Source organism: Neisseria mucosa (genome assembly GCA_003028315.1).
GTDB classification, from domain to species: domain Bacteria; phylum Pseudomonadota; class Gammaproteobacteria; order Burkholderiales; family Neisseriaceae; genus Neisseria; species Neisseria mucosa.
The window spans coordinates 576,716-634,386 of sequence record CP028150.1 but is presented as its reverse complement, the minus strand read 5'-3'; the positions used below and the strand labels follow the sequence as shown (position 1 = coordinate 634,386).

Here is a 57,671-nt window from a genome sequence, read left to right as displayed (position 1 = left end):
TAGCCTTTGCCGGCAGCGGCGACAAATTTATGGCTGCCAATTGGCCGCATATCGCCTTTGTTGATTATCTGTTCAAACTGGCTGTTTGCACCCTGTTTTTCCTGCCCGCCTATGGGGTATTGTTGAAAATTCTAACCGGCAGACTAACCACATTGCCGGAGGAAGACATAAGGCAGACCGCCGCCCTTGCAGAAGAACATTTGTGAAGGGGCGGGTGTTTCTGACGGGATGGATAAAGGGGTTGGTCAGGCTTTGCCGATTTCGGCCTGCCAAACTTCCAACACACAATCCAGCAGCAACAATAGGGCGTGGTCGGTGCCATATTCGTCCAGATAAACGAAATGCAGCGGCAGGCTTTGTTCGAATTCGTCTATCAGGGCGACGGGTTTGCCTTGTGTGCGGGCGGCTTTGGCGGTATGTTTGGGCACCATGGCCAGTCCCGCACCATCGGCGACCAAGTCGATAATGGTTTGAGGATAATCGCAGATGATCTGCTTTTTGGGCGACAGCTTGTGGCGGTGCCAGAACTGCTGTAGGTTTTTGTGGCTGCCGGATATGCCGGACATCTCTATCCAAGTGTAGTCATTCAGGCTTTTGGGCAAACCGCGCCGCAACTTATCTTCTTCCCCATCCGGGCAAATCAAGGCGTAGGCGATGTTTTGCAGGAAACGGCATTGCAGGCTGCGTCCTTCTATGTTGCCGAGGAAAAAACCGCCGTGCAGCCGCTTTGCGGTCAGGCGTTCCAAAATTTCGCCGCTCATACCGTATTGGATGTGAAGTTGCACATCGGGACTGCGCTGTTGGATCAGGCGGGTCAGTTCGGTTACCTTGTGTGATGCTATGGGGTGGATCAGGCCGAGCTGCGCATGGAAGACGAAGTGTTCCGACAGCGTTTCGGCAAACTTTTCCAAACGGTGCTTGTGCTGCATCAGGGCTTCGGCTTCGGGCAGCAGCACTTCGCCTGCGCGGGTAAGCTGCATACCGTTGCTGGTGCGGATGAAAAGCGGCGTACCGACGTCGCTTTCTATGGCCTTGATTTGGGCGGAAACGGCCGGTTGCGACAAAAACAGCCTTTCGGCGGCCTGTGTCAGATTTTGCGTATGCGCCACAGTGATAAAGGCGCGCAATTGATTGATATCCATATATTCTTCTTTTTTCTACAGATAGAGGGCAGCGTTCTGTCTGTTTTGCCCATGTTTATCTGTGCATTTGTTTGAATTTTCTTATTTAAAATCAATTAACTACTCAGAAACCGAATTACTTCGGCCTTATTAGGCATCAACCTTTTTGATAATCCTTATCCAAATTTGCAATTACCGCGCCAAAAATATCGTTTTTAAAATTTTTTCTTTTATATTCATTAAATTGAATCAAGCCATAGGTAGTCCGGATAGGCTTAATCAGAATTTGCGATTGGCATCGGGTGCGGCTTGGACATTTAATATCTCGGCGGGCTGCCGCTTCGCAATTAAATAACCCCTACATAAGGAGCAAACCGATGGGCAAATCATCTACGGAAGAGGCCAGATTAACGGCTGAAATCCTGAATAATCCGAAATTCCAAAAAATGGCGCGGCAGAAGTCGTTGCTAGGCTGGTCGTTTTCGGCAGTAATGTTTTCCGTTTACACGGCCTTCATCTGGATCATCGGCACGCGCCCCGACCTTTTGGGACGCAAAGTTTCCGAAGGAGGCGTTACCACTTGGGGCATCTACGCCGGCATCGCCGTTATTGTATTTTCCTTCCTTATTACACTGGCGTATGTGTGGTTGGCCAACGGCTATTTCGAAAAAACCACGCGGGAGGTGGTACGTGAAGTTCAGGGGGATGCATCCTGTACTAACGTACAGGAACATGCATAAGGCACAGCTTCATGTACCTGTCCGATTGGAAAGGGATAACGCCTGTTGTTACAAAAAATCCAGATTCTACTGCCCCAAAGGGCTCAGTTTCAACCATTAAGGAAATTCCGATGAAAAAAATATACATAAAAACAATATTATATTTCATTTCGCCGATATTTGCGAATGCGGCGTATGCGGACGCGCTGACGGGCGACGTGCAGCGGCAGGCGACCAATTGGACCGCCATCGTGATGTTTTTCGTCTTTGTCGGCAGCACGCTGCTGATTACCAAGTGGGCGGCACGGCAAAACCGTTCGGCCAAGGATTTCTATACGGGCGGCGGCGGGATTTCCGGCACGCAGAACGGGCTGGCGATTGCGGGCGACTATATGTCCGCCGCGTCTTTTCTCGGCATTTCGGCAATGGTGTTTACCAGCGGCTACGACGGGCTGATTTATTCCACGGGCTTTTTGGTCGGCTGGCCTGTTGTGCTGTTTTTGGTGGCTGAGCGGCTGCGTAATCTGGGACGGTACACGTTTTCGGATGTGGCCGCCTACCGCCTGAAACAAACGCCGGTGAGGGTGTTTTCTGCCGCAAGTTCGCTTTTGGTGGTGATTCTTTATTTAATCGCGCAGGTGGTGGGTGCGGGCAAGCTGATTCAGCTTTTGTTCGGCATGAGCTACCTTTCCGCCGTGATACTGGTGGGCGTGCTGATGGTGGCCTATGTGCTGTTCGGCGGGATGCTGGCAACGACATGGGTTCAGATGATTAAGGCGGTGTTACTGCTGGGCGGGGCGACGCTGATGGCGTTTTTTGTGTTGCAACATGCGGGGTTCAATCTGGAAACCATGTTCGGCCAGGCCGTATCGGCGCATGAAAAGGGCGAGGCAATCATGTCACCCGGCGGGCTGGTCAAAAACCCGGTGGACGCGCTGTCGCTCGGTTTCGCACTGATGTTCGGCACGGCCGGGCTGCCGCACATTCTGATGCGCTTTTTCACCGTGCCTGATGCGCGAGAAGCACGCAAGTCGGTGGTGGTGGCTACGGGGCTTATCGGTTATTTCTACCTGCTGACGATTATCATCGGCTTTGGCGCGATTATTTTCCTGAGCCGCGATAACCCGCAGTTTTTCACGCAGGTTGTCAAAGAAGGCAAAAGCGTGTACGAAATGGTGGGCGGCACAAATATGGCGGCGGTGCACTTGGCGGGAGCCACGGGTGGCGATTTGCTGCTGGGCTTCATTTCGGCCGTCGCCTTTGCCACAATTTTGGCGGTGGTGGCGGGGCTGACGCTTTCGGGCGCATCGGCTGTAAGCCATGATCTGTATGCTTCAGTCATCCGCAAAGGTAAGGCCACGCAGCACGAGGAGATGCGGGTTTCCAAGGCGGCCACGCTGACTTTGGGCATCGTGGCTATTTTGTTCGGGGCAGCCTTTGAGAATCAGAATGTTGCCTTTATGGTCGGGTTGGCTTTCGCGTTGGCGGCATCGGCCAATTTCCCCGTGCTGATGCTCAGTATGTTTTGGAAGGGACTGACCACGCGCGGGGCGATTGCGGGCGGTTTCGCGGGGCTGCTCGGCGCCTTGGTGCTGATTTTGCTGGGCCCGACCGTGTGGGTGAGTGTGCTGCATCACGACAAACCCGTCTTCCCCTACGGTAATCCCGCGCTGTTTACCATCCCGCTGGCCTTTATCGTGGCCTGGCTGGTGTCGCTGGCCGACAAATCGGAACAGGCCGGCTGCGACAAGGCGGGTTTTAACGCTCAGTATGTCCGTTCGATGACGGGTATGGGCGCAGCCGAAGCAAGCGATCATTGATTTCCGTTTTTGCAGGCTGTTTTTTCAGACGGCCTGTATCGGTTTTTCATCTTGTTGTTTGACCTATGTCGGTTTTTGGCTGTATTAATGATATAGAGACCTTTGCAAAATTCCTTTTCCCCCAACAGCCAAAACCCAAACACAGGTTTTCGGCTGTTTTCGCCCCTAATTGCTCCTGATTTTACCCAAATACCCCCTTAATCCTCCCCGGATACCCCATAATAAGGCATCCGGGCCGCCTTTTAGGCGTGTAGAAACCAGTAGCGTTGTTTACAGTATTTCCAGGAGAATACTGAAACATGAACATGCACAAAAACACCCGCCTCACCCCGCACCACCGACAAGCCGTTTGGCTGGCCTACACGCAGGGGAAGGAAAGCGTCACCTCCCTGGCACGCCGCTACCAAGTCAGCCGCGTCACCATTTACCGCGCACTTAAAGCCGCAAGAGGCAGACTGCTCAAACCCCAAACCAGTACCAACAACCGTTTCAAACAGGCAAAGTACGGAATGAAACGCCTGGCCAAGGTAGAACGCAGCATTCAGGAAAAACTCAAAAAGCAGGCCAAACGCTACAATAAATCCTACCCCGGAAAGCCGGTGCATCCCGATACCAAACGGCTGCCGCTGCTCAAAGGGCAGAAAGCCACCGATAAGCGGGATTACCTGTTTGTCGCCATCGACGATTTCTCAAGGGAGCTATACGCCGCCATTTTGCCGGACAAAACCGCAGACAGCGCCGCCAAGTTTCTGACCGAACACCTGATTGATCCCTGCCCATACCTGATTGAGTGCGTTTACTCCGACAACGGTACGGAATACAAAGGCTCGGCCAACCATGCTTTCGGTGTAGCCTGTTACGAGAACGGGATTGGTCAAAAGTTTACCCGGGTTGCCCGTCCGCAGACCAACGGTAAGGCGGAGCGGGTTATCCGTACCCTGATGGAGATGTGGCATGAGAAACAGTCGTTTGAGAGTCCGGAACATCGGCAAAAGGAGTTGTGCCGCTTTGATATAGTCAATTAAAAATAAAATAGTACAATACTCAACTTTGAAAGTCTAACCATGGCATACTCTGCGGACTTAAGAAAAAAAGCTTTAAACTATTACGAACAATGCAAAAACATCAACCAAACCGCAGCAACGTTTAACTTGTCAAGAAACACGCTTTACCTGTGGATTCGCCTTAAAAAACAAACAGGCAGCCTAAAACATCAAGTTACCGGTCTAAATGCCGTCAAATTGGATAGGCAAAAACTGGCTCAATATGTTGGGCAACATCCGGATGCCTATCTGCATGAAATCGCCAAACATTTTGATTGTACGCCAGCCGCCGTTTGCTATGCACTCAAACAGATGGGAATGACGCGCAAAAAAAGACCACCACTTACAAAGAACAAGATCCGGCCAAAGTAACGCATTATTTGACACAGCTGGCCGAATTTTCCGACTACCAACGTGTTTATTTGGATGAAACAGGATTTGACCGCTACCTGTTCCGCCCCTATGCCCGCAGCCAGAAAGGGCAAATAGTGAAAGCGCAGATAAGTGGAAAAAGATACCGACGCTTATCTCTGGTGTCCGCACAAGTCGGCAACCGGCTGATTGCTCCGATGGTTTATCAAAATACGATGACCGGAGTCTTTTTTGAAGCGTGGTTTCAGCAATGCCTACTGCCTGCATTGACTCAAAAATCGGTGATTATTTTAGATAATGCACGATTTCACCGTATGGGTGTCTTACGGGAAATGGCGGAAAAATGGGGACATAAGGTATTGCCTCTTGCTCCTTATTCACCTGAGCTCAATCCGATTGAGAAGGTGTGGGCGAATATTAAGCGGTATCTGCGAACCGTATTGTCTGATTACGCCCGATTTGACGATGCGTTACTATCCTATTTTGATTTTAATTGACTATAATTTTTATAACACTGTGAAGCCACACCGCAGTTTGAACGGCGATACGCCGTTTGAGGTCTTGCAGGCTTATTTTTCTCAACCTGTTGTGTAAACAACGCGACAATTTTCTACACTGCCTGAAAAACAAACCTGTGTTTCACAATTACTTCGAACTGGCCTTTTTCAGCGGTATGCGTACCAGCGAGCTCATCGCCCTCACTTGGCAGGACATCGACTTCCAGAGGCAGTGCGTGCGCGTAAACAAAGCATCCGTGGCTAGCAAGCTGAAAAGTACTAAAACCCACAGCTACCGAGACATCGAACTCAATAGCCGCGCCCTGGAAGCCTTACGCAGGCAATGGCAAAGAACAGGAGGACTAGCAAGCGGATACGTTTTCATCAATCCAAAAACCGGCTGCCCGTTTGAGAACGACAAAGTACCTTGGAGACCGTGGCAGCACGCCATAAAAATAGCGGGGGTAAGGTACAGGAAACCCTACAACACCCGCCATACATTTGCCACACTCAACCTCATGACCGGAGCCAACCCCATGTGGGTAGCCCGGCAGATGGGACACAGCACCATGAAGATACTACTTGAAAACTATTCCCGCTGGATTGACTTGGCCGACAAGCAGCGTGAAAAGTCTAAAATCGAGCAGCTTTTTGATGGGAAATGTGCCAATAGTGTGCCAAAAAACACAGAAATGAAGATAAGTATAGGATACTTATCGGATATCTTGGTGGAGGCGGGGGGAATCGAACCCCCGTCCGGAAGTCCTCTACAGAGCGTTCTACATACTTAGTCGTGTCTATTTAAAATCTCGTTCCTATCATGCCGACCGACAGGCCTTCTAGGAACCAGTTACCTTAAATCTTATTTCCCGCCAAGTAACCCGGCGGAAAACCAGTCAATGTAAAATGACGTTGCGGTAGCTTGCGCTACACAGCCCATTGACCAACTGCTGCAACGGCAGGCCTTAAGCGGCCAGTGCGTAAGTTTCGTCGTTTGCGACTATTTAGATTCAGTGTTTTACGGGAAATCTGAGATCCCGGTATGCCCGCATCTGCTTTGCAACCCCCGTCGAAACCAAGATCGCCCCCAGATGGGAAACGTTAATTATACGCATATCAGGCTGTTTTGCCAAGCAGAACGGGCATAACAAAGGTCGTCTGAACACGCAAATCATGCTTTCAGACGACCTTTCGCCTTATTCGATTATTGCCGATAAGTCTGCAAGAAGCGCTCGAGTTTGCTCATGGCTTCTTCGATTTGGTGGGTGTACGGCAGGGTAACGATGCGGAAATGGTCGGGACGTATCCAGTTGAACCCTGTTCCTTGGACAAACAAGACTTTTTCGCGCACGAGCAGGTCGTAGATGAATTTCATGTCGTCATGGATACCGTACATTTCGGTGTCGATTTTCGGGAACATATAAAGTGCCCCCATCGGCTTGACGCAGGATATGCCGGGAATTTGGTTGACAAGTTCCCACGCTTTATTGCGCTGCTCCAGCAGGCGGCCGCCGGGCAGGATGAATTCGTTGATGCTTTGATAGCCGCCCAAAGCGGTTTGGATGGCGTGTTGCATGGGCGTGTTGGCGCATAGGCGCATGGAGGCGAGCATATCGAGGCCTTCGATATAGCCTTTGGCATGTTCTTTCGGACCGTTGAGCACCATCCAGCCTTGACGGAATCCGGCAACGCGGTAGGCTTTGGAGAGTCCGTTGAAGGTAATGGTCAGCAAGTCGGGCGCGAGTGCGGCGATGTGGTGGTGAACCGCGCCGTCGTAGAGGATTTTGTCGTAGATTTCGTCGGCGAAGATAATCAGACCGTGTTTGCGCGCCAACTCGGCGATTTCGAGCAGGATTTCTTTGCTGTACACCGCGCCGGTAGGATTGTTGGGATTGATGACAACGATGGCTTTGGTTTTGGGCGTGATTTTGGCTTCCATATCGGCAAGGTTGGGAAACCAGTCGTTTTCTTCGTCACACAAATAATGGCGCACCGTACCGCCCGCCAAAGTGGCGGCAGCCGTCCACAGCGGATAGTCGGGCGCGGGAATCAGGATTTCGTCGCCGTCGTTCAAAAGTGCCTGCATGGACATGGTAATCAGCTCGGACACGCCGTTGCCGATATAAACGTCGTTGACCGAAATGTCGCGCAGACCTTTGGTTTGATAGTAATGAACGATGGCCTTACGGGCGGAATACAGCCCTTTGGAATCGCAATAGCCCTGCGCGGTCGGCAGGTTGCGGATCACGTCCACCAAAATTTCATCGGGCGCTTCAAAGCCGAACGGCGCAGGGTTGCCGATATTGAGCTTGAGGATTTTATGACCTTCTTCTTCGAGTTGCAGGGCCTTTTTGTGTACCGGGCCGCGGATGTCGTAGCAAACATGGTCCAGCTTGGACGACTTGGGAAATTTCTCCATGATGTGTGTTCCGTAAAATTGTTAACAATGGGGGTAAATGTACTCCGTTTGCAGACGGAAAGAAAGTATTTTATGCAATTGAGAATAGGTCGCCTGAAACCACATTTCAAATTTCAGACGACCTTGGATTCGGATTTCAAGTGCAACACCAGGGTACCAGTGGTTGGAACAGATTTAAGAATAAAACACTTGGCGTTTCGTAGCCAAGTGTTTTTCTCGGCCGGTGGTTCAACTCATCTTGAACCCTGCGTATCTCCCGATCGCTGATGTTTCAGAAATCGGTTTGTTTGGGGAAATATTGTCGGATGAGTCCGTTGGTGTTTTCATTCAGTCCTTTTTCCCAAGAATGGTAAGGGCCGCAAAAATAAGTCTCCGCTTTCAATGCTTTGGCTATTTTGGTGTGTTGGTAAAATTCTTTGCCGTTATCCATGGTTATGGTGTGCACTCTGGCTTTATGTGCCTTTAATACCCTAATGGCTGCTAGGGTAGTGTCTTCGGCTTTTAAGTTCTTCAATTTGCAAATGATGGTGTAGCGGGTAACGCGTTCGACCAAGGTCAGTAATGCACTTTTCTGTCCTTTGCCAACGATGGTGTCGGCTTCCCAATCGCCGATGCGGGCTTTTTGGTCGACGATGGCGGGTCGGTTTTCTATGCCGACACGGTTGGGCACTTTGCCTCTGATCCATGTGCTGCCGTAGCGTTTGCGGTAGGGTTTGCTGCATATTCTGAGATGTTGCCACAAGGTGCCGCCGTTGCTTTTGTCTTGGCGGAGGTGGCGGTAAATGGTGCTGTGGTGGAGCGTAATTTGGTGGTGTTTGCGCAGGTAGGCGCATACTTGTTCGGGACTGAGTTTGCGGCGGATAAGGGTGTCGATGTGTTGAATCAGCTGCGAATCGAGCTTATAGGGTTTTCGCTGGCGTTGTTTGGTAAGCCGGCTTTGCCGCTGGGCTTTCTCGGCGCTGTATTGCTGCCCTTGGTTACAGTGCCGCTTGATTTCGCGGCTGATGGTGCTTTTGTGGCGGTTAAGTTGTTTGGCGATTTCGGCGATGGTGCAGTGGCGGGACAGGTATTGGATATGGTATCGTTCGTCTTGGGTCAGTTGTGTGTAGCTCATGGCAATCTTTCTTGCAGGAAAGGCCGTATGCTACCGCATACTGGCCTTTTTCTGTTATGGAAAGTTGCACTTCAAATGCGAATCCGCCGGCCTTTATTACAACCCTATTCCGCTTTCAATACATACTTCCCGAAATATAGTAAACTTGCCGCCGTTTTCCCTTCCTCCTTCCCGTCATGTTTCCCATTATCCCCATCGACCGCGCCGCTGCCGAATGGCGCAACGAAAGCACGCAGAAGCCGCCCAAGCAGGCGGTTTATGTGCATGAAAGCAATGCCGCCGATATTCTGAAAAACGCCCACGCCCAAACGGCAACCGTTTGGACGGGCGATTTCCACAACGCCAAGCAAGTATTGGCAGCGATGAAAAAGCGCGTCCGCAGGTCGTCTGAAAAAACAAAAAACGCGCCTGCCGATATTCAGACGGCCTTCCACACCCACCGCATGAAACAGGCGCAGCAAAGCCGCGTGCTAAATATGCTTGCCGTCGAAATCGGCGCGGGTTTTCAGTTAAGCAACCCGCGCGCGCCCAACGTCCGCGCCGCCCTTGCCGATGTATATACCGAGCCGAACGACGCGCCGTTTTTGCTGCCGCTCAACCAACTTTTGGGCTTTATCGGCGCACACGAATGGCACAAAAAAGGCATAGACATTCCGCAGCTTGACGGCAAAATCCATGTTCCCTTCGGCGTGTTCTCGCCCCTGCGCGGCGAATATTTGGACTTAATCGCCCAAGCACCGTTAAATCCCCATATTCAGACGGCCTTCGACATCGGCACAGGTTCCGGCGTTATCGCCGCCATCCTCGCCAAACGCGGCATTTCCGAAATCATCGCTACCGATACCAACCCCAAGGCCATTGCCTGCGCAACCGCCAATCTCGCCCGCTTGGGGCTGGACAAACAAGTCGCCGTCAAAGCTGTCGATTTATTTCCCGAAGGACGCGCCGATCTGATCGTCTGCAACCCGCCGTGGCTGCCTGCCAAACCGACTTCCGCCGTCGAAACCGCCCTCTACGACCCCGACAACGCCATGCTGACCGCCTTTTTAAACGGCGTGCGGCAACATTTAAACTCGCAAGGCGAAGCGTGGTTAATCATTTCCGACTTGGCAGAACATCTACACCTGCGCGACCGCGATTTTCTGGAACAATGTTTTCAGACGACCTCTCTAGAAGTGGTCGATATTCTGAAAACCAAACCGCGCCACCGCAAAGCCGCCGACGAATCCGACCCGCTCGCCTTCGCCCGCAATCAGGAAACCACTTATCTCTATCGTTTGAAAGCGAAGTCCTGATATACAATTAGGTCGTCTGAAACCCGTTCCCGCCATTCCCATGCAACTGATCAAATACCTTCAATCCCAAGGCATAGGCAGCCGCAAACAATGCCAGTGGCTGATTCAAAACGACTGTGTCGAAATCAACGATACGGTCTACAACGACGCCAAAGCCGACATCGATCCCGCCGATGTCCAAACGCTGCGTATAGACGGCGAAGACATCGTTGTCGTGCCCATGCCTTATTTTTATATCCTGCTCAACAAGCCTGCCGATTACGAAACCTCGCACAAACCGCAGCAATACCCCAGCGTTTTCAGCCTTTTCCCCGACCATATGCGCAATATCGACATGCAGGCGGTCGGCAGGCTGGATGCGGATACGACGGGCGTTTTGCTGATTACCAACGACGGGCAGTTCAACCACCGCCTTACCTCGCCGAAACACAAAGTGCCCAAAATCTACCGCGTTACCCTGAAGCATCCTGCCGACGACAGCCTGTGTGAAACGCTGAAAAACGGCGTCCTGCTGAACGACGACAACGAAACCGTCCGCGCAGCCGAAGCTGTTTTGGAAAACCCGACCACCCTGCTGATGACCATTACCGAAGGCAAATATCATCAAGTCAAACGCATGGTCGCCGCCGCCGGCAACCGCGTCGAACACCTTCATCGGGACAAATTTAACGGACGAACGGTAGAAAATTTAGCCTCAGGGGAGTGGAAATTCATCACAGTTTGAAAATTTTAAAGTTTTTTCAAAAAAAATTTAACCATTATGGTTTTTTTATTTGTTTAAAAACATGATGATATGATTGTTAAGATGTCATTAACCAAACTTAACGTCATCATTCGTGAACTATTATATAATTCGCGTGTCTGAGTAACACTTGCTTCGAGAGAAGTGAGTAAGTGAGTAAGACGTTTTCCCCGTAATGTGTTTGGCCATCTATACTTTTCCCCTTAGTATAGATGGTTTTTTTTATCTGCGATTTTCTCAGCCCTTCCTACCGTATAGCTCCCTTCTCTTAATCAGGCGAATAGAATCGACTGGTAAAACAAATTATTTTATTCACAGACCGCTGTCTAATGCCTGTTTACTTTACAGGGTATAGTTCTCGGTGAAGCGAGACTGGCCTATAAAAAGTTCCTTCTAAAACTACTATAAGGAGATAACAATTGGGACATATAGTCAATTAAAAATAAAATAGTACAATACTCAACTTTGAAGGTCTAACCATGGCATACTCTGCGGACTTAAGAAACAAAGCTTTAAACTATTACGAACAATGCAAAAACATCAGCCAAACCGCAGCAACGTTTAACTTGTCAAGAAACACGCTTTACCTGTGGATTCGCCTTAAAAAGCAAACAGGCAGCCTAAAACATCAAGTTACCGGTCTAAATGCCGTCAAATTGGATAGGCAAAAACTGGCTCAATATGTTGGGCAACATCCGGATGCCTATCTGCATGAAATCGCCAAACATTTTGATTGTACGCCAGCCGCCGTTTGCTATGCACTCAAACAGATGGGAATGACGCGCAAAAAAAGACCACCACTTACAAAGAACAAGATCCGGCCAAAGTAACGCATTATTTGACACAGCTGGCCGAATTTTCCGACTACCAACGTGTTTATTTGGATGAAACAGGATTTGACCGCTACCTGTTCCGCCCCTATGCCCGCAGCCAGAAAGGGCAAATAGTGAAAGCGCAGATAAGTGGAAAAAGATACCGACGCTTATCTCTGGTGTCCGCACAAGTCGGCAACCGGCTGATTGCTCCGATGGTTTATCAAAATACGATGACCGGAGTCTTTTTTGAAGCGTGGTTTCAGCAATGCCTACTGCCCGCATTGACTCAAAAATCGGTGATTATTTTAGATAATGCGCGATTTCACCGTATGGGTGTTTTACGGGAAATGGCGGAAAAATGTGGACATAAGGTATTGCCTCTTGCGCCTTATTCACCTGAGCTCAATCCGATTGAGAAGGTGTGGGCGAATATTAAGCGGTATCTGCGAACCGTATTGTCTGATTACGCCCGATTTGACGATGCGTCACTGTCCTATTTTGATTTTAATTGACTATAATATGATGACCACACAAAAATGGTATGGACATATTACAGATGTGATTATAGGAACCACTCAAAGATTTAATAGAGAGAAAAGTGCTGATAGCATAGAGTATATTAATGAAAGAAAGGGATCTCCAATTGGAGCGATCTGTGTCATTTCTATAGATGTTTATGCGGCATGCTCATATGCTTATCTGTTTGAACACAACCTTAAAAAGTTCAAACAGTATGCTTATGCTTATAGTAAACTTGAAATACTGGCAAGTATGGGATGGTCTGACCCTACACCCTTCTTCTTTCCCTGTGACATGCTCAATATTCAAAATCCGATGTTTCTGATGCTGATGAGCGACAGCCCGCAGCTGCGTGAGTTTCTGGTGCGCAATATCGACAACATCGCCAACGATACAGAAGCCTTCGTAAACCGCTACGACCTCAACCGTCATATGATTTACAATACTCTGCTGATGGCCGCTTTTCGATAAAAAAACCGCGCGTATGGCTGCCAAAGAAACATTGTCCTATTTCGATTTCTACCTGCAGCCGCAAATCGTTACCTACGCCAAAATCGCATCCATGCACGGTTTCGATTTAGGCATAGACCACGAAATCGCGCCGAGGGATTTGATTGTTTACGATCCGCTGCCGGCAGACGAATACCAAGACATCTTCGATTTTATGAAACAGTATGACTTGTCTTACCCGTATGAATATCTGCAGGATTGGATTGATTACTATACGTTCAAAACCGATAAGCTGGTGTTTGGTAACGCGAAGCGAGAGTGAGCCGTAAATCTCTGAGCACCTGTTTTATAGATTTCAATTTTGCAAAGTACTCATTCAATCCTACAAACAGGAGGTCATCATGTTAATCAAAAAAGGCTTGCTTTCTACTTTGTCCATTGCACTGATACTGGGTTTTTCCGCCCAAACTGCCGATGCAGATACCCATAAACGCCACCATCCGCGAACTCAAGCCGAACATGGCAAACTGCATCCCGTCTGCAAAAAGCACCTCGACCGCCGCGCTGCATGGTACAAATACAAAGGCAACCGTGCCGAATTGAAAGAAAACCGAAAAGCCCGCAAAGCTTTCCGTCAGCTACCCTATAAAGAACAACGCATCCAATGCCGCGCCGCTTACGAAGCATTTGATGATTTCGATCAAGGCAAATTCCGCCGTTAACAATCATATCGGTAAAGGTCGTCTGAAAACGGGTTTCTATTTGAGAAAACCTGTTTTCAGACGACCTTTTGTTATATTCCTGAAATATAGTTTCCCCTATAATTCCGACTTTCCAGCCCCTATACTACCACCCGCCCCATGACCACGGACTTCGACATCCCCCTATTCCTCAAAAACCTGCCCAACCTGCCCGGCGTATACCGTTTTTTCGACGAAGGCGGCAACGTTTTATACGTCGGCAAAGCCGTCAACCTCAAGCGGCGCGTGTCCGGTTATTTCCAGAAAAACGACCATTCCCCGCGCATCGCGTTGATGGTGAAACAGGTTCACCACATCGAAACCACCATCACCCGCTCCGAAGCCGAAGCCCTGATTCTCGAAAACAACTTCATCAAAGCCCTGTCGCCCAAATACAATATCCTTTTCCGCGACGACAAAAGCTATCCCTACCTCATGCTCAGCGGGCATCAATATCCGCAGATGGCGTATTACCGCGGCACACTGAAAAAGCCCAACCAATACTTCGGCCCCTATCCCAACAGCAACGCCGTGCGCGACAGCATACAAGTCCTGCAAAAAGTCTTCATGCTGCGTACCTGCGAAGACAGCGTGTTCGAACACCGCGACCGCCCTTGCCTGCTGTACCAAATCAAACGCTGCACCGCGCCCTGCGTCGGCCACATCAGCGAAGAAGACTACCGCGACAGCGTGCGCCAAGCTGCTACCTTCCTCAACGGCAAAACCGACGAACTGACCCGCACCCTGCAACACAAAATGCAGACCGCCGCCGCCAACCTGCAATTTGAAGAAGCCGCCCGCTACCGCGACCAAATCCAAGCGCTCGGCATCATGCAGAGCAATCAGTTCATCGACAGCAAAAACCCGAACAATCCCAACGACATAGACCTGCTTGCGCTCGCCGTTTCAGACGGCCTCGTCTGCGTACACTGGGTCAGCATACGCGGCGGGCGGCATGTCGGCGACAAAAGCTTCTTCCCCGACACCAAAAACGACCCCGAACCGAACGGGCAAGATTACGCCGAAGCCTTCGTCGCCCAACACTATCTGGGTAAAAGCAAGCCCGACATCATCATCAGCAACTTCCCCGTCCCCGACGCATTAAAAGAAGCCTTGGAGGGCGAGCACGGCAAACAAATGCAGTTCGTGACCAAAACCATAGGCGAACGCAAAGTCTGGCTGAAAATGGCGGAACAAAACGCACAAATGGCGATTACCCAACGCCGCCTGCAACAAAGCAGCCAGCAACACCGCATCGACGAGTTGGCAAAAATCCTGAACATGAATTCAGACGACCTCAACCGCCTCGAATGCTTCGACATCAGCCACACTCAAGGCGAAGCCACCATCGCTTCCTGCGTCGTGTACGACGAACAAAACATCCAACCCTCGCAATACCGCCGCTACAACATCACCACCGCCAAACCCGGCGACGACTACGCCGCCATGCGCGAAGTCCTCACCCGCCGCTATGGCAAAATGCAGGAGGCCGAAGCCAACGGCGAGGCCGTCAAATGGCCGGATGTCGTATTGATTGACGGCGGCAAAGGACAAATCGGCATCGCCGTATCCGTATGGGAAGAACTCGGGCTGCACATCCCCTTGGTCGGCATCGCCAAAGGCCCCGAACGCAAAGCCGGCATGGAAGAACTCATCCTCCCGTTCACCGGCGAAACCTTCCGCCTGCCGCCCAACAGCCCCGCCCTGCACCTCCTGCAAACCGTGCGCGACGAATCGCACCGCTTCGCCATCACAGGCCACCGCAAAAAACGCGACAAAGCCCGCGTTACCTCGTCCCTCAGCGACATCCCCGGCGTAGGCAGCAAACGCCGCCAAGCCCTGCTCACCCGCTTCGGCGGCCTGCGCGGCGTCGTTGCCGCCAGCAAAGAAGATTTGGAACAAGTCGAAGGCATCAGCAAGGCATTGGCGGAAACCATTTACGAGCATCTGCATTAAACGATGGGATGAATAAAGCAAGAGGTCGTCTGAAAAGTTTTCAGACGACCTCTTGCTTATATTTCCTTCTTACCAAATCCCCAACCAGTTTTCTTCCAATTTTGAGTTTCCGCGTCCTTCTTGCGCTTCGCGTTCCTCCCTTCGGAAATCCCACGGAGCTTGCGGATTTTTACCGCCCCACAAACCTTTACGTTTTTGTTTTGCCTGCTTTTGGGCGGCAGCGTAATCGGTATAGGCGGTTTTGTTTTGCTGTTTTTTGGCATAGCTGTCGTAATGCCATGCCGCGCCGTCGCGCAGCTGCATAAGGTTCAAATCGGTTGTCCCAACGGATACCTGCGCAACTTCGCGTTGGTAGCGGTCTTTTTCGAATACGCGTACTTTCACTTTTTTGCCGTCAGCCGCGGCAATAAGGTTGTCGCACGAACGTGTGCCGTATGCCTGATTGATTTCGGGCGCGTCGATATACGCCATGCGGATTTTGTGTTTTGCACCGTCTCCGTCGATGACATGAAGGGTATCACCGTCGTGGATTTTGATGATTTTTCCGTGATAAGTATAGGGGGCTTTTTTATGTATGCCAGTCTTGTCCACTTCGTTTTCAGACGACTTTGGCCTGATTGTATCGGTCAGTAGCGCACCGACGGCCTCTAAGCCGAAATGACGGCTGTCTGTAATATCGGAAACAATCTGAACGCCTGATTGAACAAGTTCGGTATCGCGTGAGCTGTAACCCAATGCGCCCAATACAGACAGGAAAACGGGCAGCCATTTGAGCATGGTAGTGGTCTTCATAATTTGAGAATGATAAGGTCGTCTGAAAACCGAAATTGGTTTTCAGACGACCTTCGCTGTTTATTGCCTTTAATTTTGTCCGGGTTTGATGACTTTGGCGCCCTGCTCTGTACCCAATATCAACACATCCGCAGCGTTGCGGGCGAAGATGCCGTTTTCGAGAACGCCGGTGATGCGGTTGATTTCATCTTCCATAGTCAGCGGACGGTCAATATGCAAGTCATAGACATCAATGATTTGGTTGCCGTGGAAGGTGGTGTAGTTCAGGCGCAATTCTGGCTGTCCGCCCATTGCCAAAAGTTTGCGGGACACCAGCGAACGTGCGCCGGGCAACACTTCTACGGGCAGCGGGAATTTTCCCAAACGCGAAACATATTTGCTCTCGTCGGCGATACAGATGAATTTGTCGGACGCGCTGGCGACAACTTTTTCGTTTAAATGCGCGCCGCCGCCGCCTTTAATCATTTGCAGCATATGGTTCACTTCGTCCGCACCGTCAACATAGACAGCCAGCCCCATCACATCATTCAGTGATACTTCGGGGATGTCGTATTGCGCCATCAGTTCGCTGGACTTTTTAGAAGTCGAAACCGCGCCTTTGATTTTTTTGCCGCTTTTGCCCAACGCTTCGATAAACATATTCACGGTCGAGCCGGAGCCGATGCCGATGTATTCGTTTTCGGGTACGAATTCCACCGCTTTCTCGGCGGCAATGCGCTTCAATTCGTCTTGAGTAGCCATGAGTTCTCCTTAATGGGATGTCGGTTGATGGGCATATGTTAACATTTTCATGCCATTTGTGCTTGCCTGCTTACGCTTTTTCCAGCAACACCGCCGCCTGCGCCTCGATGGCTTCCATGCGCCCCAGATAGCCGAGTTTTTCGTTGGTTTTGCCTTTGATATTGACACAGGCCGTCTGAATGCCCAAATCGGCGGCAATGTTGGCGCGCATGGCTGGAATGTGCGGCGCGAGTTTGGGCTTTTGTGCGATGATGGTTGTGTCCACGTTCACAATGCACCAGCCCAATGCCTGCACGCTTTGATACGCTTCGCGCAACAATACGCGGCTGTCGGCATCTTTAAACTCGGCGGCGGTATCAGGGAAATGGCTGCCGATGTCGCCCAAGCCCGCCGCGCCAAGTAAAGCATCAGTAATCGCGTGCAACAGCGCGTCGGCATCGGAATGACCGAGCAGGCCTTTTTCAAACGGGATCTTTACGCCGCCGAGAATCAAATCGCGGCCTTCGACGAGTTGGTGGACATCGTAGCCTTGTCCGATGCGGATATTCATGTTTTGTCCTTTTTTCAATGTCAGGTCGTCTGAAAAACGGGTTTCAGACGACCTGACATATGGGTATCAAAGTTTCGCAGCCTTTTGCCTAATTTTCCATCAGATACCCGCTTGAAACTTTTTCAACCGATACAAGCAATAAAATATAGTGGATTAACTTTAAACCAGTACGGCGTTGCCTCGCCTTACCGTACTATCTGTACTGTCTGCGGCTTCGTCGCCTTGTCCTGATTTAAATTTAATCCACTATAAATCGCTGAGAGATAAGTCATGGATACGGTTTCGCCGTAAACATTGATTCAAACAGAAAAAGGGCAGGAGCGTTTCCGATGGCCTCCTGCCCGTAATATACCGAATCAACGCTCGATTTGCGATACGTCGCGCACCGCGCCTTTGTCGGCGGAAGTCGCCATTGCGCCGTAGGCGCGCAGGGCGGCGGAGACGTAGCGGTCGCGGGTTTCCGGTTTCCACGCTTTGCTGCCGCGTGCTTCCATTTCAGCGCGGCGTTTTGCGAGTTCTTCGTCGGACACTTTCAGATTGATGCTGCGGTTGGGAATGTCGATTTCAATCGTGTCGCCTTCGTGCACCAAGCCGATGGCGCCGCCTTCCGCCGCTTCAGGCGAAGCGTGGCCAATGGAGAGGCCTGATGTGCCGCCGGAGAAGCGTCCGTCAGTCAGCAAGGCGCAGGCTTTGCCGAGGCCTTTGGATTTCAGGTAGGAAGTCGGATACAGCATTTCCTGCATACCCGGGCCGCCTTTGGGGCCTTCGTAGCGGATGATGACGATGTCGCCGGCGACGATTTGGTTGCCCAAAATGCCTTCGACGGCGGCTTCCTGGCTTTCAAACACGCGGGCGCGGCCGGTGAATTTGAGGATGCTCTCGTCCACGCCTGCGGTTTTCACCACGCAGCCGCGCTCGGCGATGTTGCCGAACAAGACCGCCAAACCGCCGTCTTGCGAGTAGGCGTGTTCGACGTTGCGGATGCAGCCCTTTTCGCGGTCGAGGTCGAGGGTTTTCCACATGCGGTTTTGCGAGAACGCTTGGGTGGTGCGCACGCCGCCGGGCGCGGCTTTGAAGCGTTCGATGGCGTGGGTGTTTTCGGGATTGGTTACGTCCCATTTTTCAATCGCGTCTTTCAGCGTCGGCGCGTGGATGGTGTACACGTCGGTGTGCAGTTTGCCCGCTTTGTCCAGTTCTTTCAGAATGGCGAAGATGCCGCCGGCGCGGTGCACGTCTTCCATGTAGTAGTCGTGGTTGTTGGGCGCGGTTTTGCAGATGCAGGGCACGACGCGGCTTAAGCGGTCGATGTCGGCCATTTTAAAATCCACGCCCGCTTCGTTGGCGACGGCGAGCAAATGCAGGATGGTGTTGGTGGAACCGCCCATGGCGATGTCCATGGTCATGGCGTTTTCAAACGCTTTTTTGGTGGCGATGCTGCGCGGCAGTACGGTTTCGTCGTCTTGCTCGTAATAGCGTTTGGTGATTTCGACAATCATGCGGCCGGCTTCGAGGAACAATTCTTTGCGGCCGGCGTGGGTGGCGAGGTAAGAGCCGTTGCCGGGCAGGGACAGACCGAGCGCTTCGGTCAGGCAGTTCATAGAGTTGGCGGTGAACATGCCGGAGCAGGAGCCGCAGGTTGGGCAGGCGTTTTGTTCGACTTCTTCGACTTGCTGGTTGCTGACATTGTCGTCCGCCGATTCAATCATGGCGTCAATCAAGTCCAAGCGGCGTTCGGGCTGGATGTTGGCCACGCCGATGACCTTGCCCGCTTCCATCGGGCCGCCGGAAACGAAGATGGTCGGGATGTTCAGGCGCATGGCGGCAATCAGCATTCCCGGGGTGATTTTGTCGCAGTTGGAAATGCACACCAGCGCGTCGGCGCAGTGGGCGTTGATCATATATTCGATGGAGTCGGCAATCAAATCGCGGCTGGGCAGGGAGTACAGCATGCCGCTGTGTCCCATGGCGATGCCGTCGTCGATGGCGATGGTGTTGAATTCTTTGGCGATTGCACCGGCTTTTTCAATCTCGCGGGCAACTAGTTGGCCCATGTTGTGCAGGTGGACATGTCCGGGCACGAATTGGGTGAACGAGTTGGCAACGGCGATGATGGGCTTGCCGAAGTCGGTTTCCATCACGCCGGTGGCGCGCCACAATGCGCGTGCACCCGCCATATTGCGGCCGTGGGTGGAGGTTTTGGAGCGGTAGTCTGGCATTTTGCATTCCTTTATTCATATGATAAGGCCGTACCTAACAGGCAGGCTTCGCATTCTGAAAATACGCTGAAATGATTGCCTGCGGCCTATAAAAATAGTTTGGTATTTTATACCAATTATGTTTGGCAAAGAACCGCTATTTTGTAATAAAACTAAGCAGTATTTGCTTATCCTGCATTTGCTTCAACAATAAACAGAAGGTCGTCTGAAATACTTTTCAGACGACCTTTATAACTTTTACAAGAAAAAAGCTTAGACACATATCATGTTCAGATATGGGTCATTACCCTTATGAATTTCGGCTTTACGCTTTTTCTTTTTGGCGCATTTTTTCCGCCATCATTTCATGCAGCGTTTTCTTGGCAGGTTTCATTGGAACGCGGTTGTCCGTCCAGCCCATTTGCTTGCTCGGCGTCAATGCACGGAATTTGGTGGCTGCCCAACCGAAGGCGCGGTAGGCCTTGCTGCCGCTGAAAATGCCGTTGAATGTGCGCCATGCCATTTGTTCGCCGAAGGTATGCGATGCGCCTTGTCCGCGGATAGGATGCGGTACGACTTCGGACGGTGAACGTTGCGCTTCAACGCGCAGACGCTGCATTTGCTCGGTAATCGGGATACGCACCGGACAAACTTCTACACACGCACCACACATGGTACAGGCGGTCGGCAGGTCGCGGGTGGCATCCAGACCCAACAGGTGCGGAGAAATAATCTCGCCGATAGGGCCGGGATAGGTTGTGCCGTATGCCGCGCCACCGATACGGGTATAAACCGGACAATGGTTCATACACGCGCCACAACGGATACATTGCAAGGTGCGGCGCATTTGGTCTTCGGCATAGGCTTGGCTGCGGCCGTTGTCGAGCAGAACCAAGTGCATTTCCTGCGGGCCGTCTAATTCTTCACTACGGCGTGGGCCGGTAATCATGTTGAAATAGGTGGTAATGTTCTGACCGATGGCAGAACGTGGCAGCAGGCTGTACAAAGGAGGAACGTCCGACAGCTTGGCTACAACTTTTTCAATACCAGTAATGGCGATATGCACGGGCGGAACGGTGGTACTTAAGCGACCGTTGCCTTCGTTTTCCACCAGACACAGCGTACCAGTTTCTGCAACAGCAAAGTTTACGCCGCTCAAGCCGACATCGGCAGTGCTGTAAATATCGCGCAGTGCTTTACGGGCGAAGCCGGTCAGTTGGTCTACGTCGTCTGTTAACGGCGTGCCAAGATTTTGGTGGAAAAGTTCGCTAACCTGTTCTTTGGTTTTGTGAATGGCGGGCATCACGATATGGGTCGGTTTTTCGCCTGCCATTTGGACGATAAACTCTCCCAAGTCGCTTTCCACCGCTTTAATGCCTTTTGCTTCAAGATAATGGTTCAGCTCGATTTCCTCGCTGACCATGGATTTACCTTTGACCATCAGCTTGCCGTTTTTGGCAGTAATGATGTCGTGGATGATTTCGCAGGCTTCGGCCGGCGTTTCCGCCCAGTGTACTTTCACGCCCAGCTTAGTCAGGTTTTCTTCCAATTGCTCCAGCAGGGTGGGCAATTTAGACAATGAACGCTGACGGACGTGTTCGCACAAATCACGCAGGTTTTGCAACTCTTCTTCGTCGGACAAAACGGCTTTGCGCTTGGTCATCAGCATATCCATCGCGGTACGCAGACTCTTACGCAAAGGCTTGTCTTGAAGGGAAATTGCGGCGTTTTGTTTGAAAGTTTCCGGCTTCATGTGGAACTTGATGGTTTGCGTAGTCATGTATTTTCCTCCAAATCGGCAGGGGAAATGTGGTCAGGCAGGATGGCGAGAATGACCAAATCACGTGGACCGTGTGCGCCATAAGCAAGCGTCAGTTGGATGTCTGCGGTTTTGGACGGGCCGGAAATCAGGAAAACATTGGTCGGCATACCGTTTTCCACCAGTTTTTCACCTTCGACGGCATTATGGAATTCGTTATACATCTTCGCCGTATCAAACAGGCAGAAATGCACGGGCGGAACGAGGCTTAAAGTACGAGGTTCTTCAGGGCTGGAAAACAGCATCAGTGTACCGGTGCGGGCGATGCCGCATTGCGAGCCGCTGAAGCCTGCATCGATGTTTGCGAAGAACTCGGTTTTCCAAGTATCGATTTTGCGTTCGAAAGCAATCGGTTCGATATTGCTGTCCACCAGCGCGGCACGGGCGATTTGTCCGTGTTCGGTCGCTAACGGCAGCAGGATGTTTTTCAAACCTTTGCCTTCGGCTGCTTGACGGAATACTTGCGGCCAGCCGGTTTTGGTCACCCAATAAATTTCGGTTTTGACGGCGCGCATAGCGGCAGCCCAATGTTTCAGACGCTCAACTTCGTTGTCCCAAGAAACACCCATTTCACGGTAATAATCAAAAACCGCAGGCTCTTCCATCGGCAATGCGTCGGCTTTTTTCAGTTTTGCCAAAATATTTTCGCGCGCGCTCATGCTTTGCCTCCGGTACGTTCCAACAAGAAGGATGCGATGTGTTTCGGACGCGGCATATTCGGTTCGTCCTTAGCGATTTTGCCGCCGATGTTCATCATGCAGCCGCAGTCCGCGCTGATGATTTCGGTCGCGCCGGTTTCTTTCAGCGCGGCAACTTTGTCAGTTACCATCGCACCGGAAATATCCGCTTGTTTGACCGAGAATGTACCGCCGAAGCCGCAGCATTCGCTTTCATGGTCGTGAACGATACGTTCAACGTTTTCCATGCCGTCAATCAACTGCCATCCTGAAATATGGACATTCATTTCGCGGCGGGCGGCGCAGGAAGTGTGAACGGCGACTTTGACCGGCTCGCCTTTGTCTTCAGGCTTGTAGCCGATGGCAAGCAAGAAATGAGTAAACTCAATGATGCGGTTGGCACAATCAACCGCTTTAGATTCGTATTCTGTATTTTTAAACAGAGTAGGCCAGTGATGTTTCATCATGCCGCCGCACGAGCCGGACGGTACGACGATCGGCCAGTTTTCAGGGAAAAGGTCAAGTTGCGCTTTGGCGACATCAAACGCCTCGGTCGGATGACCGGAAGAGTAGGCGGGTTGGCCGCAGCAGCTTTGCGCCATCGGGTAATGAACCCGTATGCCTTGCTGCTCGATTAAAGTAATGGCATCCATGCCTGCTTCGGGCATGAAAAGATCGAGGACGCAGGTGCCGAAGAAATAAACATCGGTCGGCTTGCTGTCGAATTTAGTGATTTTGGGTGGGGTGATTGCGCTCATTTTTTCGTTAACGGGAGTGCCCGTTTTTCTTTGTATAAATAGACGGCTACTTTAAGTAATTGCATGTAGGCGGTCAAGTATAATTTTAAAAAATAATATTGGAATCGGATGACTGCTAAGACCTAATACCCGCATATCTTGAATCGTCCTCATATATGCTAATTATTATCATTATAATTAATCTCTGATATATTCATAATTAAACAATACCCGAAATAAATTGCTTATGAACTCATTGCCGCTATAACGACTGTCATTCCATCACTCAACTTCAAAGGTCGTCTGAAACTCATCGCTTAAAAGTACATTGCTCAAACAATATTCTAAAACTGAATTAGATTGACAATATTATTTGCCAATAGCTGCCTTTTGCTACCCTTACCCTCTTTCAGACGACCTCCTGCCAAATCAGTTACAATGCATCCCTATGAACAAAACTGAATCAAATGTTTCGGAAATGCCGCCCGTCCGCCCGTCCCGATGGCTGCCCCTGCTGTTGGCGATTGCGATTTTCATGCAAATGCTGGACGCGACGATTCTGAACACCGCCCTGCCCGAAATCGCCAAAGATTTCAAAGTATCGCCACTCAATATGCAGCTGGCGGCGATTTCCTATACGCTGACCGTTGCCCTGCTGATTCCTTTAAGCGGCTATTTGGTGGACAGGTTCGGCACTAAAAACGTATTTTTCGGTTCAATCGGTATTTTTATGCTCGGTTCGGCATTGTGTGCGGCGGCAGCCAATCTGCCCATGCTGGTGATGGCGCGGGTGATTCAGGGCATAGGCGGGTCGATGTTGGTACCCGTACCGCGCCTGACGATTTTGCGCGTGTACGACAAATCCCAACTGCTCAACGCCATCAACTATGCCGTCATGCCCGCGCTGATCGGTCCGATATTCGGACCTTTGGTCGGCGGCTATTTGGTCGAATACGCATCTTGGCATTGGATTTTCCTGCTGAATCTGCCCATAGGACTGCTCGGCGTCTTGCTGGGTTGGCGGATTATGCCCGATGTCAAAGGCGAGAATACCGCTCTGGACTTGAGCGGCTATCTGACTTTCGCTTCGGCGGCGTGTCTCTTGATGTTGGCGGTGGAAATGGTGTCCCACTCGGGCGCGGTTTGGTTTTCGCTCTTACTCGCACTCGGCGGTACGGCATTCGCCCTGCTCTACTACCGCCACATGAAAACCGCCGCCAACCCGATTTATGCGGCGGATTTGTTCCAAGTCCGCACCTTCCGGCTGGGTCTGACTGGCAATCTGTTCAGCCGGCTCGGCATCAGTTCCATCCCCTTTTTGCTGCCGCTATTGTTTCAAGTCGCGTTCGGCTTTGCCGCCAGCGTATCCGGCTGGCTGGTCGCACCCGTCGCTTTCGCCTCGCTTGTTGTCAAACCGCTCATCAAGCCCCTGATGTCGCGCTTCGGCTACCGCAGCGTGTTGATTTGGAACACGCGCCTCCTCGCCATATTGATTATGCTGCTTGCCCTACCCGACGCCGACACATCCTTAAGCGTCTGGATAGTCCTGCTGCTCCTCATCGGCACCTGCAACTCCATCCAGTTTTCCGCCATGAACACCCTGACCATCGCCGACCTGCGCGCGCACCAAACCGGCAGCGGCAACAGCCTGATGGCGGTCAACCAACAACTCGCCATCAGCCTCGGCATTGCGCTCGGCGCGCTTATCCTGCAAAACTGGTCGCAAAGCAGCTTTACCGCAGGCAACCTCCACCTCTCATTCCGCCTTACCCTGCTTTCCATCGGCTTGATTACACTCGTCTCCAGTACCATATTCAGCCGCCTGCACATTTCCGACGGACGCAACCTAACCGACTGAACATTTCCCCAAACCTTAGAACGTGTTCATTGTCTCAGCCTCTGCTCTAAACTATCGGCATGAACAGAAAAACCTACCCAAGCGATATCAGTCGCGAGCAATTTGCGCCTCTCCTTCCCCTGCTGGAAAGTGCCCGTAAACGCACAGCGCCACGCCAGGTGGACTTGTACGATGTCTTTTGTGCCATTCTCTACCTGCAACGCACTGGCTGCTCCTGGCGCGCTTTGCCGGGCGACTTCCCCAAATGGCGCACCGTGCATTCCTACTTCCAGAGATGGACCGAACCACGCGAGAGTGGCATCAGCATCCTTGAGGAAGCATTAAAAAAATCAGGTAGTTGCGGAGCGCCGCAAGCAGGGGCGCCATGAAGCAACTACTTTCCTGATTATTGATGCGCAGAGTGTGAAGAACACGGATACCGCCATGGAAAAAGGCTACGATGCGGGCAAGAAGGTTAGCGGTATCAAGCGACATATAGCGGTTGACACGCAAGGTTTGCAGCATGCCCTTGCGGTAACGACGGCGGATGTTACGGATAGAAAAGGCTGCCTGGTGGCATTGGAACGTGGGCGGGATAATCTTGGTGCGATACAAAAAATCCTTGCTGACGGTGGTTACACGGGTAAGGCATTTGCTTCGTCGGTACAGGAGTTGATTGGTGCGCAGGTAGAGATTGCCAAACGAAACGAATTGCACCGTTTTGCAGTATTGCCGAAGCGATGGGTAGTAGAGCGCAGCTTTTCCTGGTTGGAAAAGAACAGGCGGCTTTGGAAAAACTGCGAGCGTAAGTTGAGTACCAGTCTGCAAATGGTAGCTTTGGCTTTCTTGGGAGTCCTGCTACGAAGACTATGAACACGCTCTTAAAGGTCGTCTGAAAGATATTCCACGCTTTTACCCGCACCACCCATCCGTCAAAGCAACTAACGGAAACAGTAAAAACTGCATTTGAACATCATTTGAAACCTAATACAGACATATCCAAACACTACCCGCCAACACCTACCGAACAATCGAAAAAACAGCCCAAAATTTTTCAGACGCCCCATATTCTTCACAGGAAGCCGCCACACCGAAAAGACAAGCAAAGCAAAAAATGCTATGCTTAATGCTTTCAATCTGTGTGTCTGAAGCAATGAAAAAGTATCTTATCCCTGTTGCTGCCGTAGCCGTAGCAGCCGTACTTGGTACCCCCTACTACCTCGGCATCAAAGCAGAGGAAAGCCTTACCGCACAACAAAAACTCTTACAAGACTCCGGTTTTCTGACCGTAGAATCGCATCAATACGAACGCGGCTGGTTCAGCGCAACGGAAACCACCGTTATCCGCCTGAAGCCTACCCTTCTTCAAAATACGCAAAAATACCTGCCCGACAACCTGAAAACCATCCTGCAAGAGCCGATTACGGTTATCAACCACATCAGCCACGGACCGTTTGCCGGCGACATAGGCACTCAGGCGCACATCGAAACCGAGTTCAAATATCACCCTGAAACCGAAAAAGCATTGTCGCGCTTCTTCGGCAAACAAACGCCGGTAACGATGAGCAACACCATCTATTTCAGCGGCAGCGGCAAGCTGGATTTGAGTATCCCCGCTTTCGATTACGAAGAGCTTTCCGGCATCAAGCTGAACTGGAAAGGTCTGAGCGGGCATACCGACTATAAAAAAGATTTCCAAAGTTACAGCCATGACTATCTGGCTCCCTCCCTTCAAGTCAAGCTGGCGGACAAGGGCGACATTTCTCTGGAAAACCTACATTTCCAATCTGAAACCACAAGCGGCCTCAACAAACTGTCTTTAGGCAAAAGCAGCACTACGCTGGATAAATTCCTGCTCCAGTGGAAAGACAACATCGATTACAACATCAAGCTGAATGAATTGGTGAACTTGGTTACCAATCTACAAATCGGCGCGTTTATCAATCCGACAGGCAGCATCCCTCCGTCAAAAATCGAAGTCAGCAAACTGAAATTTGAAACCGATACTCACGAAGCGGACAAATTCATCAACAGCGAAGGCCGCTTCCAATTTCAAGACCTGACTTACGGCGATGAAAAATACGGCCCGTTGGACATCAATATTGCCGCCGAACACTTGGATGCCTCCGGCCTTCTTGCGCTGAAAAATAAATTTGCCGAAATCGCAGATAAAAAAATGAGCGAAGAAGAAATCCAAAACGCCTTGATACAGACCGCCAAGAACGAGGCTTCAAGCCTGTTTACCAATAATCCTATCTTAAATGTTAAGACCTTCAAATTCACGATGCCTCAAGGCGATGTCGATGTCAGCGGCAAACTGCTGTTTAAAGGTTTGGTAGTAAAAGATTTGAACAGCCTCAGCGATATGCTGAAAAAAACCGAAGCCGGATTTGACATGGCGGTTCCGCAAAAACTGCTCGAACAACTGGCAATCAGTCAGGCACGCAGCATTTTCAGCGTTAATCCCGAGGACGAAGCAAATGGGCAGGCAGGTATCGAAGACGTTACCGAGACCCTGCGGCTGATGGTGGAAAGCACCATCCGAAGCATGGCGGACGAAAAATATCTGACGCTGGAAAACGGTACGGTCAAAACCAAGATGACTTTGCAAAATGGTGAACTGAAGCTCAACGGCAAAGTCCTTCAAAGCGATCCCGAACCGGATTTTGATGAGACGGATATGGTTTCCGAACCATCCCATCCATAAACCGAAAGGTCGTCTGAAAATCAGACGACCTTTTTTCTTAGCAGGTTTAATTTATAGTAAATATACAAAATAAGAATGACTCTTTCGTTATTCCCTCAAGGCAAGAGAACTCTGATTTTTAGAAATATTCAAAAATCACCCTAATTTCGACTTTCCAAACCCCTCCCCACAAAAATGACTGGATGGAGAGTCTCATATAAACCCGCTATATCGACACAGCCTCCAATCATAACCAATATCAAAAAGGTCGTCTGAAAAATTTGAACTGGCCCCCAAATCTTGGACACTCATAAAAGCCTATTCAGGCGCTCTGTGCAAGCTGGGTTCTGTATGCGACAGGACTCAGCTTTTTCAATTTCAAACTACAACGCTCCCGGTTGTAGTAATCCATATAGTCATCTATCTGCTTCATCAATTCATCTACCGTCAATTCACCTGCGTTATAGAAACACTCCGTCTTCAACACCGCAAAGAAGCTTTCCATCGGCGCATTGTCCCAACAGTTCGCCTTTCGCGACATGCTTTGAACCATGGAATGCTCCGCAAGCAATTCCCTATACCCCGCCGTACGGTACAGCACACCTTGGTCCGAATGCAGCATCGTTCCTTTATCAGTCAGACGGGGTGCGGCTTTTTCGAGCATTTCCTTCACCATTTCGCTGTTGGCATTGCGGCTCATGGCGTAGGCGACGATTTCCCGGTTGAACAAGTCCAAGATTGGCGAGAGGTACAGTTTGCCGTCCTTCCCTTTGAGTTCGGTAACGTCGGTCAGCCATTTTTCGTTGGGCTTTCGGGCTTTGAACCGGCGTTTGAGGAGGTGTTCCGATATCTCGCCCATGGCGGGATGGCGGTAGGCTTTTTTCGCCCGTATGAGGGCTTTCAGTTCCAACTGCTTCATCAACCGCGCCACTTTTTTGCGGTTCCAATCTAATGCGGCGGCAATGCGCCTTTGCCCGTAGCGTCCTTTATGCCGCCGGTAGGTTTCGACAAGGAGGGCTTTGTCGGCTTCGTCGGGATTGGGCCGGTCTTGGTGGTGGTAGTAGAAGCTGCTTTTGGGCAGGTTTGCGATGTGCAGCAGGTATTTGAGCGGGTGTTGCGCCCTCAGTGTTTGGACGGTTTGGCTTTGTCCTTTTCGGTCTGTTTTTGGCTGAGGGCTTTTAACTCCTTTAGGTAGGCGACCTCTGCGCGCATATAGCACAACTCTTCAATAAGCTCTGCCTGCGTTTTTTCTTGGTCGGGTTTATCTGCGATGAAGGGGTTTTTGCGGTGTTGGGGCATGGTTTTGGATTGGGGATGTTCGAGTGCGCTGATGCCGCCTTCTTGATAGGCACGTATCCATCGTCTCAGGTGGGTTCGGGAAATGCCGTAGTGGTCTGCGGTACGCTGCTGGCTGCATATATGCAGATAGTGGAGTACGGCTTGGTATTTGAAGTGTAATGTATATTTGCTCATAAAAAAACTGCACCTTGTGAGTTGGAGGGGATGTCCAACTTTTGGGGTGCAGTTCAATTTTCAGACGGCCTTTTCCTCATCAATCCGCTTTTAACGGAACAAATCCAATGCCTTGACAAACACCATCACCACGCCGTAAGCCAGCGGGACGCCGACCAAAGTCCAACGCCACCAAACCGAAAAACCGCCTGCCGCAACTTTTTCCTGCAACAAGTAGGCATCGGAAACGGCAGTCTCGTCATCGGGATTGCCGCTGTGCGCTGCTGTTTTGATGTCGGTTTCATGGTGTTTCTCATGAACCGATCTGACAGCAAGGTTGCACAGCAAACCGACAATCAACAATCCCGCCATGATATACATGGTAACGCCATATGCCTGCGCGGCGGGAACACCGCTGTCGATTTGGCTTTGGCGGATGTAGTTCACCAAGACCGGACCGATCACGGCAGCGGTTGACCACGCCAGCAAAATACGTCCGTGAATTGCGCCGACCTGATAAGTGCCGAACAAGTCTTTCAAATAAGCCGGAATCGCGGCAAAACCGCCGCCATACATGGAAATGATGACGCAGAATCCAATAATAAACAAAGCCTTGTTTCCACTCTCACCAATGGACGGAACGGCAAAATACAGCAGCGAGCCGAGTACGAAAAAGATGGTGTAGGTATTTTTACGTCCGAGTTTGTCGGAAACGCTGGACCATAAAAACCGCCCGCCCATATTGAACAAACTCAAAAGACTGACGAAACCTGCCGCCGCCCCCGCACCGATTGCCGCTTGTTTGCCGACCGACGCCTCTGAAAACAGCTCCTGAATCATGACCGAAGCCTGCCCCAAAACGCCGATACCGGCAGTCACGTTCAGGCACAACACCCAAAACAAAAGCCAAAATTGCGGCGTTTTCATCGCTTGGGAAACATTGACATGATTGCTGCTGACCAGCTTGTTTTTCATTTTCGGCGCGACATAGCCTTCAGGTTTCCAACCCTCCGCCGGCACGCGGATGGTGAAGGCGCCGAACATCATCAACACAAGGTAAAACAGTCCCAACACGACAAAAGTCGGTGCGACGCCGACCGACACGTCGTCTGAAAACGCATTCATCAACGATACGGACAACGGCGAAGCAAGCATCGCACCGCCGCCGAACCCCATAATCGCCAAACCCGTCGCCATGCCCGGTTTGTCGGGAAACCACTTCATCAAAGTGGACACAGGCCCGATATAGCCCAACCCCAAGCCGATGCCGCCGATCACGCCGTTGCCCAAATAGAGGAGAAACAGATTATGCGTACTGACGCCGAGTGCCGACACAAAAAAGCCCAAGCTGAAACAGCACGCCGCGACAAACATCGCCTTGCGCGGGCCGACACGCTCCATCCAAGTGCCGAACAAAGCAGCAGACGCGCCCAACATAGCCAGCGCGATACTGAAAATCCAGCCCACAGTCGTCAGCTTCCAATCTCCGGCTGCTGATTCGGTAATGCCGATAAGCTTGGTCAGCGGCGCGTTAAACACGGAATACGCATAAATCTGCCCGATGGCAAGATGCACCGCCAAAGCGGCAGGCGGCACCAGCCAACGGTTGAAACCCGGCTTGGCAATCGTCGCCTCACGGTCTAAAAATTTCATAAAAGCCTCTTGATGTCTAATGAAAAACAGCGTTCTCCGCGAGGAAAACGCCTTAAATTGTTGACAATATTGTACCATGCTTCCGCATGGGCTTTACTCCGCTTAACATGAGTTTTTTGAGTAAGAAAGAGAAAAATCATTCATAATATGCACTTACTCCCACCTAATCATGCACGCTCCAACATGACTTTTATCACCCTTACCAATATTTTCCTGATTGTCTTATTTGTTTTCACTATGCTGTTCGTTCGGTGGCGCAACCGTAAACTCAAGCAGGCATACCTCGCACAGATTCTGAAACAGCCCGAAACTTTCGAATGGCTCTCACACAATCTGAGTGATAACAATGCCGAGGATATTCAGGCAATCCGAACGCATTTCGGTTTGCCATTACAGGAATCCAAACAGCTTATTAATATTTTTCGCAATCAAAATCCCGGAAAAATGTAACGCCTATTTTCAGACGACCTCGACTTCCCCATTAAGCAACCATTCAAGCCCAAATCCCTCCGCTTGAAAAATATTTTGCTATTGACTGCATTTTTGTGTTAAATAACGTAATCTGTCACTAAACAATAATATCTCATTATGGCAAACATTAAACTCAAAACACATACTTCTTACATCCTGCTCGCTTCCGCATTGCTTTCCGGCTGCCATACTTATCAGGTAGACCAAAGCCGTCGCAGCAAAATCGCACAATTCGCCATCAATCACCCTGTTGCGGCGCAAGTGATTGGCGTTGAAGACAAAAACTCGACTAACCTAACCAGCAACGCCGCACGCTTTGCTACCCGGACCGGTTTAGACGACCTCGCCAACGGCGAAGGACGCGGGACACAGGTCAATGCCGTCCGTCAGGCCTTATGGCAGGCCGCTATTTCCTCTCAATTCGACAGCGAAATTGCCAACAGGGCCGGCAATGCCTACCTGTCCGACATGGAAATTCGAGAGGGTAAAACCGATTATTACAGCCGTTTCCTTGCCGACCAAGCCGTCGATCAGCGCAACAACCGTATCGGACGCAGTATCGGCAGCGGCAAGCCCGGTGCGGACATGAAGGCACTCCTGCAAAGCGTTTTGTTCTACTACCACAAGGTAGGACTGTGGACTGCCTCCGAAGTTAAAGCCTCCGGCCGCAAAGTATGGAGAATCAGCCAAGAAAAATTAAGTGAAGCAGAATACCGCCGCGCTTTGAAAAGCATCGCTCCGCTGAACACCAACGGAATGTTGCCGAACGAACAAAACCTCAAAACAGATACGTTCAAAGAAATTAAAAAAACAGTCAAAGTGATTACCAAAGTCGAAGACTGATTCGTATCAACATTCTATCTACTGCTTCAGTAATCACCCAAAACAGCGTAAACTGTCGCAAACCCATTTTCAGACGACCCCTGCTTGCAAAGAGGTCGTCTGAAAACATTTCTCCTGCCGATTCAGCCGTTTCCAGAAGGACAAAGGACGATTATGAACTTCCCACCGCGTTACGTTTCCGCCACCCGTATGCGCCGCATGCGCAAAGACGACTTTTCCCGCCGCCTGATGCGCGAACACACCCTGACCGCAGACGATTTGATTTACCCCGTTTTCGTACTCGAAGGCAGCAATCAGGAAGAAGCCGTCCCCTCCATGCCCGGCGTAAAACGGCAAAGCCTGGACAAATTATTGTTCACCGCCGAAGAAGCCCTCAAGCTCGGTATCCCCATGCTGGCACTCTTCCCCGTCGTTACCCGAAATAAAACCGACTTGGCGGAAGAAGCCTACAACCCCGAAGGACTCGTACCTACCGTCGTGCGTACCCTGCGCGAGAAATTCCCCGAACTCGGCATCATGACCGATGTCGCCCTCGACCCCTACACCATCCACGGGCAAGACGGGCTGACCGATGAAAACGGCTACGTCCTCAACGACGAAACCATCGAAGTTTTGGTGAAACAAGCCTTGTGCCACGCCGACGCTGGTGCGCAGGTCGTCGCCCCGTCCGACATGATGGACGGCCGCATCCTCGCCATCCGCGAAGCCCTCGAAGACGCAGGACACATCCACACCCGCATCATGGCGTATTCCGCCAAATATGCCTCCGCATTTTACGGTCCGTTCCGCGATGCGGTCGGCAGTTCCGGCAACTTGGGCAAAGCCGACAAGAAAACCTACCAAATGGACCCCGCCAACACCGACGAAGCCCTGCACGAAGTCGCCCTTGACATTCAGGAAGGCGCAGATATGGTGATGGTCAAACCCGGCCTGCCCTATCTTGACGTTGTCCGCCGCGTCAAAGACGAGTTCGGCGTACCAACCTACGCCTACCAGGTTTCCGGCGAATACGCCATGCTTCAAGCCGCGATTCAAAACGGCTGGTTGGACGGTGAAAAAGTCATACTCGAAAGCCTGCTCGCCTTCAAACGCGCCGGTGCCGACGGCATCTTGACCTATTACGCCGTCGAAGCAGCCAAATTACTGGAAAAATAAAACACAAATGACAGCATTGGTTTTCCTGTAAATTATCCCAATGCCGGATATTGTGAAGCCGACAAAAGGCTGATTGAAAGGCAAAAGGTCGTCTGAAAATGTTCAGACGACCTTTCTTGAATACACTTTCCCGATAACTGATTTACCATTCACAATCGACCCTTGTCAATTTCAATACCGTCAACATTTCCCCATCATGCCAACGGACGCAGCTTAGATTTTCAAGTAAAATCTACCTCGTCTGAAACACACTCAATCTCTCAGTAAGGAAAACATCATGAGCAACCATCACAAACTCATCATCCTCGGCTCAGGTCCTGCCGGCTACACCGCCGCCGTCTATGCCGCCCGCGCCAACCTCAAGCCCGTCATCATTACCGGCGTCGAACAGGGCGGACAACTGATGACCACCACCGAAGTCGACAACTGGCCCGCCGATGCCGAAGGCGTACAAGGCCCTGAACTGATGGCACGTTTCCAAGCCCATGCCGAACGCTTCGGCACCGAAATGATTTTCGACCAAATCCACACCGTCGATTTGCAAAACCGCCCCTTCACCCTCAAAGGCGACATGGGCGAATACACCTGCGACGCCCTGATCGTCGCCACCGGCGCATCCGCCAAATATCTAGGGCTGCCCAGCGAAGAAACCTTTGCCGGCAAAGGCGTATCCGCCTGTGCGACCTGCGACGGTTTCTTCTATAAACAGCAAGATGTAGCTGTCATCGGCGGCGGCAATACTGCCGTAGAGGAAGCCCTTTACCTTGCCAACATCGCTAACACCGTTACCCTGATCCACCGCCGCGACAGCTTCCGCGCCGAAAAAATCATGGTGGACAAACTCATGCAGCGCGTTGAAGAAGGCAAAATCATCCTCAAACTCAACAGCAATCTGGATGAAGTCTTGGGCGACGAAGGCGGCGTCACCGGCGCTCGTTTGAAACGCAACGACGGTACTACCGAAGACATCGCCGTCAAAGGCGTTTTCATCGCCATCGGCCATAAACCCAACACCGACATTTTCAAAGGCCAGCTCGATATGGACGAAACCGGCTACCTGAAAACCAAAGGCGGTACGGGCGACAACGTCGGCGCGACCAATATCGAAGGCGTATGGGCGGCAGGCGATGTCAAAGACCACACCTACCGTCAAGCCATCACCAGCGCGGCTTCCGGCTGCCAAGCCGCACTGGATGCCGAACGCTGGCTCGACCGCCAAGGGTTGTAAAACAACTCTGTATTGTACGGAGTAAAGACAGTTCGATTAGACTCATTCCAAACGGACAGGCTGCGAACCCAATGTCCATATGGCATTCTAAAAAGTAAAGCATAAGAAAAGGTCGTCTGAAACATTTTTAGCGAAACCCGCTATGTTTGTTTTCAGACGACCTTTCAAATTACGGTAGAAGCAAATCAAAGATAAACGATTTCGCCGCTACGCCCCCTGCTCTCTTCACTTGCCCACCAAACAAACTGGGGCAATACGTCTTCGTAGTTTTTACGTTCGCTCTTCGATTCGCCGGGATGGGATTTGATGCGCTGCGGCGAATTAATCGGACCGGGGACCAAAACATTGGCACGCAGGTTTTCAAAGCGTTCCCATTCGTCGGCGGCAACTTTACACAAATAATTCAATGCGGCTTTGGATGCACCGAAACCGCCCCAGTAAGCTTTCGGGGTTTCGCCGTGGCTTTCGCCGACGAAGATGACGGACGCGTCGGGCGACTGCTTCAGCAGCGGAAGCAGCGCGCGGGTCAGACCCATCGGTGCAACGGTGTTGATACGGTATTGGTTGACCCATTCGGCGACGGTTTGAAAATCCAAAGGCGAGAGCGCGTAAAAATAGCTGGCGCAATGGACGATACCGTCGAGTTTCCCCTGAATCGCTTCGCCGATGGTTGCGGCAAACTGCTCGAATTCTTTTTCTTCCGCGCCGATTAAATCGAAACAAATGGCAAACGGCTCGGGACAGCCTGCTTCGACAATCGCATCATAAACTTTTTCCAGCTTTTTTTGATGGCGCGCAACCAGAATAACGGTCGCCCCCGCTTCAGCATAGGCTTTGGCCACTTGTTCGCCCAAGCCTTGCGATGCTCCGGTTACCAGAATCGTTTTATTTTGCAATGTCGGCATAATTCTTCCTTGATTGTGAAATTTAAGGGATTTAAGATATTTTAACGGTTTGCCGTGTCTTGTAAAGGCAATCGGAATAGATCGAGACCTTTGCAATAATGAGTTATTAAAATTTTATGCTCAATACCATTTTCAAAATGAAGAACCTCCCTGATTTCTTCTACTTTTTTCTCACTATCAGAAGGGTTTTAGCCAATTGAAAATTTTTTAGCACATTTTTATGCGTCAAATTTTGTTAACAGACTATTTTTGCAAAGGTCTCAGGTCGTCTGAAACTCGGATTTGAGTTTCAGACGACCTTTATATTAACCCGAAATCTGCCAAACACATTTCCGCCGCCGTCAAACCCGACTGTACCGCTGCTTCCAACGTAGCCGGATAGCGCGGGTGCAGGTAGTCGCCTGCCGGATAGATGCGCCGCTGGTGCAACCAAGCAAAATCGGGAGTGGCGGAATCAGGCGTGCAGGCTGTGGTCGCGCGTTTTTCAGTGATGACGCGGACGGCTTCGGGTTCGTCCAAATAAGGGCAGATGCGTTTTACGTCGGCATGGACTTTCTCCACCCATTCTTGACTTTTGAACGCGCCGACATGGTCGGAAACGCTGATGACGGCGGCGACTTCATTTGCCGGCAAACCGAGTGCACCACGATACACCAGCCATTGTGCCGTACCGTCGGTAAATCCGGTCAGCGGCGCGGGCAGATGGACGGGAACGGCATAGCGCAAATAGACGGTGGTAATTGAGTGGTATTGGAGATTTTGATAGGTCGTCTGAATATAGTCGGGAGTATCTTCAGGGAAAAGATGGACGGCATGATACGGCGCAACCGCAACAATAACGGCATCAAAAACCTCGTCATTCACAACGACACGTCCGTCAGGAAGGTTTTTCAGACGACCTACGCGGGTTTCAAGGCGGATGTCCGCACCGTATTGCTTGAGTTTTGTCAACGCAGGCTCGGCGATGATTGCGCCTAAATCGCGCTTGGGCAAAAGATAGTCGCTGCCGGATTTATCCGCCCATACGCCGTCGGACAAAACATTGCACAACACCCGCAAACTTGCGTGTTCCAACGGCGTATTGAGCGCGCCCCACACCAGCGGCTGCCAAAACTCTGCAACCAGCCTGCGCGGGACATTGCGCTGCCGCAGCCATTGGGCAACGGCCAAATCAGCGCGCTTGCCGCGTGCGTAATGCTGCAACGCAGCCATATCGGATAACAGCCTGATTTTCAGCGAGAACGAAACGTTTTTAGCACGCAATATGCCGGTCAAAATATGCAGCGGCGAAGGAAGATTCGTACTTTGAAACTGCAAACCTTCATACATATGCCATTGCAGCGGCAAACGACAAAAAGCGTCTTCAGGATCAGCGCCGATGTGCTCCATCAGCGTCAACACACCATGATAAGCGCCGAGCAAGATATGCTGCCCATTATCCAAAAAACTAAATCCGTCGGTATTCCCAGCCAAAGTACGCGCCCGTCCGCCCGCCTGCCGACCGGCTTCAAATACAGTAACATCGACACGGCGCGCCAACGACACTGCGGCAGACAAACCTGCCCAGCCTGCACCGACGACGGCAATTTTCGGGCGAAGATGCGGAGTGTTCATGGCTTAAATCCAAATAACCAGGTTTTCAGGGCGATACGCTTTTTGCGCGGCGAAGGAATGGCAATTTTATAAGTCAAAACGTTTTGCGCGCCGTCGCGGTCGATTTCGTTCAACAGCGCGTAATAAATCGCCGCCATCACCAAACCGACTTTTTGGGATTTTTTATCTGCAGCGGGCAAGAGCGACATCGCCTCACGATAAGTCTCGCGGGCGCGTGAAACTTGAAAGCACATCAGTTCGGCAAAATTATCCGTCGGCTTACATTGCATAATCACGCTTGCAGGCACGTCAAACCGCTGCATTTCCTCCATCGGCAGGTAAATCCGACCGTTTCTCGCATCTTCACCGACATCGCGGATAATGTTCGTCAGTTGCAGAGCAAGACCCATTTTATCCGCGTATTCCAGCGTTTGGTCGTCTGAAAACCCTAAAATCCTAGCGATCAGGCAGCCGACAACACCCGCAACGCGGTGGCAATACAGTTTCAACTCTTCAAAACTACCGTAACGCGCCTGAACCAAATCCATCTGCATTCCGTCGATTAAGGCTTCCAATTCATATTTCGGCAGCTTGAAGGTTTCCTTAACCTGCCGCAAAGCCTGATTGACCGGATGCTCCGGCATCACGCCGCCGAATACTTTGTCCAAATCGCCGCGCCACCAGTTTAACGTCGCCTGCGCCACATTCGGATCGGAGCAGTCATCGACCACATCGTCCAATTCGCGGCAAAAAGCATACAAAACCGTTATCGCATCCCGCTTTTCCTGCGACAGGAAACGGAAGCCCGACAAAAAACTGGAGCGGCTTTCTTCTGCCTTCTGACGACAATAATCAAGTCCTTGCACGGCGTGTCCTAAAAATTATCATAATAGTAAAATCGGATTTTATCGGATTTGGGGCAGTAGGGAAATTTCAGACGACCTTTATAAATAAACGGAATCCGATTATCGCAATTCCCTACCAAACCACTCAACTATCCGCCCGAAATCTGTTAAAATACCGACCTATCCTAATAAATACAGCATCAAAAGGCACACAATCATGGCTCTTTTGCAGATTTCCGAACCCGGCATGTCCGCCGCTCCGCATCAACACCGCCTCGCCGTCGGCATCGACTTGGGTACGACCAACAGCCTGGTTGCCACCGTCCGCAGCGGCAGCCCGGTTTGCCTGACCGATATAGACGGACGTACCACCCTGCCCTCCGTCGTCCGCTACGGCGAAGGCGATGCCGTCGAAGTCGGCAAAGTCGCCCTTGCCGCCCAAAAAACCGACCCGCTGAACACCATCAGCTCCGCCAAACGCCTTATCGGCCGCACACTTGCCGACCTCGCGCAGGACGCGCAATACCTGCCCTACCGGTTCACGCCCAACGAGCGCGTGGTCGAGCTGAACACCCGCCAAGGTGCCAAAACGCCTATCGAAGTGTCGTCTGAAATCCTCAAAGCCCTCAAATCGCGTGCCGAAGAAACTTTAGGCGGCGATTTGGTCGGCGCCGTCATTACCGTTCCCGCCTATTTCGACGACGCCCAACGCCAAGCCACCAAAGATGCCGCGCGTTTGGCGGGCTTGAACGTCTTGCGCCTCCTTAACGAGCCGACCGCCGCCGCGATTGCCTACGGGCTGGACAACGCCTCAGAAGGCACGTTTGTCGTTTACGACTTGGGCGGCGGTACGTTCGACGTATCCGTATTGCAACTGACCAAAGGGCTGTTTGAAGTCAAAGCCACCGGCGGCAACAGCGCATTGGGCGGCGATGACTTCGACCACCGCCTGTTCTGCCACCTGCTCGAACAAAACGACCTTTCCAAACTCAACGAGCGCGACAGCCAGCTTCTGCTTTCCCTTGTCCGCGCCGCCAAAGAACAACTGACCGGTCAAACCGAAGCCGTCGTTGAAGCCACGCTTTCAGACGGCCGCAAAATCCATACCGTCATTACCCGCCAAGAATTTCACCACCTGACGCAAAATTTGGTGCAAAAAACCATAGAGCCGGTGAAACAGGCACTGAAAGACGCAGGCGTGACCAAAGCCGACATCAAAGGCGTGATTATGGTCGGCGGTTCCACCCGTATGCTGCACGTTCAACAAGCGGTCGCCACCTTCTTCGGACAAACCCCGCTGAACAACCTCAACCCCGACGAAGTCGTCGCGCTCGGCGCCGCCATACAGGCGAACGTCCTTGCCGGCAACAAAACCGACGGCGAATGGCTGCTGCTGGACGTTACCCCCTTGTCGCTCGGTTTGGAAACCTACGGCGGACTCGCCGAAAAAATCATCCCGCGCAATTCCACCATCCCCACCGCGCGCGCGCAGGATTTCACCACCTTCAAAGACGGTCAAACCGCCATGACGATACACGTCGTACAAGGCGAGCGCGAACTCGTTTCCGACTGCCGCAGCCTTGCCAAATTCACCCTGCGCGGCATTCCACCCATGACCGCAGGCGCGGCGCGCATCCGCGTTACCTTCCAAGTTGACGCCGACGGCTTGCTGTCCGTTTCCGCCCAAGAACAAAGCACCGGTGTACAGGCGCAAATCGAAGTCAAACCTTCCTACGGCTTGGACGACAACACCATCACCCAAATGCTCAAAGACAGCATGAGCAACGCCGCCGAAGACATGGCGGCACGCGCCCGCGCCGAAGCCGTGGTCGAAGCTGAAAGCCTGACCGACGCCGTCAACGCCGCCCTTGAGTTGGATAGCGATTTGCTGGATGCCGAAGAGCTTGCACAAATCCAGCAAGACATCGCCGATCTGCAAGGTCGTCTGAAAGACGGCAACGCCGAAGACATCCGCTCCGCCGTTGCCAAACTCAGCCGCAGCACCGACAACTTCGCCGCCAAACGCATGAACCGCAACATCCAACGTGCGCTGACAGGGCAAAGTGTGGACGATATTTGATGGCAAACAGTTTCAGACGACCTTGTAAAACACAAGGTCGTCTGAAAATCTAATATCCCAACCGATCCGATTTCTTCTATGCGACTCTGGCACCAAACCCTCATCCCGCTGCTCCCCCGCGCCCAGCTTTTGGGACAACACCGCGAGTGTGCCGCCCTGCGCGGAGCAGGCTGGGGCAGGCCGCACGCGACGGTGAATTACGTTTTCACCCATTCGCCTGACAAGCTCTATCTGTATCACGCGCTGATTATGGAAGAAATGGAAAAACGCGGTTACAAACCCGACCCGTTGTGGAAAGACCCGCTGTACCGCGGCAAAGCAGTTACCCCTTATCCCGCACACGATATCGAAACCGCCGATTCGCCGATTTACCCCGAACACAATGATGCTTATCTGGACGAATGTCTGGAAAATTTAAAAAACAAAGGCATCGTGTTATAAACGGTTTCAGACGACCCTTTCATCACAAAAGGTCGTCTGAAAATTACCCACAAACCCTATCCACCCATTACAAGAGACAATAAAAATGCCCAAAATCACCGTACTCCCACACGCCGTATTATGTCCCGAAGGCGCAGTCATTGAAGACGCGCCCGAAGGCAAAACCGTCCTTGACGTGCTGCTCGACCACGACATCGAAGTCGATCACGCCTGTGAAAAATCCTGCGCTTGCACTACTTGCCACGTCATCATCCGCAAAGGTTTCGACAGCTTGGAAGAGCCAAGCGAGCTGGAAGAAGACCTGCTCGACCAAGCATGGGGCTTGGAAGCCGACTCGCGCCTGAGCTGTCAGGCAGTGGTTGCCGACGAAGACTTGGTGGTGGAAATCCCCAAATACACCATCAACCACGCGCGCGAAGATCATTGATGCGAAGAGGTCGTCTGAAACGGATACAGCAATGTTCAGACGACCCCTGCCAAATTTTGAGCAAACAAAAAGTCGTCTGAAACTGCCTTACCGACCGTTTTCAGACGACCTTCCGTCAAATCGCTGCCAAATCGTTTATTTGGAACGTGGAACGACAAACCTTAAGCGGGATACTTTCATCGAAGCAACGGTTTGCGCAACAGGATAATTTTCCACTCTGCCTTTGGCGTTCAGCATACTGAGGCTGCTGCCATGGCGGGTAATGATGCTCTTAGGTTCAGGCTTCGGTGCCGGTTCGTTTTTTGCTGCGTCTGCGACGGATTTCGGCGGTTCGGGGACATATCCCGCCAAGCCGAAGCGTTTGATAATTTCATTTGCGGCATCCATATAACGCTGTTTTGCTTCTTCGTTTTCCACCGCCATATCGTCAAGCGCCACAGACACGTCGTTGCCGCAGCCGACAATGCGTTCCGCAATACGCGAATACACCATCCAGCGTTTCAAACGCAAAGCGCCCGCATCTTCGTCCGGCGCAGCGGCATCCAAAGCAATCATGCCGTAACGCTTGCCATAACGGAGGCGCAGCGAAAGCCGCTTCAGCCCCTCGCTCTCGTCCAGCATCTGATAAAGCTCGCGGATAAGCAGCAGCAGGCGGTCGAACACGCCCGCTTTAGCAAGATAATTAGGATCATCGGAGGCGAGCGCGTAAATAAGTTTGGATAATTTGGCATTGAGTGCGTTGTTCATCGATTTTCCTGTTATTCATACTATAATGGATTTCTTTAAGAACCATTCCAAATGATTTGGTTGCATGACAAAGTGTAAATTTTCCTTAGTGAAAGTCAGAAAAATGTATTAACGTACGCCTTGAAAATATTACATAGGAAAATACCATATGCGATTTCAGACGCATTAATCATTGCCGACACAAATTTCCCCCAAAGCATTAAAACCTAAACAAGCCATCCCGAATCAAACCATTCGGACACTCCAAAAGGAACGACATCATGAAATGGACAGACACCCAACGCATCGCCGAAGAACTCTACGACCTGCACGGCGACAGCATCGACCCGAAAACCGTTCGCTTCACCCAACTGCGCGACCTGATTATGGCGCTGCCCGACTTCGACGACGATCCCGCACGCTGCGGCGAACGCATCCTCGAAGCCGTACAACAGGCATGGATTGAAGAGGCTGAGTGAGGCAACATCATTTGCAAGCTAAAAACCAAGACGTCGTCTGAAAATTTTTCAGACGACGTTTGAATGGGTTGATAGCCAACTCAAGCGCAAAACATCTTATTGCTTTTGCTTTACCAACAAGAATACAAGCCATTGAAATCCATTTAATTTCAAGATATTCACACACATCAGAATATGTATTTTCTCGCCGGCTTGCCCTCATACCAATAGAGACAAGCATAATGGCAGCCACATTAAAATAATTCATAAACTTTCTGAAAATTTTGAATTTGACTCATACACAAGGCAAATTTATCATACAAGCCTGAAAACGTTTAAAAAAGACAACCGAGGTACACAGCCAATGAGTTACGCAAAAGAAATCAATGCGTTAAACAACAGCCTTTCCGACTTGAAGGGCGACATCAACGTTTCGTTCGAATTTTTCCCGCCGAAAAACGAACAAATGGAAACCATGCTGTGGGACTCCATCCATCGCCTGCAAACCCTTCATCCCAAATTCGTATCCGTAACCTACGGCGCAAACTCCGGAGAACGCGACCGTACGCACAGCATCGTCAAACGCATCCAACAGGAAACCGGCTTGGAAGCCGCGCCGCACCTGACCGGCATCGACGCCTCTCCCGACGAATTGCGCCAAATCGCCAAAGACTATTGGGACAGCGGCATCCGCCGTATTGTCGCCCTGCGCGGCGACGAGCCGCCCGGCTATGAGAAAAAACCGTTTTACGCCGAAGACCTGGTCAAACTCCTGCGCTCCGTCGCCGACTTCGACATCTCCGTAGCGGCATACCCCGAAGTGCATCCCGAAGCCAAATCCGCACAAGCCGACCTGATCAATCTGAAGCGCAAAATCGATGCGGGTGCAAACCATGTCATCACCCAATTCTTCTTCGACGTAGAACGCTACCTGCGCTTCCGCGACCGCTGCGTAATGCTGGGCATCGACGTCGAAATCGTTCCCGGCATCCTGCCTGTTACCAACTTCAAGCAACTCGGCAAAATGGCGCAAGTAACCAACGTCAAAATCCCGAAATGGCTGTCGCAAATGTATGAAGGCTTGGACGACGACCAAGCAACGCGCAATCTGGTGGCGGCAAGTATCGCCATCGACATGGTCAAAGTCCTGTCCCGCGAAGGCGTGAAAGATTTCCACTTCTACACGCTCAACCGCAGCGAGCTGACTTACGCCATCTGCCATATTTTAGGCGTGCGCCCCTAAAGCCGAAAACGGTTTCAGACGACCTCAGGGGGTCGTCTGAAAAACAAAACGCCGCCCCATCCGCCCTATTCTGATTTACAATACCGACCGATTCGGATTGAACCGGTCCTTACAAAATCCAACTGGAGAGTTCAACATGACAACATTACATTTCTCAGGCTTCCCGCGTGTCGGCGCCTTCCGTGAATTGAAATTCGCCCAAGAAAAATACTGGCGCAAAGAAATCAGCGAACAAGAGCTGCTCGACGTCGCCAAAGACCTGCGCGAAAAAAACTGGAAACACCAAGCCGCTGCCAACGCCGATTACGTTGCCGTAGGCGATTTCACTTTCTACGACCACATCCTCGACCTGCAAGTCGCTACCGGCGCGATTCCCGCCCGTTTCGGCTTCGACAGCCAAAACCTGTCTTTGGAACAATTCTTCCAACTTGCGCGCGGCAACAAAGACCAATTCGCCATCGAGATGACCAAATGGTTCGACACCAACTATCACTACTTGGTGCCTGAATTCCACGCCGATACCGAATTCAAAGCAAACGCCAAACACTACGTTCAACAACTGAAAGAAGCCCAAGCCCTCGGTCTGAAAGCCAAACCGACCATCGTCGGCCCACTGACCTTCCTGTGGGTAGGTAAAGAAAAAGGCGCAGTCGAATTCAACCGCCTGAGCCTGTTGCAAAAACTGCTGCCCGTTTACGTTGAAATCCTGAACGCTTTGGTTGAAGCCGGTGCCGAATGGATTCAAATCGACGAGCCTGCTTTGGCTGTTGACCTGCCTAAAGAATGGGTGGAAGCCTACAAAGACGTTTACGCCACTTTGAGCAAAGTAAACGCCAAAATCCTGTTGAGCACTTACTTCGGTTCCGTTGCCGAACACGCCGCATTGCTGAAAGCCCTGCCCGTTGACGGTCTGCACATCGACTTGGTACGCGCTCCTGAACAACTGGATGCGTTCGCCGACTACGACAAAGTCCTGTCTGCCGGCGTTATCGACGGCCGCAACATCTGGCGCGCCAACCTGAACAAAGTTTTGGAAACTGTCGAGCCCCTGAAAGCCAAACTGGTCGACCGTTTGTGGATTTCCAGCTCTTGCTCGCTGTTGCACACTCCATTTGACTTGTCAGTTGAAGAAAAACTGAAAGCCAACAAACCTGACCTCTACTCTTGGTTGGCATTTACCCTGCAAAAAACCCAAGAATTGCGCGTTCTGAAAGCCGCATTGAACGAAGGCCGTGATTCCGTTGCCGATGAACTCGCTGCCAGCCAAGCTGCTGCCGATTCACGCGCCAACAGCAGTGAAATCCACCGCGCAGACGTCGCCAAACGCCTTGCCGACCTGCCTGCCAACGCAGACCAACGTAAATCACCGTTTGCCGACCGCATCAAAGCGCAACAAGCATGGTTGAACCTGCCCCTGCTGCCGACGACCAACATCGGTTCTTTCCCACAAACCACCGAAATCCGCCAAGCACGCGCAGCCTTCAAAAAAGGCGAACTGTCTGCCGCCGATTACGAAGCCGCGATGAAAAAAGAAATCGCCTTGGTGGTTGAAGAGCAAGAAAAACTGGACTTGGACGTACTGGTACACGGCGAAGCCGAGCGTAACGACATGGTCGAATACTTCGGCGAATTGTTGAGCGGTTTCGCATTCACCCAATACGGCTGGGTACAAAGCTACGGTTCACGCTGCGTGAAACCACCGATTATCTTCGGTGACGTAAGCCGCCCAGAAGCCATGACTGTCGCTTGGTCTACTTACGCACAAAGCCTGACCAAACGCCCGATGAAAGGCATGTTGACCGGCCCCGTAACCATCCTGCAATGGTCTTTCGTCCGCAATGACATTCCACGCTCTACCGTGTGCAAACAAATCGCACTGGCTCTGAACGACGAAGTATTGGATCTGGAAAAAGCAGGCATCAAAGTCATCCAAATCGACGAACCTGCCATCCGTGAAGGCCTGCCTTTGAAACGCGCCGATTGGGATGCCTACCTGAACTGGGCCGGCGAATCCTTCCGCCTGTCCTCCAGCGGTTGCGAAGACAGCACACAAATCCACACCCATATGTGCTACTCCGAGTTCAACGACATCCTGCCTGCCATCGCAGCTATGGACGCCGACGTCATCACCATCGAGACTTCACGTTCCGACATGGAACTCTTGACCGCGTTCGGCGAATTCAAATACCCGAACGACATCGGCCCGGGCGTTTACGACATCCACAGCCCTCGCGTACCGACAGAAGCCGAAGTGGAACACCTGTTGCGTAAAGCCATCGAAGTCGTACCGGTTGAACGACTGTGGGTTAACCCGGACTGCGGTCTGAAAACACGCGGTTGGAAAGAAACTCTGGAACAACTCCAAGTGATGATGAACGTTACCCACAAACTGCGTGCCGAATTGGCGAAATAAGTTTGAAATAGCGTAGTCAAAAGGTCGTCTGAAAATTTTCAGACGACCTTTTTATATGGTTTAGAGAATCAAGGGAAAAACATAGCGGATTAACTTTGAAGCAATACGGCATTGCCTCACCTAAGCTTCAGAAAGATGATTCCCAATGATGAGACAACAGATAAATCAGCTTCGTACTGCTTACGCTACCCACAGTTTCATTGCCATGTCCTGATTTAAAGTCATTCCACAAAAGATGGTGTTTACAAACCCGCAAGCAAACGACGGATTTTGCCGATGGCAAGCTCGGTTTCCAAGCCGCATTCCGTCCCTTCCGCTCCGCCGCTGAGGCAGCGGATGTCGGTGATGCCGCAGAAGTGGGCGTATTGGATGCCCAGTTCGCGGGCAAGGAAGGCTTCGGGCATTCCGGTCATACCCAATACGTCCACACCGTCGCGGCGGTAACGTTGGATTTCTGCGCGGGTCGGCCAGCGCGGGCCTTGCAGGCAGCCGTAAACGGCTTGGGTGTATAAGGGCATTTGGTGCTGTTGCGCGTGTTCGGCAATTTTTTCGCGCAGTCCGGCGGAGTAGGGTTCGAGAAAATCGGTGTGTACGACCGGTTCTTCCTGTCCTTCAAAAAAGGTGTCCTTGCGGCCGTAGGTGTAGTCGATCAAGTCGTCGGGCAGGACGAGCGCGCCGTTTTCAAAGCGGTCGTTGATGCTGATGACGGAGGAAACGGCGACGATGTATTCCGCACCTATGGAATGCAACGCCCAAATGTTGGCGCGGTAGTTGATTTCGTGCGGCGCGACGGTATGGCCGAAGCCGTGCCGCGCGAGGAAGAAAATGTCCTGACTGCCCAGTTTGCCGCTTAAGACGGGGCTGCTGGTCAGTCCGTAGGGGGTGCGGACGATTTTGCGGTCGGTGATGCTCAGTTCGGGCAGCTTGGTCAGGCTGCTGCCGCCGATGATGGCTAACATATGGTCCTTTATATAAGTGATTTCAGGGAGTGAGTGTCGGAAAGAAAAAGGTTTGCAAAACAGCCATGATGATGGAAAACAGGATTAATACCTTCATTTTTTCCGGAAAGCTGTATCCGTCGTCTAGGGGAAGCATTTCCCATAGCAACATCGATAGGAAACCGGATATAAACCAAAGTGCAAAATTGTTCAACATGGCTGTCGAAGAAAGGCTGGGAGGTCGTCTGAAAACCCATATCTGATTTCAGACGACCTTTTGTCCTTTTACTTGTGTTTGTAAAAACGGCTGTGGAAATAAGCATTCACACCTTCGCGCAACAGGACTAAGGTTACGGCGGCAAGCGGCAGGCCGGCGAGCATGCCGACGAAGCCCATGAGTTGTCCGAAAGCCATCAACGAGAAAATCACCCAGAAAGGCGACAGGCCGATGCGGTCGCCGACGATTTTTGGGGTAACGATAAAACTCTCGAGGAATTGTCCGATAGCGAACACTACCCACACCATAATCAGACCGTTCCATGTGCCAAATTGCAGCAAAGCGGCGACGGTTGCCAGCAAAAGTCCGGTAAACGCGCCCAAATACGGGATAAACACCAAAATACCGGCAATCATACCGATAGCGAAACCGGAATCCAGTCCGACCAGCATCAGCCCGACCCCGTACACCAGCCCCATAATCAGCATCACCATCAACTGCCCGCGCAGGAACTCGCCCAAAACTTCATCCATGTTGCTTGTGATGCGCGTATAAGTGTCGATAAAGCGGCGCGGAACCAACGCGCTGATGCCGTAAGACCAGCGTTTCCAGTCCAAAAGGAAATAATACAGCAAGAGCGGCAGCAGGATCAGGTTGCTCATGCCGCTGATGACGTTGCCGCTTTGGCGCATCAGCGTCGGGACCCAAGCCTTGAGCGTGTTGCTCAATTCCCCTATATGCGACTGCAACCATTTGACCACCGAATCCTGATCGATATGCACATAATTACCCGCCACATGGTTCAGCCAAGGCAGCAGCCTGTTTTGCGTAAAATCGACGATTTGGGGAATGCGGCTGACCATATTGTTAAACTGGTTGATCAGCATAGGCACGATAATCAGCATCAACGACAGCAGCAACAGCAAAGCGAATACCATCACCATCATGGACGCGGGGCCGCGTTTAATCTTTTTCTTCTGCAACCATTCCACCAGCGGATTCAACACATAAGCCAAAACCGCCGCCACAATAAACGGCGTCAGGATGTCGCCCAGCGCGTACAGCAGCCAGACAAAAGCCGCAATCACGCAGCCCATAATGATCCACGGCTTCATGCCGCGCGTTTTTTTCTGATACATAAAACCTTTCCATGTGTGTTTCAGCGGAAGCCGCCGCAATCGTTTTCAGACGACCCCTGACCGTCCAGTATAACAGAATAAACGGGGTCGTCTGAAACCTCAGATTGTTTACAAAATCACCGAAAAATCCAAGCCCGCGCCTGCAAAATAAGGTAAAATACGCCCCATCGTTTTTCCGTCCCAATCACGATAAGGAACCCATTCATGAGCACTTCACTGAGCTACCGCGACGCTGGCGTCGATATTGACGCGGGCGACCAACTGGTCGAAAACATCAAACCTTTTGCCAAACGCACCATGCGTCCCGAAGTGTTGGGTGATTTGGGCGGCTTCGGCGCATTGGTCGAAATCAGCAAAAAATACAAAAATCCCGTCCTCGTCAGCGGCACCGACGGCGTGGGCACCAAGCTCAAGCTCGCCTTCGACTGGGACAAACACGACACCGTCGGTATCGACCTCGTCGCCATGAGCGTCAACGATATTTTGGTTCAAGGCGCGGAGCCTTTGTTCTTCCTCGACTATTTCGCCTGCGGCAAACTCGACGTCGCCCGCGCTACCGACGTGATTAAAGGCATCGCCCAAGGATGCGAAGAATCCGGCTGCGCCCTCATCGGCGGCGAAACCGCCGAAATGCCCGGCATGTATCCTGAAGGCGAATACGACTTGGCAGGCTTCGCCGTCGGCGTGGTCGAAAAAGAGCGCGTCATCAACGGCCGCAGTATCAAAGCAGGCGACATCGTGTTGGGCCTGGCTTCCAACGGCGCCCATTCCAACGGCTACTCCCTCGTCCGCAAAATCATCGCCCGCGATAATCCCGATTTGGACGCCGAGTTCGACAACGGCAAAACCCTGCGCGAAACCATCATCGCCCCGACCCGCCTGTATGTGAAACCCATTCTCGCCGCGTTGGAAAAATTCACCGTCAAAGGCATGGCGCACATCACCGGCGGAGGCATCACCGAAAATGTGCCGCGCATCCTGCCTAAAAACACCGTCGCCCAAATCGACGCCAAAGCATGGGAATTGCCCAAGCTGTTCCAATGGCTGCAACAGGCAGGCAATGTGGAAACGCAAGAAATGTACCGCACCTTCAACTGCGGCATCGGCATGGTGGTCGTGATTGCCGAAGAAGATGCCGACGCGGTGCAGGCATTCTTAACCGAACAAGGCGAAACCGTTTACCGTTTGGGCAAAATCCGCGAACGCAAAGGCGACGAACATCAGACCCAAGTGGCTTAAATCACAAGCCTGAAGCTAAATAAAAGGTCGTCTGAAACAGCCAAACCATCTGTTTCAGACGACCTTTTAAATTTTTTAACCCATTAATTGCAATATTTGGCAACATCCCCTTGATACCGTTTGACCAAATCATCACGATTGGCAACGCGCGCGCTTTCGGCAGACTGTTGGTTCATTCGTGCGACACGGCAGTTGTCTTCTTTGTTTTTACGGTTTTCTTCCTCAATTTTTTTATTTTGCTCCTCGATCAGTTTATTCTTAGCCAACATCCGCTCATTTAATTTCGCCTGTTGCTCTGCCAGCGTACCCTCGTCCGCAGCTTCGGATTTGGGTTTGACTGCCGCCTTGACGCTGTGCGTACGGATATTCATTACATTGGAGCGGTCAAGTTGGAGCCGGTTCGGCGTATCGGAATAGCTGTTCCCCTTGCCGTTTTTCCATGTATAAACACTGTCTGCCGCCAATACGCTGGAAGAACACAAAACTGCTGCCGCCAATACGGATAATGCAGAAAGTTTCATTTTCATTAAAATTCCCCTATTCAAATGATGAGCGATTAATTTGAAATGACAATATTGTACTTGATTTTAAATAATATGTCATAACAAGACGATTACTGTGTATCAAAAAGCAAAAAAAATCGCCCCTTTAAACATTTAAGGGGCGCAAAAGGAACACAAACCACTACCAAAACTGTTACAGGGCAAATCCTCCTGATTTTAATTGATGGGTTGCCGGATAAAGTGCTTTCATCAAATCATGCGGTGAAAGCGATAAATCTCTGCTGCCTGTCGTCAGACGACCTTGCTTCGGGGTCAGCTCAAGCAGGCAAGTATCTTTAGCTTGGATAAACTTATTTTTCGTCTGCCGCAACCGGCGTTGTAAAGCGGAAACAACTTTCTCATATAAGCTGTCTTTTTTCTGTACTTCACGGGTATTCGCCACCCAGCTCAGACGAATATCGCTGGTTTCGTCCTCAATCAGCAAAATGCCCGCTTCTACTTGCTCTGCCTTATTCATACAAGGCAGCCAAACATAATAGCGTCCGTCCAGCGTAATGTAGAATACATCGTGAACTTCACAATCGTTGCAGCATTGGGTTGCCAAAAGCGAACGGATGGTTTGTTGATGCAGTCTCAGAATATCAAGGGAGACTTGCTTGAAAATACTTTCCGGCATTTCATTCTCCTTTCGTTCTGTTGCGCTGTCGTTTCGATGAGTTGCATTATACGAGTATTTTTTAATTTTGCAAATGATAATTGTTACTATTTTTTAAAACAGAAATAACACAATGATTTAAAAAGAAATTAATTTTTTAAAAGTTGAGTATTTTACTCAGGATTTAGTATCCATCAGCCTTTTGAAAGACAAACTGCTTTCGCTCGTCTGAAAATTGTCAGCAATTTCTACTTTTGATAACCATAAGACGGCTCATACCCCACTTGTCTAAAATATTTTCCCTCATCTAAACAACATCCCAATAAGAATACAAAGCAACACCACTCTATACTTTCACCCCCTCCTTGAGTATGATACGAGACATTTTTTCATTCAGTCATTGGAGCATTTGATGAGACGCCAGATTATCCTTGATACCGAAACCACCGGCCTTTACGCCGAAAACGGCGACCGCTTGGTCGAGTTTGCAGGACTGGAAATGGTCAACCGCCAAATGACCGGACGCTTCCTGCACCTTTACGTCCATCCCGAGCGCGATATGCCTGAAGAAGCCGCACGCGTACACGGGCTGACGATTGACGTTTTAGAAGAGAAAAACGCTCCGCCGTTTGCAAAGGTCGGACAAGAAATCAGCGAATTTATCCGTGGCGCGGAATTGATTATCCACAATGCGAAATTCGACGTAGGCTTCTTAAATATGGAATTCCGCCGCATGGGTCTGCCCTCCGTCGAAGAGCTTGGTTGTGAGATTACAGATACGCTGGCGATGGCGCGTGAAATGTTTCCTGGGCAAAAAGCCAGCCTGGATGCCTTGTGCAACCGCCTCTCCATCGACAGAAGCAAGCGCGTACTGCATGGCGCTTTAATCGACTGCGAGCTTTTAGGCGAAGTTTATTTGGCGATGACGCGCCAACAATTCGACTTAATGGGTGAAGAAGGTGAAGAAGAAAAAAAAGAAGACAAGCCCGTCATCATCGCCGAAACAAAACGTTCGTCGCGCTTAAAAGTCATCAAAGCCAATGCTGAAGAGCTTGAAGAACACGAAAAATATCTCGATGCGCTGGGAGAGGCCTGCATATGGAGGCAGGCAGCCGCCGGAGAGAATGTATGAAAAGACGGCATATCGCCCTGATTCCCGCCGCAGGGATCGGCGCTCGCTTCGGTGCAGGCAAACCCAAACAATATATCCGGATACACGGCAAAACCGTCTTAGAGCATACGGTTGCCATTTTTACACAACATCCGTTTATCGACTTGGTCGCTATTATTGTCTCACCTGATGATCCTTTTATTAATCATCTTCAGACAACCTCTGATAAGACAGTGGTTTTCAACGTCGGAGGCAATACCCGGGCAGAAACCGTCCGCAACGGTGTGCAAACACTGATGAAAAAGAGGTTGGCGGATAACCACGATAATATTTTGGTTCACGATGCCGCCCGCTGCTGCCTGCCCCAAGATGCCCTGTCGCGCCTAATTCAGGCAGCCGGAACAAAAGTAGAAGGTGGCATTTTGGCCATTCCCGCAGCCGACACCATCAAACGTTCCGATACCGACGGACAAATCCTGGAAACCGTACCCCGTAAAGACTTATGGCAGGCACAGACACCGCAACTTTTTCAAGCCGGATTATTGAATCGCGCCCTATCCGCCTCCGACTTAAACGGTATTACCGATGAAGCCTCTGCCGTAGAACAACTGGGCATAAGGCCTCTACTGGTGCAGGGGGATATCCGCAATCTCAAATTAACCCTCCCTCAGGACGAATTTATCATACGGCTGCTTTTGAATACTTGAATAACCTCGACAAAAAGGTCGTCTGAAAACCAGAATTTGGATTTTCAGACGACGGCGGATTCGCATTTGAAGTGCAACTTTCCATAACAGAAAAAGGCCAGTATGCAGCAGCATACGGCCTTTCCTGCAAGAAAGATTGCCATGAGCTACACACAACTGACCCAAGACGAACGATACCATATCCAATACCTGTCCCGCCACTGCACCATCGCCGAAATCGCCAAACAGCTCAACCGCCACAAAAGCACCATCAGCCGCGAAATCAAGCGGCACTGCATCCAAGGACAGCAATACAGCGCCGAAAAAGCGCAACGGCAAAGCCGGCTGACCAAACAGCACCGGCGAAAACCCTATAAACTCGATTCGCAGCTCATTCAGCACATCGACACCCTTATCCGCCGCAAACTCAGTCCCGAACAAGTATGTGCCTACCTGCATAAACACCACGGGATCACACTCCATCACAGCACCGTTTACCGCCACCTCCGCCAAGATATAGTCAATTAAAAATAAAATAGTACAATACTCAACTTTGAAGGTCTAACCATGGCATACTCTGCGGACTTAAGAAACAAAGCTTTAAACTATTACGAACAATGCAAAAACATCAGCCAAACCGCAGCAACGTTTAACTTGTCAAGAAACACGCTTTACCTGTGGATTCGCCTTAAAAAACAAACAGGCAGCCTAAAACATCAAGTTACCGGTCTAAATGCCGTCAAATTGGATAGGCAAAAACTGGCTCACTATGTTGGGCAACACCCGGATGCCTATCTACATGAAATCGCCAAACATTTTGATTGTACGCCAGCCGCCGTTTGCTATGCACTCAAACAGATGGGGATGACGCGCAAAAAAAGACCACGACTTACAAAGAACAAGACCCGGCCAAAGTAACGCATTATTTGACACAGCTGGCCGAATTTTCTGACTACCAACGCGTTTATTTGGATGAAACAGGATTTGACCGCTACCTGTTCCGTCCCTATGCCCGCAGCCCGAAAGGGCAAATAGTGAAAGCGCAGATAAGTGGAAAAAGATACCGACGCTTATCTCTGGTGTCCGCACAAGTCGGCAACCGGCTGATTGCTCCGATGGTTTATCAAAATACGATGACCGGAGTCTTTTTTGAAGCGTGATTTCAGCAATGCCTACTGCCCGCATTGACTCAAAAATCGGTGATTATTTTAGATAATGCGCGATTTCACCGTATGGGTGTCTTACGGGAAATGGCGGAAAAATGGGGACATAAGGTATTGCCTCTTGCACCTTATTCACCTGAGCTCAATCCGATTGAGAAGGTGTGGGCGAATATTAAGCGGTATCTACGAACCGTATTGTCTGATTACGCCCGATTTGACGATGCGTTACTGTCCTATTTTGATTTTAATTGACTATATTTTTTATCTTTGATTTTTGCTTCCAACATTTTAATTTTATCCATCAACCATTTATCCTTCAAAATCTCATTCGATTTTTTATAATAAGTTAACGCTTTTTCATCATCTTGTAGCATACCGAGCCCATATTCATAGAATTCAGCCATCGCAATCAAAGCGTCTTCATGATTTAAGGCAACACCTTTTTTCACATAATAAAGCGCTTGGTCATATTCTTTTTTTCCAACATAATAGTTTGCCAGTTTAAGTATAGCTGAAATATGCTGATTCTCCGCTGCCTTTTCTACCCAATAAAGTATGTTTTTCTCATCTTCTTTTTCGGTATAAACGGCATCGCCTAGTAGATATTGTGCTTCGGCATTATTTTTCTCAGCTGCTTGTAATAAATAGGTTTCAGCCTTATCCAAATCATGCAACTCTTCAAGATAAATTTTTCCTAATTCTTCTAAGGCGACTGCATTACCTTGCTGAGCCGCCAATTCATAGTAATGAATCGCTTTATCTAAATCGACAGGCATTCCATTTAAGCCGTAATAATATTCATTGGCAAGGAATATTACATAATGCAAATCGCCTTTATTTTGTGCCTCTGTCATGGCTTTTAATGCTTCTTGTTTCAGCGTGCGATATTTAGCCTCATTTTTAGCTAACCACCAATTTGCTAAAGCATATTTGGCAATTTCACTCCCTTCAGCCACTGCTTCTTGCGCATATTGAAGAGCCTTATCCCGCTGGCCTTGTTGCAAGAAATTTAATGAAAGGAAAAATTTTGCCTCCAGATTGCCTTTAAGTGCAGCTTGCTCAAAATGCGCATTCGCTTTTTGGCGATCCATGATAGTTGAAAGCCCATATTGATAATCGAATCCTTGCTCGAAATCTTGATTCGCAAGAGATAACAGCTTTTCAGGCTTATTCACTTTTTCACTCAATGAATTAAATAATGTTTTAAACATAGGCGTTTGATTATGCTCTGTTAAATAAACTTTCACATTTTCAGAAAGATTTAGCGATAAATTTAATGCTATTGAAGCAATTATCGTAGCAATTGGGTATGTCATGATTGGTTATGTTGACGGAAGCTAGTACGATCACAAGCGGTCAAATTTCTATTCTATTTTGCAAAATTCTCATGAAATCTAACCGCTCAATTTTCAATTTTACTGGATACAGGTTTAAAAGAGTATAAGGCCTTACAATCAGACGGCCACGCCTGCCAGTTTTCCAATAAATCCGGTTATCACCAACGCCGCCACACCCCACAGGCACACGCGCAAGACGGCGGGAGCGACGGGTGCCCCGCCGAGTTTGGCGGAGGCGTAACCCAGCGCGGCGAGTCCGAACAAAGTGGTTGCCGCCAGCGTAGGGATCAGGGCGGCGGGGGCGGTCAGCGCGACCAGCAGCGGCAGTATGGCACCGGCGCAGAACGAACCGGCGGAGGCAAGCGCGGCCTGCATGGGCTTGGCGGCGGAGGTTTCGGTGATGCCGATTTCGTCGCGTGCATGGGCGGAGAGCGCGTCGTGTTCCATCAATGCCTGTGCGACTTCGGCGGCAAGTGCGTCGGACAAACCGCGGCGGCGGTAAATTTCGGTCAGTTCTGCCAGCTCGGCATCGGGGTTGGCTTCCAATTCGTAGCGTTCTTTGCGCAAGTCGGCTTTTTCCGTGTCAGACTGGCTGGATACGGAAACGTATTCCCCAGCCGCCATCGAGACCGCGCCGCCGATCAGGGCGGAAACGCCGGTCAGCAGCAGGGTTTGGAAATCGGGTGCGGCGGCCGCGACGCCGGTCAGCAGCGAAGCGGTGGAAATTAGGCCGTCGTTCGCGCCCAATACGCTTGCGCGCAGCCAGTTGTTGCGGTTGCTGAAATGGCGTTCGCTGTGTTGTGAATACATGGCAGTGTTCCGGCGGTATTTTGTGTTATGGTAGCACCGTATCGGTTTATCGGGGCGGCGTAATCATGTGTTTGCACGCTGAAAATCCGTCCACACTTGATAATCATTGTCGCTTAAACGGGTTTGTGGTATAAATCCTAGAAATTTAGCTCTAAACTCTAATAACTGCCGATTAACCGAGAATCATGATGACACACACCGAATCAAGCGCGCAGCCGTCAACTATGGACACGGCTGCTTTTTTAAAGCACATCGAATCCGCATTCCGTCGCATTTTTTCAGACGACCTTAACCTCATGCAATACCTACCCGAAGACAAATGGCTTGCCTTAAAGCAGGCGGGTTTGCTGTTGCCCTTCCTCGACAAAAAACACGGCGGCCGCAAGGGCAGCCAGTTTGAAATCCAAGAAGTCCTGCGGATTGCGGGGCATTACGGCGTGCCCGTTACCCTGCGTACCGGCATCGAAGGCGCGCTGGTGTTGCAGCCTCTGCAAGAGTTTGGCGACGAAGCGCAGGTCGCGCAAGGTTTGGACATGGTTTTTAAAGGCGAGGGCGGCGGTTTGGGTATTACCGAACCCGAAACCTCCGGCGCGGCGATTGCCCGCGAAATGCAGTCCTACTACGAATACATCGACGAACAAACGATTTACGTCAACGCCGCGAAATATTGGCAGGGCAACTCGCAGAGCGACTTCCTCCTCGTCGCCGCCAAAGAGCGCAAAAACGGTAAACTCTCCAAAGTCATCAACCTGCTGCTCGTTCCCAAACAATACATCCGCTACGAAGCCCTCGCATCCGAAGGCCTGCGCGCCGTCCGTTACGCCGTCAACCGCATTGATGCCCAAATGCCCGCTGCCGCCGTCATGAAACTCTCGCAGAGCGATGCCGCCGGTTTGCGCGCGTTCCAAAACATCTTTATCCGCAGCCGCCTGCAACTGATCGGCATGACGCACGGCATCATGGAATATATCCTTGACAACCTGAACCGATATGTCCGCCACGACATCAAATTCGTCGATTATGAACGCCGTGAAATCCAACGCCGCCATCAGGTTTCCGAGATTCTTTACCGCTACGTCTGCCATTGCGTTTCGCCCGTTGCCCCCGTCGCCCATCAACTGATGGAGGCAAACATCATCAAAACCCTTGCCACGGAATACACTTACGCCGCCGCCCAAATGTTGCAAAAACTCTTGGGCGCGAAGGGTTTTGAACGCGGACACACCGCCAGCAATATCGCTATCGACATCCGCCCCTTCACCATCTTCGAAGGTCCGAACGATATGCTTTATGCCGAAATTTACGACCAGTTCGTCCGCGCCACCGCCGAAGAAAAAGAAGCAGGCATTAAATTGGACAAAAACCAAACCCTGCTCGACCGCCTGCAAACCGACGCCCGCTTTGCCGCCGTTGCGCGCGACTACACTTTACCCGAAGACATCCGCAGCTTCCTGCAGGAACGCACCCTGACCGACGCCTGTGCCTTGCAAAAAGTCTTCATCGGCAAAATCATCGCCCGACTCTTCGCCTTCGTACAGGCGGAACACAAAGACACCGCAGCCTTCCTGCTGAACGACATCCGCAAAGACATATTGGACTGCCGATATTGCGGTTGATGGTTTAAGGCAGAGAGGTCGTCTGAAATCGGTTTTCAGACGACCTAGAGCGGATTTTCATATTTTCAATTCAAAAGCAGCTTCGTTACGAAAATCAAATGAATCAAGTGATTTAGCCATGTTCATTGACTTTCAGACGACCTCAAAGCCCATGACCCTCTCCAAACTTCCTCTTTGGCAGACTCCCGAACAAGTCTGCGACATCTTACTTGCGCTGCCGGAAAAGCAGCGCAATCGTGCGTTGTACGAATTCCTCTCTCTTTTTGATCATGAAAACCCGCAAGGTCGGACGGAAGCCGAAAGCCAGCTTGCCGCCCTGCGCCTACTGTGGCATGACCCGCGTTTTCAAGGTTTGGAAAACATCAAGCATTGGTTACGCGATGTGCTTGGGTTGGACGAGTCAAACGGTTCATGGCTTACGTTGCAGAGCGACATTGAAACGCTGATGGAAATGCTCCATCCCGAAACCTGCCGCACTTACGGAGAATACGGCGGTATGTTCAAAAGCGCGCAAATGCTCGAACCTTTTGTCGCCCAAATGTTCGAGCGCGATACCGAAGCCTCGCGCAGCATGGCTTGGGACTGTCTGTATTGGAACAAAGAGCTCCGCTGTTTACGCCCCGATTGGGATGAATGGTTGAAAGAAGAAATCCGAAATCTGCATGATA

General features: G+C 50.9%; 51 protein-coding genes, 1 other RNA gene and 7 pseudogenes (2 of these 59 running past the window's edge). 34 read left to right on the top strand and 25 right to left on the bottom strand.

Annotated features, from left to right (window positions below):
- A protein-coding gene (locus NM96_03195) for a 7-cyano-7-deazaguanine/7-aminomethyl-7-deazaguanine transporter (protein AVR78489.1) crosses the window boundary here: on the top strand, positions 1 to 206 show its end. It extends 502 nt beyond the left edge of the window; 206 of the gene's 708 nt are visible here — the last part of the coding sequence; its start codon lies beyond the left edge, outside the window; its stop codon occupies positions 204 to 206.
- 39 nt (positions 207 to 245) lie between these two features.
- Here the strand turns inward: NM96_03195 and NM96_03190 are convergent, their stop codons facing one another.
- The gene (locus tag NM96_03190) at positions 246 to 1,142 is read right to left on the bottom strand and encodes a LysR family transcriptional regulator (GenBank protein ID AVR78488.1); all 897 of its coding nucleotides are present in this window, start codon (positions 1,140 to 1,142) and stop codon (positions 246 to 248) included.
- Positions 1,143 to 1,498: 356 nt separating this feature from the next.
- Between NM96_03190 and NM96_03185 the strand changes: the two genes are divergently transcribed.
- The 6 genes and pseudogenes from NM96_03185 (at position 1,499) to NM96_03160 (ending at position 6,168) form a co-directional block, all read left to right on the top strand.
- Positions 1,499 to 1,861 carry a DUF485 domain-containing protein gene (locus NM96_03185; protein ID AVR78487.1) on the top strand — a complete coding sequence of 121 codons (363 nt, stop codon included), beginning with the start codon at positions 1,499 to 1,501 and terminating at the stop codon, positions 1,859 to 1,861.
- Positions 1,862 to 1,980: 119 nt separating this feature from the next.
- Positions 1,981 to 3,660 carry a cation acetate symporter gene (gene actP, locus NM96_03180; protein AVR80251.1) on the top strand — a complete coding sequence of 560 codons (1,680 nt, stop codon included), beginning with the start codon at positions 1,981 to 1,983 and terminating at the stop codon, positions 3,658 to 3,660.
- A gap of 299 nt (positions 3,661 to 3,959) precedes the next feature.
- On the top strand, positions 3,960 to 4,685 hold the full coding sequence (locus NM96_03175; protein AVR78486.1) for an IS481 family transposase: 726 nt from the start codon (positions 3,960 to 3,962) through the stop codon (positions 4,683 to 4,685).
- 39 nt (positions 4,686 to 4,724) lie between these two features.
- A protein-coding gene (locus tag NM96_03170) for an IS630 family transposase (protein AVR78485.1) occupies positions 4,725 to 5,572 on the top strand; the annotation gives its coding sequence in 2 pieces (ribosomal slippage) (positions 4,725 to 5,040 and positions 5,040 to 5,572; 849 coding nt in all).
- A 4-nt stretch (positions 5,573 to 5,576) separates the two neighbouring features.
- Positions 5,577 to 5,669 (top strand): annotated as a pseudogene (locus tag NM96_03165) (IS481 family transposase).
- A pseudogene (locus NM96_03160) lies at positions 5,620 to 6,168 on the top strand (hypothetical protein). Before NM96_03165 ends, NM96_03160 begins: the two co-directional pseudogenes overlap by 50 nt.
- A 130-nt stretch (positions 6,169 to 6,298) precedes the next feature.
- Here the strand turns inward: NM96_03160 and ssrA are convergent.
- Positions 6,299 to 6,661: a transfer-messenger RNA gene (gene ssrA / locus NM96_03155) on the bottom strand.
- A 115-nt stretch (positions 6,662 to 6,776) separates the two neighbouring features.
- Positions 6,777 to 7,991: a pyridoxal phosphate-dependent aminotransferase gene (locus tag NM96_03150; GenBank protein ID AVR78484.1), complete on the bottom strand. Its 1,215-nt coding sequence runs from the start codon at positions 7,989 to 7,991 to the stop codon at positions 6,777 to 6,779.
- A gap of 5 nt (positions 7,992 to 7,996) precedes the next feature.
- Here NM96_03150 and NM96_03145 point away from each other — a divergent pair, with 5 nt between their 5' ends.
- Positions 7,997 to 8,194, top strand: a complete 198-nt coding sequence (locus NM96_03145; protein ID AVR78483.1) for a hypothetical protein — start codon at positions 7,997 to 7,999, stop codon at positions 8,192 to 8,194.
- On the opposite strand, the pseudogene NM96_03140 reads toward NM96_03145, so the two are convergent.
- Positions 8,128 to 9,105: pseudogene (locus NM96_03140) on the bottom strand (IS30 family transposase). The gene NM96_03145 and the pseudogene NM96_03140 sit on opposite strands and share 67 nt — an antisense overlap.
- A gap of 176 nt (positions 9,106 to 9,281) precedes the next feature.
- Between NM96_03140 and NM96_03135 the strand changes: the two are divergent.
- The 6 genes and pseudogenes from NM96_03135 (at position 9,282) to uvrC (ending at position 15,622) form a co-directional block, all read left to right on the top strand.
- Complete coding sequence (locus tag NM96_03135; GenBank protein ID AVR78482.1) at positions 9,282 to 10,400, top strand: methyltransferase; 1,119 nt, start codon at positions 9,282 to 9,284, stop codon at positions 10,398 to 10,400.
- A 40-nt stretch (positions 10,401 to 10,440) separates the two neighbouring features.
- The gene (locus NM96_03130; GenBank protein ID AVR78481.1) at positions 10,441 to 11,124 is read left to right on the top strand and encodes a 16S rRNA pseudouridine(516) synthase; all 684 of its coding nucleotides are present in this window, start codon (positions 10,441 to 10,443) and stop codon (positions 11,122 to 11,124) included.
- A gap of 497 nt (positions 11,125 to 11,621) precedes the next feature.
- A protein-coding gene (locus tag NM96_03125; protein ID AVR78480.1) for an IS630 family transposase occupies positions 11,622 to 12,469 on the top strand; the annotation gives its coding sequence in 2 pieces (ribosomal slippage) (positions 11,622 to 11,937 and positions 11,937 to 12,469; 849 coding nt in all).
- Positions 12,465 to 13,248, top strand: a pseudogene (locus tag NM96_03120) (RNA polymerase subunit sigma). The gene NM96_03125 and the pseudogene NM96_03120 overlap by 5 nt, the downstream one beginning before the upstream one ends.
- A gap of 79 nt (positions 13,249 to 13,327) precedes the next feature.
- The gene (locus NM96_03115) at positions 13,328 to 13,648 is read left to right on the top strand and encodes a stress response protein (protein ID AVR78479.1); all 321 of its coding nucleotides are present in this window, start codon (positions 13,328 to 13,330) and stop codon (positions 13,646 to 13,648) included.
- Between the two features lie 138 nt (positions 13,649 to 13,786).
- On the top strand, positions 13,787 to 15,622 hold the full coding sequence (gene uvrC / locus NM96_03110) for an excinuclease ABC subunit UvrC (protein ID AVR78478.1): 1,836 nt from the start codon (positions 13,787 to 13,789) through the stop codon (positions 15,620 to 15,622).
- 69 nt (positions 15,623 to 15,691) lie between these two features.
- Here the strand turns inward: uvrC and NM96_03105 are convergent, their stop codons facing one another.
- The 7 genes from NM96_03105 to NM96_03075 all read right to left on the bottom strand — a co-directional run bounded on the left by NM96_03105 (position 15,692) and on the right by NM96_03075 (position 23,154).
- Positions 15,692 to 16,414: a nuclease gene (locus NM96_03105; GenBank protein ID AVR78477.1), complete on the bottom strand. Its 723-nt coding sequence runs from the start codon at positions 16,412 to 16,414 to the stop codon at positions 15,692 to 15,694.
- Positions 16,415 to 16,483: 69 nt separating this feature from the next.
- A complete protein-coding gene (locus NM96_03100) occupies positions 16,484 to 17,155 on the bottom strand; it encodes a ribose-5-phosphate isomerase RpiA (GenBank protein ID AVR78476.1) in 672 nt (223 codons plus the stop codon).
- A gap of 70 nt (positions 17,156 to 17,225) precedes the next feature.
- Positions 17,226 to 17,705 (bottom strand): 2-C-methyl-D-erythritol 2,4-cyclodiphosphate synthase, encoded by a 480-nt coding sequence (locus NM96_03095; GenBank protein ID AVR78475.1) that lies wholly within the window; start codon positions 17,703 to 17,705, stop codon positions 17,226 to 17,228.
- A 356-nt stretch (positions 17,706 to 18,061) separates the two neighbouring features.
- Positions 18,062 to 19,921, bottom strand: a complete 1,860-nt coding sequence (locus NM96_03090; GenBank protein ID AVR78474.1) for a dihydroxy-acid dehydratase — start codon at positions 19,919 to 19,921, stop codon at positions 18,062 to 18,064.
- A gap of 304 nt (positions 19,922 to 20,225) precedes the next feature.
- The gene (locus NM96_03085) at positions 20,226 to 21,680 is read right to left on the bottom strand and encodes an iron-sulfur cluster-binding protein (protein AVR78473.1); all 1,455 of its coding nucleotides are present in this window, start codon (positions 21,678 to 21,680) and stop codon (positions 20,226 to 20,228) included.
- Positions 21,677 to 22,378, bottom strand: coding sequence for a hypothetical protein (locus NM96_03080; GenBank protein AVR78472.1), 702 nt, complete (start codon positions 22,376 to 22,378; stop codon positions 21,677 to 21,679). Before NM96_03080 ends, NM96_03085 begins: the two co-directional genes overlap by 4 nt.
- The gene (locus NM96_03075) at positions 22,375 to 23,154 is read right to left on the bottom strand and encodes a (Fe-S)-binding protein (protein AVR78471.1); all 780 of its coding nucleotides are present in this window, start codon (positions 23,152 to 23,154) and stop codon (positions 22,375 to 22,377) included. Before NM96_03075 ends, NM96_03080 begins: the two co-directional genes overlap by 4 nt.
- 427 nt (positions 23,155 to 23,581) lie before the next feature.
- On the opposite strand from NM96_03075, the gene NM96_03070 reads away from it, so the two are divergent.
- From NM96_03070 to NM96_03060, 3 genes are all read left to right on the top strand, one after another.
- Positions 23,582 to 24,991, top strand: a complete 1,410-nt coding sequence (locus tag NM96_03070) for an MFS transporter (protein ID AVR78470.1) — start codon at positions 23,582 to 23,584, stop codon at positions 24,989 to 24,991.
- Between the two features lie 59 nt (positions 24,992 to 25,050).
- A protein-coding gene (locus NM96_03065) for an IS5/IS1182 family transposase (GenBank protein AVR78469.1) occupies positions 25,051 to 25,843 on the top strand; the annotation gives its coding sequence in 2 pieces (ribosomal slippage) (positions 25,051 to 25,316 and positions 25,315 to 25,843; 795 coding nt in all).
- Between the two features lie 280 nt (positions 25,844 to 26,123).
- Positions 26,124 to 27,677, top strand: coding sequence for a DUF945 domain-containing protein (locus NM96_03060; GenBank protein ID AVR78468.1), 1,554 nt, complete (start codon positions 26,124 to 26,126; stop codon positions 27,675 to 27,677).
- 301 nt (positions 27,678 to 27,978) lie between these two features.
- Here the strand turns inward: NM96_03060 and NM96_03055 are convergent, their stop codons facing one another.
- The 3 genes and pseudogenes from NM96_03055 to NM96_03045 all read right to left on the bottom strand — a co-directional run bounded on the left by NM96_03055 (position 27,979) and on the right by NM96_03045 (position 30,761).
- Entirely contained in the window at positions 27,979 to 28,875 is an 897-nt protein-coding gene (locus tag NM96_03055; protein AVR78467.1) for a hypothetical protein, read from the bottom strand.
- Positions 28,844 to 29,186, bottom strand: a pseudogene (locus NM96_03050) (helix-turn-helix domain-containing protein). The gene NM96_03055 and the pseudogene NM96_03050 overlap by 32 nt, the downstream one beginning before the upstream one ends.
- A gap of 33 nt (positions 29,187 to 29,219) precedes the next feature.
- Positions 29,220 to 30,761, bottom strand: coding sequence for an MFS transporter (locus tag NM96_03045; GenBank protein ID AVR78466.1), 1,542 nt, complete (start codon positions 30,759 to 30,761; stop codon positions 29,220 to 29,222).
- A gap of 183 nt (positions 30,762 to 30,944) precedes the next feature.
- Between NM96_03045 and NM96_03040 the strand changes: the two genes are divergently transcribed.
- The 4 genes from NM96_03040 (at position 30,945) to trxB (ending at position 34,458) form a co-directional block, all read left to right on the top strand.
- Positions 30,945 to 31,211, top strand: a complete 267-nt coding sequence (locus tag NM96_03040; protein AVR78465.1) for a hypothetical protein — start codon at positions 30,945 to 30,947, stop codon at positions 31,209 to 31,211.
- Between the two features lie 138 nt (positions 31,212 to 31,349).
- Positions 31,350 to 32,075 carry a hypothetical protein gene (locus tag NM96_03035; protein ID AVR78464.1) on the top strand — a complete coding sequence of 242 codons (726 nt, stop codon included), beginning with the start codon at positions 31,350 to 31,352 and terminating at the stop codon, positions 32,073 to 32,075.
- Between the two features lie 153 nt (positions 32,076 to 32,228).
- On the top strand, positions 32,229 to 33,230 hold the full coding sequence (locus NM96_03030; protein ID AVR78463.1) for a porphobilinogen synthase: 1,002 nt from the start codon (positions 32,229 to 32,231) through the stop codon (positions 33,228 to 33,230).
- Positions 33,231 to 33,507: 277 nt separating this feature from the next.
- On the top strand, positions 33,508 to 34,458 hold the full coding sequence (trxB, locus tag NM96_03025) for a thioredoxin-disulfide reductase (protein AVR78462.1): 951 nt from the start codon (positions 33,508 to 33,510) through the stop codon (positions 34,456 to 34,458).
- A 185-nt stretch (positions 34,459 to 34,643) separates the two neighbouring features.
- On the opposite strand, the gene NM96_03020 is transcribed toward trxB, so the two are convergent.
- The 3 genes from NM96_03020 to hpnD all read right to left on the bottom strand — a co-directional run bounded on the left by NM96_03020 (position 34,644) and on the right by hpnD (position 37,822).
- Positions 34,644 to 35,363 carry a KR domain-containing protein gene (locus NM96_03020; GenBank protein AVR78461.1) on the bottom strand — a complete coding sequence of 240 codons (720 nt, stop codon included), beginning with the start codon at positions 35,361 to 35,363 and terminating at the stop codon, positions 34,644 to 34,646.
- A gap of 300 nt (positions 35,364 to 35,663) precedes the next feature.
- Positions 35,664 to 36,977, bottom strand: a complete 1,314-nt coding sequence (locus NM96_03015; GenBank protein ID AVR78460.1) for an oxidoreductase — start codon at positions 36,975 to 36,977, stop codon at positions 35,664 to 35,666.
- Entirely contained in the window at positions 36,974 to 37,822 is an 849-nt protein-coding gene (hpnD, locus tag NM96_03010) for a squalene synthase HpnD (GenBank protein AVR78459.1), read from the bottom strand. The genes NM96_03015 and hpnD overlap by 4 nt, the downstream gene beginning before the upstream one ends.
- A 196-nt stretch (positions 37,823 to 38,018) precedes the next feature.
- Between hpnD and hscA the strand changes: the two genes are divergently transcribed.
- From hscA to fdx, 3 genes are all read left to right on the top strand, one after another.
- On the top strand, positions 38,019 to 39,881 hold the full coding sequence (gene hscA, locus NM96_03005; protein AVR78458.1) for a Fe-S protein assembly chaperone HscA: 1,863 nt from the start codon (positions 38,019 to 38,021) through the stop codon (positions 39,879 to 39,881).
- Positions 39,882 to 39,959: 78 nt separating this feature from the next.
- The gene (locus NM96_03000; protein AVR78457.1) at positions 39,960 to 40,322 is read left to right on the top strand and encodes a hypothetical protein; all 363 of its coding nucleotides are present in this window, start codon (positions 39,960 to 39,962) and stop codon (positions 40,320 to 40,322) included.
- Positions 40,323 to 40,407: 85 nt separating this feature from the next.
- Entirely contained in the window at positions 40,408 to 40,749 is a 342-nt protein-coding gene (gene fdx, locus NM96_02995) for an ISC system 2Fe-2S type ferredoxin (protein ID AVR78456.1), read from the top strand.
- Positions 40,750 to 40,884: 135 nt separating this feature from the next.
- On the opposite strand, the gene NM96_02990 is transcribed toward fdx, so the two are convergent.
- Positions 40,885 to 41,496, bottom strand: a complete 612-nt coding sequence (locus tag NM96_02990; protein ID AVR78455.1) for a hypothetical protein — start codon at positions 41,494 to 41,496, stop codon at positions 40,885 to 40,887.
- Between the two features lie 260 nt (positions 41,497 to 41,756).
- Here NM96_02990 and iscX point away from each other — a divergent pair, with 260 nt between their 5' ends.
- From iscX to NM96_02975, 3 genes are all read left to right on the top strand, one after another.
- The gene (gene iscX / locus NM96_02985; protein ID AVR78454.1) at positions 41,757 to 41,954 is read left to right on the top strand and encodes a Fe-S assembly protein IscX; all 198 of its coding nucleotides are present in this window, start codon (positions 41,757 to 41,759) and stop codon (positions 41,952 to 41,954) included.
- Between the two features lie 343 nt (positions 41,955 to 42,297).
- Positions 42,298 to 43,176 carry a methylenetetrahydrofolate reductase gene (locus NM96_02980; GenBank protein AVR78453.1) on the top strand — a complete coding sequence of 293 codons (879 nt, stop codon included), beginning with the start codon at positions 42,298 to 42,300 and terminating at the stop codon, positions 43,174 to 43,176.
- A 136-nt stretch (positions 43,177 to 43,312) separates the two neighbouring features.
- Complete coding sequence (locus NM96_02975; GenBank protein AVR78452.1) at positions 43,313 to 45,589, top strand: 5-methyltetrahydropteroyltriglutamate--homocysteine S-methyltransferase; 2,277 nt, start codon at positions 43,313 to 43,315, stop codon at positions 45,587 to 45,589.
- Positions 45,590 to 45,831: 242 nt separating this feature from the next.
- Here the strand turns inward: NM96_02975 and NM96_02970 are convergent, their stop codons facing one another.
- The 3 genes from NM96_02970 to NM96_02960 form a co-directional block, all read right to left on the bottom strand.
- Entirely contained in the window at positions 45,832 to 46,548 is a 717-nt protein-coding gene (locus NM96_02970; GenBank protein ID AVR78451.1) for an S-methyl-5'-thioinosine phosphorylase, read from the bottom strand.
- A 22-nt stretch (positions 46,549 to 46,570) separates the two neighbouring features.
- Positions 46,571 to 46,744, bottom strand: a complete 174-nt coding sequence (locus NM96_02965; protein AVR78450.1) for an ABC transporter permease — start codon at positions 46,742 to 46,744, stop codon at positions 46,571 to 46,573.
- A gap of 68 nt (positions 46,745 to 46,812) precedes the next feature.
- Positions 46,813 to 47,883 carry an AI-2E family transporter gene (locus NM96_02960; GenBank protein AVR78449.1) on the bottom strand — a complete coding sequence of 357 codons (1,071 nt, stop codon included), beginning with the start codon at positions 47,881 to 47,883 and terminating at the stop codon, positions 46,813 to 46,815.
- Positions 47,884 to 48,087: 204 nt separating this feature from the next.
- On the opposite strand from NM96_02960, the gene NM96_02955 reads away from it, so the two are divergent.
- Positions 48,088 to 49,122, top strand: a complete 1,035-nt coding sequence (locus tag NM96_02955; protein AVR78448.1) for a phosphoribosylformylglycinamidine cyclo-ligase — start codon at positions 48,088 to 48,090, stop codon at positions 49,120 to 49,122.
- A gap of 83 nt (positions 49,123 to 49,205) precedes the next feature.
- Here the strand turns inward: NM96_02955 and NM96_02950 are convergent, their stop codons facing one another.
- Positions 49,206 to 49,643 carry a DUF4124 domain-containing protein gene (locus tag NM96_02950; protein AVR80250.1) on the bottom strand — a complete coding sequence of 146 codons (438 nt, stop codon included), beginning with the start codon at positions 49,641 to 49,643 and terminating at the stop codon, positions 49,206 to 49,208.
- Positions 49,644 to 49,818: 175 nt separating this feature from the next.
- Complete coding sequence (locus NM96_02945) at positions 49,819 to 50,301, bottom strand: hypothetical protein (protein AVR78447.1); 483 nt, start codon at positions 50,299 to 50,301, stop codon at positions 49,819 to 49,821.
- Positions 50,302 to 50,689: 388 nt separating this feature from the next.
- On the opposite strand from NM96_02945, the gene dnaQ reads away from it, so the two are divergent.
- The 4 genes and pseudogenes from dnaQ (at position 50,690) to NM96_02925 (ending at position 53,492) form a co-directional block, all read left to right on the top strand.
- The gene (gene dnaQ / locus NM96_02940) at positions 50,690 to 51,412 is read left to right on the top strand and encodes a DNA polymerase III subunit epsilon (GenBank protein AVR80249.1); all 723 of its coding nucleotides are present in this window, start codon (positions 50,690 to 50,692) and stop codon (positions 51,410 to 51,412) included.
- A complete protein-coding gene (locus tag NM96_02935) occupies positions 51,409 to 52,098 on the top strand; it encodes a 2-C-methyl-D-erythritol 4-phosphate cytidylyltransferase (GenBank protein AVR78446.1) in 690 nt (229 codons plus the stop codon). The genes dnaQ and NM96_02935 overlap by 4 nt, the downstream gene beginning before the upstream one ends.
- Positions 52,099 to 52,239: 141 nt before the next feature.
- Positions 52,240 to 52,593: pseudogene (locus NM96_02930) on the top strand (IS30 family transposase).
- Between the two features lie 51 nt (positions 52,594 to 52,644).
- A pseudogene (locus NM96_02925) lies at positions 52,645 to 53,492 on the top strand (IS630 family transposase).
- Here the strand turns inward: NM96_02925 and NM96_02920 are convergent.
- A complete protein-coding gene (locus NM96_02920; protein AVR78445.1) occupies positions 53,474 to 54,451 on the bottom strand; it encodes a sel1 repeat family protein in 978 nt (325 codons plus the stop codon). The pseudogene NM96_02925 and the gene NM96_02920 sit on opposite strands and share 19 nt — an antisense overlap.
- A gap of 243 nt (positions 54,452 to 54,694) precedes the next feature.
- A complete protein-coding gene (locus NM96_02915) occupies positions 54,695 to 55,387 on the bottom strand; it encodes a hypothetical protein (protein AVR78444.1) in 693 nt (230 codons plus the stop codon).
- 188 nt (positions 55,388 to 55,575) lie between these two features.
- On the opposite strand from NM96_02915, the gene NM96_02910 reads away from it, so the two are divergent.
- A complete protein-coding gene (locus NM96_02910) occupies positions 55,576 to 57,003 on the top strand; it encodes an oxidoreductase (protein ID AVR80248.1) in 1,428 nt (475 codons plus the stop codon).
- A 118-nt stretch (positions 57,004 to 57,121) separates the two neighbouring features.
- Positions 57,122 to 57,671, top strand: partial view of a hypothetical protein gene (locus NM96_02905; GenBank protein ID AVR78443.1) — the 5' portion only. Its footprint extends 11 nt past the window's final position; the window shows 550 of its 561 coding nt (coding positions 1-550); it begins with the start codon at positions 57,122 to 57,124; its stop codon lies beyond the right edge, outside the window.

Excerpts from the sequence above, each read along its gene's own strand:
- NM96_02915 (AVR78444.1), bottom strand. The coding sequence starts at position 55,387 with ATGTATTCACAACACAGCGAACGCCATTTCAGCAACCGCAACAACTGG.
- NM96_02965 (AVR78450.1), bottom strand. The coding sequence starts at position 46,744 with ATGTTGAACAATTTTGCACTTTGGTTTATATCCGGTTTCCTATCGATG.
- NM96_02945 (AVR78447.1), bottom strand. The coding sequence starts at position 50,301 with ATGCCGGAAAGTATTTTCAAGCAAGTCTCCCTTGATATTCTGAGACTG.
- NM96_03070 (AVR78470.1), top strand. The coding sequence starts at position 23,582 with ATGAACAAAACTGAATCAAATGTTTCGGAAATGCCGCCCGTCCGCCCG.
- NM96_02920 (AVR78445.1), bottom strand. The coding sequence starts at position 54,451 with ATGTTTAAAACATTATTTAATTCATTGAGTGAAAAAGTGAATAAGCCT.
- hscA (AVR78458.1), top strand. The coding sequence starts at position 38,019 with ATGGCTCTTTTGCAGATTTCCGAACCCGGCATGTCCGCCGCTCCGCAT.
- fdx (AVR78456.1), top strand. The coding sequence starts at position 40,408 with ATGCCCAAAATCACCGTACTCCCACACGCCGTATTATGTCCCGAAGGC.
- NM96_03035 (AVR78464.1), top strand. The coding sequence starts at position 31,350 with ATGGCAAACATTAAACTCAAAACACATACTTCTTACATCCTGCTCGCT.
- NM96_03185 (AVR78487.1), top strand. The coding sequence starts at position 1,499 with ATGGGCAAATCATCTACGGAAGAGGCCAGATTAACGGCTGAAATCCTG.
- NM96_03020 (AVR78461.1), bottom strand. The coding sequence starts at position 35,363 with ATGCCGACATTGCAAAATAAAACGATTCTGGTAACCGGAGCATCGCAA.
- NM96_02910 (AVR80248.1), top strand. The coding sequence starts at position 55,576 with ATGACACACACCGAATCAAGCGCGCAGCCGTCAACTATGGACACGGCT.
- NM96_03000 (AVR78457.1), top strand. The coding sequence starts at position 39,960 with ATGCGACTCTGGCACCAAACCCTCATCCCGCTGCTCCCCCGCGCCCAG.
- NM96_02980 (AVR78453.1), top strand. The coding sequence starts at position 42,298 with ATGAGTTACGCAAAAGAAATCAATGCGTTAAACAACAGCCTTTCCGAC.
- NM96_02955 (AVR78448.1), top strand. The coding sequence starts at position 48,088 with ATGAGCACTTCACTGAGCTACCGCGACGCTGGCGTCGATATTGACGCG.
- trxB (AVR78462.1), top strand. The coding sequence starts at position 33,508 with ATGAGCAACCATCACAAACTCATCATCCTCGGCTCAGGTCCTGCCGGC.
- NM96_03085 (AVR78473.1), bottom strand. The coding sequence starts at position 21,680 with ATGACTACGCAAACCATCAAGTTCCACATGAAGCCGGAAACTTTCAAA.
- NM96_02970 (AVR78451.1), bottom strand. The coding sequence starts at position 46,548 with ATGTTAGCCATCATCGGCGGCAGCAGCCTGACCAAGCTGCCCGAACTG.
- NM96_03105 (AVR78477.1), bottom strand. The coding sequence starts at position 16,414 with ATGAAGACCACTACCATGCTCAAATGGCTGCCCGTTTTCCTGTCTGTA.
- NM96_03175 (AVR78486.1), top strand. The coding sequence starts at position 3,960 with ATGAACATGCACAAAAACACCCGCCTCACCCCGCACCACCGACAAGCC.
- NM96_02950 (AVR80250.1), bottom strand. The coding sequence starts at position 49,643 with ATGAAACTTTCTGCATTATCCGTATTGGCGGCAGCAGTTTTGTGTTCT.
- NM96_03115 (AVR78479.1), top strand. The coding sequence starts at position 13,328 with ATGTTAATCAAAAAAGGCTTGCTTTCTACTTTGTCCATTGCACTGATA.
- NM96_03190 (AVR78488.1), bottom strand. The coding sequence starts at position 1,142 with ATGGATATCAATCAATTGCGCGCCTTTATCACTGTGGCGCATACGCAA.
- iscX (AVR78454.1), top strand. The coding sequence starts at position 41,757 with ATGAAATGGACAGACACCCAACGCATCGCCGAAGAACTCTACGACCTG.
- NM96_03150 (AVR78484.1), bottom strand. The coding sequence starts at position 7,991 with ATGGAGAAATTTCCCAAGTCGTCCAAGCTGGACCATGTTTGCTACGAC.
- NM96_03040 (AVR78465.1), top strand. The coding sequence starts at position 30,945 with ATGACTTTTATCACCCTTACCAATATTTTCCTGATTGTCTTATTTGTT.
- NM96_03100 (AVR78476.1), bottom strand. The coding sequence starts at position 17,155 with ATGGCTACTCAAGACGAATTGAAGCGCATTGCCGCCGAGAAAGCGGTG.
- NM96_02975 (AVR78452.1), top strand. The coding sequence starts at position 43,313 with ATGACAACATTACATTTCTCAGGCTTCCCGCGTGTCGGCGCCTTCCGT.
- NM96_03090 (AVR78474.1), bottom strand. The coding sequence starts at position 19,921 with ATGCCAGACTACCGCTCCAAAACCTCCACCCACGGCCGCAATATGGCG.
- NM96_03030 (AVR78463.1), top strand. The coding sequence starts at position 32,229 with ATGAACTTCCCACCGCGTTACGTTTCCGCCACCCGTATGCGCCGCATG.
- NM96_03135 (AVR78482.1), top strand. The coding sequence starts at position 9,282 with ATGTTTCCCATTATCCCCATCGACCGCGCCGCTGCCGAATGGCGCAAC.
- NM96_02935 (AVR78446.1), top strand. The coding sequence starts at position 51,409 with ATGAAAAGACGGCATATCGCCCTGATTCCCGCCGCAGGGATCGGCGCT.
- NM96_03060 (AVR78468.1), top strand. The coding sequence starts at position 26,124 with ATGAAAAAGTATCTTATCCCTGTTGCTGCCGTAGCCGTAGCAGCCGTA.
- NM96_02990 (AVR78455.1), bottom strand. The coding sequence starts at position 41,496 with ATGAACAACGCACTCAATGCCAAATTATCCAAACTTATTTACGCGCTC.
- NM96_03045 (AVR78466.1), bottom strand. The coding sequence starts at position 30,761 with ATGAAATTTTTAGACCGTGAGGCGACGATTGCCAAGCCGGGTTTCAAC.
- NM96_03130 (AVR78481.1), top strand. The coding sequence starts at position 10,441 with ATGCAACTGATCAAATACCTTCAATCCCAAGGCATAGGCAGCCGCAAA.
- NM96_03080 (AVR78472.1), bottom strand. The coding sequence starts at position 22,378 with ATGAGCGCGCGCGAAAATATTTTGGCAAAACTGAAAAAAGCCGACGCA.
- NM96_02960 (AVR78449.1), bottom strand. The coding sequence starts at position 47,883 with ATGTATCAGAAAAAAACGCGCGGCATGAAGCCGTGGATCATTATGGGC.
- NM96_03095 (AVR78475.1), bottom strand. The coding sequence starts at position 17,705 with ATGAATATCCGCATCGGACAAGGCTACGATGTCCACCAACTCGTCGAA.
- uvrC (AVR78478.1), top strand. The coding sequence starts at position 13,787 with ATGACCACGGACTTCGACATCCCCCTATTCCTCAAAAACCTGCCCAAC.
- NM96_03015 (AVR78460.1), bottom strand. The coding sequence starts at position 36,977 with ATGAACACTCCGCATCTTCGCCCGAAAATTGCCGTCGTCGGTGCAGGC.
- NM96_03075 (AVR78471.1), bottom strand. The coding sequence starts at position 23,154 with ATGAGCGCAATCACCCCACCCAAAATCACTAAATTCGACAGCAAGCCG.